The organism is Novosphingobium sp. (assembly GCF_037133355.1).
In the GTDB taxonomy this organism is placed as follows: domain Bacteria; phylum Pseudomonadota; class Alphaproteobacteria; order Sphingomonadales; family Sphingomonadaceae; genus Novosphingobium.
In genome coordinates this window covers 1-56,196 of sequence record NZ_JBAXOI010000021.1, presented here as the reverse complement: position 1 = coordinate 56,196, position 56,196 = coordinate 1, and the positions used below count along the sequence as shown (strand labels likewise).

The 56,196-nt window shown below is 64.1% G+C and carries 56 protein-coding genes and 1 tRNA gene; 25 read left to right on the top strand and 32 right to left on the bottom strand.

The annotated features are described in order from the left end of the window. Positions 1 to 223 precede the first annotated feature (223 nt). The gene (locus WCL10_RS17805; RefSeq protein ID WP_336896992.1) at positions 224 to 994 is read right to left on the bottom strand and encodes a TSUP family transporter; all 771 of its coding nucleotides are present in this window, start codon (positions 992 to 994) and stop codon (positions 224 to 226) included. A 75-nt stretch (positions 995 to 1,069) separates the two neighbouring features. Between WCL10_RS17805 and tgt the strand changes: the two genes are divergently transcribed. Then, positions 1,070 to 2,197 (top strand): tRNA guanosine(34) transglycosylase Tgt, encoded by a 1,128-nt coding sequence (gene tgt, locus WCL10_RS17800; protein ID WP_336896991.1) that lies wholly within the window; start codon positions 1,070 to 1,072, stop codon positions 2,195 to 2,197. Here the strand turns inward: tgt and WCL10_RS17795 are convergent. Together WCL10_RS17795 and WCL10_RS17790 are read right to left on the bottom strand one after the other, a co-directional pair. Then, positions 2,194 to 2,679, bottom strand: coding sequence for a rhodanese-like domain-containing protein (locus tag WCL10_RS17795; RefSeq protein ID WP_336896990.1), 486 nt, complete (start codon positions 2,677 to 2,679; stop codon positions 2,194 to 2,196). The two genes, tgt and WCL10_RS17795, sit on opposite strands and share 4 nt — an antisense overlap. 139 nt (positions 2,680 to 2,818) lie before the next feature. Then, positions 2,819 to 5,491 carry a TonB-dependent receptor gene (locus WCL10_RS17790; protein ID WP_336896989.1) on the bottom strand — a complete coding sequence of 891 codons (2,673 nt, stop codon included), beginning with the start codon at positions 5,489 to 5,491 and terminating at the stop codon, positions 2,819 to 2,821. A 361-nt stretch (positions 5,492 to 5,852) separates the two neighbouring features. On the opposite strand from WCL10_RS17790, the gene WCL10_RS17785 reads away from it, so the two are divergent. Further along, the gene (locus tag WCL10_RS17785) at positions 5,853 to 8,168 is read left to right on the top strand and encodes a penicillin acylase family protein (RefSeq protein WP_336896988.1); all 2,316 of its coding nucleotides are present in this window, start codon (positions 5,853 to 5,855) and stop codon (positions 8,166 to 8,168) included. A gap of 79 nt (positions 8,169 to 8,247) precedes the next feature. Here WCL10_RS17785 and WCL10_RS17780 read toward each other — a convergent pair whose 3' ends face one another. Continuing rightward, a complete protein-coding gene (locus tag WCL10_RS17780; RefSeq protein WP_336896987.1) occupies positions 8,248 to 9,423 on the bottom strand; it encodes an indoleamine 2,3-dioxygenase in 1,176 nt (391 codons plus the stop codon). A gap of 102 nt (positions 9,424 to 9,525) precedes the next feature. Between WCL10_RS17780 and WCL10_RS17775 the strand changes: the two genes are divergently transcribed. Then, entirely contained in the window at positions 9,526 to 9,969 is a 444-nt protein-coding gene (locus WCL10_RS17775) for an Lrp/AsnC family transcriptional regulator (protein ID WP_336896986.1), read from the top strand. Positions 9,970 to 10,027: 58 nt separating this feature from the next. Here the strand turns inward: WCL10_RS17775 and rpsD are convergent, their stop codons facing one another. The 8 genes from rpsD to WCL10_RS17735 form a co-directional block, all read right to left on the bottom strand. Next, complete coding sequence (gene rpsD / locus WCL10_RS17770) at positions 10,028 to 10,639, bottom strand: 30S ribosomal protein S4 (RefSeq protein WP_336896985.1); 612 nt, start codon at positions 10,637 to 10,639, stop codon at positions 10,028 to 10,030. A 321-nt stretch (positions 10,640 to 10,960) separates the two neighbouring features. Further along, positions 10,961 to 11,683, bottom strand: coding sequence for an RNA methyltransferase (locus WCL10_RS17765; protein WP_336896984.1), 723 nt, complete (start codon positions 11,681 to 11,683; stop codon positions 10,961 to 10,963). After that, positions 11,680 to 12,156, bottom strand: a complete 477-nt coding sequence (nrdR, locus tag WCL10_RS17760; RefSeq protein ID WP_336896983.1) for a transcriptional regulator NrdR — start codon at positions 12,154 to 12,156, stop codon at positions 11,680 to 11,682. The genes WCL10_RS17765 and nrdR overlap by 4 nt, the downstream gene beginning before the upstream one ends. Positions 12,157 to 12,162: 6 nt before the next feature. Continuing rightward, entirely contained in the window at positions 12,163 to 12,366 is a 204-nt protein-coding gene (locus WCL10_RS17755) for a hypothetical protein (RefSeq protein WP_336896982.1), read from the bottom strand. Positions 12,367 to 12,370: 4 nt separating this feature from the next. Continuing rightward, positions 12,371 to 13,681, bottom strand: a complete 1,311-nt coding sequence (gene glyA / locus WCL10_RS17750; protein ID WP_336896981.1) for a serine hydroxymethyltransferase — start codon at positions 13,679 to 13,681, stop codon at positions 12,371 to 12,373. Next, complete coding sequence (gene rpiB, locus WCL10_RS17745; RefSeq protein ID WP_336896980.1) at positions 13,681 to 14,133, bottom strand: ribose 5-phosphate isomerase B; 453 nt, start codon at positions 14,131 to 14,133, stop codon at positions 13,681 to 13,683. The genes glyA and rpiB overlap by 1 nt, the downstream gene beginning before the upstream one ends. A gap of 238 nt (positions 14,134 to 14,371) precedes the next feature. Next, positions 14,372 to 15,337, bottom strand: coding sequence for a class I SAM-dependent methyltransferase (locus WCL10_RS17740; RefSeq protein ID WP_336896979.1), 966 nt, complete (start codon positions 15,335 to 15,337; stop codon positions 14,372 to 14,374). Between the two features lie 11 nt (positions 15,338 to 15,348). After that, on the bottom strand, positions 15,349 to 16,353 hold the full coding sequence (locus WCL10_RS17735) for a fatty acid desaturase (protein WP_336896978.1): 1,005 nt from the start codon (positions 16,351 to 16,353) through the stop codon (positions 15,349 to 15,351). Positions 16,354 to 16,460: 107 nt separating this feature from the next. On the opposite strand from WCL10_RS17735, the gene WCL10_RS17730 reads away from it, so the two are divergent. The 4 genes from WCL10_RS17730 (at position 16,461) to WCL10_RS17715 (ending at position 20,494) form a co-directional block, all read left to right on the top strand. Further along, a complete protein-coding gene (locus tag WCL10_RS17730; RefSeq protein WP_336896977.1) occupies positions 16,461 to 18,158 on the top strand; it encodes a M28 family peptidase in 1,698 nt (565 codons plus the stop codon). Between the two features lie 214 nt (positions 18,159 to 18,372). Next, positions 18,373 to 19,656: a flavin-dependent oxidoreductase gene (locus WCL10_RS17725; RefSeq protein ID WP_336896976.1), complete on the top strand. Its 1,284-nt coding sequence runs from the start codon at positions 18,373 to 18,375 to the stop codon at positions 19,654 to 19,656. After that, positions 19,653 to 20,108, top strand: a complete 456-nt coding sequence (locus tag WCL10_RS17720; protein ID WP_336896975.1) for a DUF3237 domain-containing protein — start codon at positions 19,653 to 19,655, stop codon at positions 20,106 to 20,108. The genes WCL10_RS17725 and WCL10_RS17720 overlap by 4 nt, the downstream gene beginning before the upstream one ends. Further along, positions 20,105 to 20,494, top strand: coding sequence for a hypothetical protein (locus tag WCL10_RS17715; protein WP_336896974.1), 390 nt, complete (start codon positions 20,105 to 20,107; stop codon positions 20,492 to 20,494). Before WCL10_RS17720 ends, WCL10_RS17715 begins: the two co-directional genes overlap by 4 nt. Before the next feature lie 9 nt (positions 20,495 to 20,503). On the opposite strand, the gene WCL10_RS17710 is transcribed toward WCL10_RS17715, so the two are convergent. The 5 genes from WCL10_RS17710 to WCL10_RS17690 all read right to left on the bottom strand — a co-directional run bounded on the left by WCL10_RS17710 (position 20,504) and on the right by WCL10_RS17690 (position 26,178). Then, complete coding sequence (locus WCL10_RS17710; protein WP_336896973.1) at positions 20,504 to 21,148, bottom strand: transposase; 645 nt, start codon at positions 21,146 to 21,148, stop codon at positions 20,504 to 20,506. Positions 21,149 to 21,331: 183 nt separating this feature from the next. Further along, positions 21,332 to 23,344, bottom strand: coding sequence for an RNA polymerase sigma factor RpoD (gene rpoD, locus WCL10_RS17705; RefSeq protein WP_336896972.1), 2,013 nt, complete (start codon positions 23,342 to 23,344; stop codon positions 21,332 to 21,334). Positions 23,345 to 23,375: 31 nt separating this feature from the next. Further along, positions 23,376 to 25,250, bottom strand: a complete 1,875-nt coding sequence (gene dnaG, locus WCL10_RS17700; protein ID WP_336896971.1) for a DNA primase — start codon at positions 25,248 to 25,250, stop codon at positions 23,376 to 23,378. 90 nt (positions 25,251 to 25,340) lie between these two features. Further along, positions 25,341 to 25,658, bottom strand: a complete 318-nt coding sequence (locus tag WCL10_RS17695; protein WP_336896970.1) for a GIY-YIG nuclease family protein — start codon at positions 25,656 to 25,658, stop codon at positions 25,341 to 25,343. Between the two features lie 67 nt (positions 25,659 to 25,725). Next, positions 25,726 to 26,178, bottom strand: a complete 453-nt coding sequence (locus WCL10_RS17690) for a GatB/YqeY domain-containing protein (protein ID WP_336896969.1) — start codon at positions 26,176 to 26,178, stop codon at positions 25,726 to 25,728. A 162-nt stretch (positions 26,179 to 26,340) separates the two neighbouring features. Here WCL10_RS17690 and carA point away from each other — a divergent pair, with 162 nt between their 5' ends. The 4 genes from carA (at position 26,341) to greA (ending at position 31,772) form a co-directional block, all read left to right on the top strand. Then, the gene (gene carA, locus WCL10_RS17685; RefSeq protein ID WP_336896968.1) at positions 26,341 to 27,510 is read left to right on the top strand and encodes a glutamine-hydrolyzing carbamoyl-phosphate synthase small subunit; all 1,170 of its coding nucleotides are present in this window, start codon (positions 26,341 to 26,343) and stop codon (positions 27,508 to 27,510) included. After that, positions 27,507 to 27,821: a hypothetical protein gene (locus WCL10_RS17680; RefSeq protein ID WP_336896967.1), complete on the top strand. Its 315-nt coding sequence runs from the start codon at positions 27,507 to 27,509 to the stop codon at positions 27,819 to 27,821. Before carA ends, WCL10_RS17680 begins: the two co-directional genes overlap by 4 nt. 5 nt (positions 27,822 to 27,826) lie before the next feature. After that, positions 27,827 to 31,186: a carbamoyl-phosphate synthase large subunit gene (gene carB, locus WCL10_RS17675; RefSeq protein ID WP_336896966.1), complete on the top strand. Its 3,360-nt coding sequence runs from the start codon at positions 27,827 to 27,829 to the stop codon at positions 31,184 to 31,186. Positions 31,187 to 31,295: 109 nt separating this feature from the next. Next, positions 31,296 to 31,772, top strand: a complete 477-nt coding sequence (gene greA, locus WCL10_RS17670) for a transcription elongation factor GreA (RefSeq protein ID WP_336896965.1) — start codon at positions 31,296 to 31,298, stop codon at positions 31,770 to 31,772. 259 nt (positions 31,773 to 32,031) lie between these two features. Here the strand turns inward: greA and WCL10_RS17665 are convergent, their stop codons facing one another. The 5 genes from WCL10_RS17665 to WCL10_RS17645 all read right to left on the bottom strand — a co-directional run bounded on the left by WCL10_RS17665 (position 32,032) and on the right by WCL10_RS17645 (position 34,140). Next, complete coding sequence (locus WCL10_RS17665; protein WP_336896964.1) at positions 32,032 to 32,256, bottom strand: DUF4170 domain-containing protein; 225 nt, start codon at positions 32,254 to 32,256, stop codon at positions 32,032 to 32,034. A gap of 95 nt (positions 32,257 to 32,351) precedes the next feature. Next, positions 32,352 to 32,780 (bottom strand): hypothetical protein, encoded by a 429-nt coding sequence (locus tag WCL10_RS17660; RefSeq protein WP_336896963.1) that lies wholly within the window; start codon positions 32,778 to 32,780, stop codon positions 32,352 to 32,354. Next, entirely contained in the window at positions 32,777 to 33,097 is a 321-nt protein-coding gene (locus tag WCL10_RS17655) for a hypothetical protein (protein WP_336896962.1), read from the bottom strand. Before WCL10_RS17655 ends, WCL10_RS17660 begins: the two co-directional genes overlap by 4 nt. After that, complete coding sequence (locus WCL10_RS17650) at positions 33,094 to 33,468, bottom strand: hypothetical protein (protein WP_336896961.1); 375 nt, start codon at positions 33,466 to 33,468, stop codon at positions 33,094 to 33,096. The genes WCL10_RS17655 and WCL10_RS17650 overlap by 4 nt, the downstream gene beginning before the upstream one ends. A gap of 9 nt (positions 33,469 to 33,477) precedes the next feature. Beyond that, the gene (locus WCL10_RS17645) at positions 33,478 to 34,140 is read right to left on the bottom strand and encodes a hypothetical protein (RefSeq protein ID WP_336896960.1); all 663 of its coding nucleotides are present in this window, start codon (positions 34,138 to 34,140) and stop codon (positions 33,478 to 33,480) included. 221 nt (positions 34,141 to 34,361) lie between these two features. On the opposite strand from WCL10_RS17645, the gene eno reads away from it, so the two are divergent. Both eno and WCL10_RS17635 read left to right on the top strand, forming a co-directional pair. Then, positions 34,362 to 35,648, top strand: a complete 1,287-nt coding sequence (gene eno, locus WCL10_RS17640; RefSeq protein WP_336896959.1) for a phosphopyruvate hydratase — start codon at positions 34,362 to 34,364, stop codon at positions 35,646 to 35,648. Between the two features lie 41 nt (positions 35,649 to 35,689). Beyond that, on the top strand, positions 35,690 to 36,115 hold the full coding sequence (locus WCL10_RS17635) for a cupin domain-containing protein (protein ID WP_336896958.1): 426 nt from the start codon (positions 35,690 to 35,692) through the stop codon (positions 36,113 to 36,115). A 27-nt stretch (positions 36,116 to 36,142) separates the two neighbouring features. Here the strand turns inward: WCL10_RS17635 and WCL10_RS17630 are convergent, their stop codons facing one another. After that, positions 36,143 to 36,607: a GNAT family N-acetyltransferase gene (locus WCL10_RS17630; RefSeq protein WP_336896957.1), complete on the bottom strand. Its 465-nt coding sequence runs from the start codon at positions 36,605 to 36,607 to the stop codon at positions 36,143 to 36,145. 127 nt (positions 36,608 to 36,734) lie between these two features. Here WCL10_RS17630 and WCL10_RS17625 point away from each other — a divergent pair, with 127 nt between their 5' ends. The 6 genes from WCL10_RS17625 to WCL10_RS17600 all read left to right on the top strand — a co-directional run bounded on the left by WCL10_RS17625 (position 36,735) and on the right by WCL10_RS17600 (position 44,375). Next, complete coding sequence (locus WCL10_RS17625; protein WP_336896956.1) at positions 36,735 to 37,829, top strand: phosphotransferase; 1,095 nt, start codon at positions 36,735 to 36,737, stop codon at positions 37,827 to 37,829. Further along, a complete protein-coding gene (locus tag WCL10_RS17620; protein WP_336896955.1) occupies positions 37,823 to 38,890 on the top strand; it encodes a hypothetical protein in 1,068 nt (355 codons plus the stop codon). Before WCL10_RS17625 ends, WCL10_RS17620 begins: the two co-directional genes overlap by 7 nt. Before the next feature lie 284 nt (positions 38,891 to 39,174). Further along, entirely contained in the window at positions 39,175 to 40,761 is a 1,587-nt protein-coding gene (locus WCL10_RS17615; RefSeq protein WP_336896954.1) for a calcium-binding protein, read from the top strand. 525 nt (positions 40,762 to 41,286) lie between these two features. Next, complete coding sequence (locus WCL10_RS17610) at positions 41,287 to 42,522, top strand: calcium-binding protein (RefSeq protein ID WP_336896953.1); 1,236 nt, start codon at positions 41,287 to 41,289, stop codon at positions 42,520 to 42,522. A gap of 252 nt (positions 42,523 to 42,774) precedes the next feature. Next, a complete protein-coding gene (locus WCL10_RS17605) occupies positions 42,775 to 43,107 on the top strand; it encodes a hypothetical protein (protein ID WP_336896952.1) in 333 nt (110 codons plus the stop codon). A 32-nt stretch (positions 43,108 to 43,139) separates the two neighbouring features. Beyond that, a complete protein-coding gene (locus tag WCL10_RS17600; RefSeq protein ID WP_336896951.1) occupies positions 43,140 to 44,375 on the top strand; it encodes a calcium-binding protein in 1,236 nt (411 codons plus the stop codon). A 43-nt stretch (positions 44,376 to 44,418) separates the two neighbouring features. Here the strand turns inward: WCL10_RS17600 and WCL10_RS17595 are convergent, their stop codons facing one another. Further along, positions 44,419 to 45,438, bottom strand: coding sequence for a peptidylprolyl isomerase (locus tag WCL10_RS17595; protein WP_336896950.1), 1,020 nt, complete (start codon positions 45,436 to 45,438; stop codon positions 44,419 to 44,421). Positions 45,439 to 45,516: 78 nt separating this feature from the next. Here WCL10_RS17595 and WCL10_RS17590 point away from each other — a divergent pair. Both WCL10_RS17590 and WCL10_RS17585 read left to right on the top strand, forming a co-directional pair. Further along, positions 45,517 to 45,607: transfer RNA gene (locus WCL10_RS17590), tRNA-Ser, on the top strand. 316 nt (positions 45,608 to 45,923) lie between these two features. Beyond that, positions 45,924 to 46,547 carry a plasmid pRiA4b ORF-3 family protein gene (locus WCL10_RS17585; RefSeq protein ID WP_336896949.1) on the top strand — a complete coding sequence of 208 codons (624 nt, stop codon included), beginning with the start codon at positions 45,924 to 45,926 and terminating at the stop codon, positions 46,545 to 46,547. Here the strand turns inward: WCL10_RS17585 and WCL10_RS17580 are convergent, their stop codons facing one another. The 6 genes from WCL10_RS17580 to WCL10_RS17555 are packed head-to-tail and all read right to left on the bottom strand — an operon-like array spanning position 46,548 to position 52,056. After that, positions 46,548 to 48,749 (bottom strand): ATP-dependent RecD-like DNA helicase, encoded by a 2,202-nt coding sequence (locus tag WCL10_RS17580; RefSeq protein ID WP_336896948.1) that lies wholly within the window; start codon positions 48,747 to 48,749, stop codon positions 46,548 to 46,550. Next, entirely contained in the window at positions 48,746 to 49,183 is a 438-nt protein-coding gene (locus WCL10_RS17575; RefSeq protein ID WP_336896947.1) for a hypothetical protein, read from the bottom strand. The genes WCL10_RS17580 and WCL10_RS17575 overlap by 4 nt, the downstream gene beginning before the upstream one ends. Positions 49,184 to 49,191: 8 nt before the next feature. After that, complete coding sequence (locus tag WCL10_RS17570; protein WP_336896946.1) at positions 49,192 to 49,836, bottom strand: hypothetical protein; 645 nt, start codon at positions 49,834 to 49,836, stop codon at positions 49,192 to 49,194. Between the two features lie 50 nt (positions 49,837 to 49,886). After that, entirely contained in the window at positions 49,887 to 50,273 is a 387-nt protein-coding gene (locus WCL10_RS17565) for a hypothetical protein (protein WP_336896945.1), read from the bottom strand. Further along, positions 50,270 to 51,592: a recombinase family protein gene (locus WCL10_RS17560; RefSeq protein ID WP_336896944.1), complete on the bottom strand. Its 1,323-nt coding sequence runs from the start codon at positions 51,590 to 51,592 to the stop codon at positions 50,270 to 50,272. The genes WCL10_RS17565 and WCL10_RS17560 overlap by 4 nt, the downstream gene beginning before the upstream one ends. Next, a complete protein-coding gene (locus WCL10_RS17555) occupies positions 51,589 to 52,056 on the bottom strand; it encodes a DUF2924 domain-containing protein (RefSeq protein ID WP_336896943.1) in 468 nt (155 codons plus the stop codon). Before WCL10_RS17555 ends, WCL10_RS17560 begins: the two co-directional genes overlap by 4 nt. A gap of 677 nt (positions 52,057 to 52,733) precedes the next feature. On the opposite strand from WCL10_RS17555, the gene WCL10_RS17550 reads away from it, so the two are divergent. From WCL10_RS17550 to WCL10_RS17535, 4 genes are all read left to right on the top strand, one after another. Continuing rightward, positions 52,734 to 53,243, top strand: a complete 510-nt coding sequence (locus WCL10_RS17550) for a hypothetical protein (protein ID WP_336896942.1) — start codon at positions 52,734 to 52,736, stop codon at positions 53,241 to 53,243. A gap of 184 nt (positions 53,244 to 53,427) precedes the next feature. Next, entirely contained in the window at positions 53,428 to 53,859 is a 432-nt protein-coding gene (locus WCL10_RS17545) for a hypothetical protein (protein WP_336896941.1), read from the top strand. 254 nt (positions 53,860 to 54,113) lie between these two features. Next, positions 54,114 to 54,596 (top strand): hypothetical protein, encoded by a 483-nt coding sequence (locus tag WCL10_RS17540; RefSeq protein WP_336896940.1) that lies wholly within the window; start codon positions 54,114 to 54,116, stop codon positions 54,594 to 54,596. Between the two features lie 168 nt (positions 54,597 to 54,764). Beyond that, on the top strand, positions 54,765 to 55,031 hold the full coding sequence (locus WCL10_RS17535; RefSeq protein WP_336896939.1) for an HNH endonuclease signature motif containing protein: 267 nt from the start codon (positions 54,765 to 54,767) through the stop codon (positions 55,029 to 55,031). A gap of 104 nt (positions 55,032 to 55,135) precedes the next feature. On the opposite strand, the gene WCL10_RS17530 is transcribed toward WCL10_RS17535, so the two are convergent. Together WCL10_RS17530 and WCL10_RS17525 are read right to left on the bottom strand one after the other, a co-directional pair. Further along, entirely contained in the window at positions 55,136 to 55,483 is a 348-nt protein-coding gene (locus WCL10_RS17530; protein ID WP_336896938.1) for a type II toxin-antitoxin system PemK/MazF family toxin, read from the bottom strand. Continuing rightward, on the bottom strand, positions 55,483 to 55,701 hold the full coding sequence (locus WCL10_RS17525; RefSeq protein WP_336896937.1) for an antitoxin MazE family protein: 219 nt from the start codon (positions 55,699 to 55,701) through the stop codon (positions 55,483 to 55,485). Before WCL10_RS17525 ends, WCL10_RS17530 begins: the two co-directional genes overlap by 1 nt. Positions 55,702 to 56,196: the final 495 nt, after the last annotated feature.

Below are 56,196 nucleotides of genomic sequence, written 5' to 3'. Positions count from 1 at the left end.
GCTCGCGGGTGGATGTGGGAAATCTATGACCGGCCTCTCCCAGACATCGGGCAGGAGCCATGCGCAAACAGGTATGCCCGGTGGTTGGCCTGTCGAGGGTTTGCCAAAGTGCACCGGTCATCAAGCACAGGCCGTACAGCCAAATATGAGCAGGTTGGCGTATGCTGCCGATGGTGAGAGTGTGTGGGACAACCGCGTCTGCTGACCACCAGCGCCTTGCCGCTCAGCCTGTGAACCAGCCCCAGACCAGCCGCCCCGTGAGCGCAAGGCTGGCAGTAACGAGCAGCGGACGGATGATGCGCGCGCCGTAGCGGGTCGCGAGGCGCGTGCCGATGAGAGCGCCGAGCATCGAGCCCGCGCCCATCAGCAGGCCAAGCAGCAAGAGAACCTGACCGCCAGCAGCGAACACGATCAGGCTGGCGGCATTGCTGGCAAGGTTGAGCAGCTTGGTGAGGCCGGTGGCGCGGGTCAGGCCTAGACCGCGAAAGCCGACAAGCGTTGCGGCGAAGAATTGGCCGGTGCCTGGCCCAAAGAAGCCGTCGTAGAACCCGATCCCACCTGCGACGGGGAGATAGCCGCGTTCGGTTATGCGGGGCTTGCCCGGCGCGTCGTCCATGCGCGGCGAAAGCAGCGTGTAGAGCGCGGCACCCATCAAGAGCAGGGGGACAACCAGGCGCAGGGCATGGGTATCAAAGCGCTGGATGACCAGCGCGCCCGCCGCCGCGCCTCCAAAAGCGGCGAGCGTTGCCGGAAGGTTGGGCCGCAGTGCAAAAAGCCCGGCGCGGTGATAGCGCGTGGTGGCGACTGTGGCGCCCATGGCCGACTGGAGCTTGTTGGTGCCGAGCACGAGATGCGGCGGAAGCCCGGCATAGATCAGCGCGGGCAGGGTGAGCAGCCCGCCGCCCCCGGCAATGGCATCGATGCAGCCCGTCAGCACGGCGAGCGCGGTAAGCGGGCCGTAGAGCCAGGGATCGAGAGCGAAGGCTTCGTGCATTTGCGCCCCATGGCGTTTGTGCGTAAGGCGCACAACCCCAAGGCGCTTTGGCCAGCCGTACCCCGGAACCCGCGAATGACCCGCTTTTCCTTCACCGTCCACGCCACCGACGGCCGCGCGCGCACCGGCGCGATCGCGATGCAACGCGGCACGATCCGCACGCCGGCGTTCATGCCGGTTGGAACGGCGGGCACGGTCAAGGCGATGAAGGTGGAGGACGTGGCGGCGACGGGGGCGGACATCATCCTTGGCAATACCTACCACCTCATGCTGCGGCCCGGCGCGGAGCGCATGGCGCGGCTGGGCGGGCTGCACAGGTTCATGGGCTGGGACAAACCGATCCTGACCGATAGCGGCGGCTATCAAGTCATGAGCCTTAGCGAGCTGCGCAAGATCACCGAGGAAGGCGTGACTTTCGCCAGCCACATCGACGGATCGCGCCACATGCTGAGCCCGGAGCGCTCGATGGAGATCCAGCGGCTGCTCGGCAGCGACATCGTGATGGCCTTCGATGAATGCCCCCGCGCCGATGCCCCGCGCGATGTGATGGCCAAGAGCATGGCAATGTCGATGCGCTGGGCAAAGCGCAGCCGCGATGCGTTCGACGCGGGCGGGAGCCATGCGGAAGGCGCCGCGCTGTTCGGCATCCAGCAAGGCGGGCTGGATGAGCAGTTGCGCGGCGAAAGTGCGGGCCTTCTGCGCGACATCGGCTTCGACGGCTATGCCATCGGCGGCCTCGCCGTGGGCGAAGGGCAAGAGGCGATGTTCGCCACCCTGGACTTCGCGCCGGGGCAACTGCCGGAGGACCGCCCGCGCTATCTGATGGGCGTGGGCAAGCCGGATGACATCGTGGGGGCGGTGGAGCGCGGGGTCGACATGTTCGACTGTGTGCTGCCGACGCGATCAGGGCGGAACGGGCAGGGCTTCACCTGGGACGGGCCGCTCAATCTTCGCAATGCGAAGCATACTGAGGACGTGGGACCGCTTGATCCCGATTGTTCCTGCCCGGTCTGCGCGAAGTACAGCCGGGCCTATCTGCATCACTTGTTCAAGGCTGGCGAAATGCTCGGGCCGATGCTGCTGACCGAGCACAACCTCTCGTTCTACCAGCAGCTGATGGCGGGGATGCGCGGCGCGATTGCCGAGGGGCGGTTTGCAGCATGGGCTTCGGCGTTTCGCGCGCGCTATCTGGCGAAACGCTAGCCCGCTGCCGCGACCCAGCCGACCTTGCTGTCGGTGAAATCCACGATCTCTCCCAACTCGTAGACATTGTCGTAGCCATAGGCCTTCAGGTTGATGAAGGTCTGGATATTGAGCGAAACCGGCGGGGCCTTGAGCATGACCGGCGGGCGGTCGTTGCGGAAATTGTTGTTGCAGTAGATCAGGATCGGCCGGGTGCGATCGGGCAGGGCGGCGGCCAGCGCTTCGGCGGTGAAATCGGTCAGCGGCAGATTGATGGCGCCGGCGATATGGCCCTGCGCGAAAGCGGGGGCGGAGCGCGCGTCGAGAATGATCGCGCCTTCCTGCGCCGCCATGGCCTGAAACCGTGCAAGGCTGACGCGGCGCTTTTCGCGCTGCGAGCGCACGGCATGGGTGAGGCGCTCGAAGGCAGCGTAGTCGATCTGCCGCTCCGTGGCGGGGACGGGCATCGCCGCAGCGGCGGCTGCAGCCAACAGCAGAATCATCGCGCTCTCCCTTGGCAGCGGACTGCAAGGATATCGCGCGCGGCTGGACCCACGCTGAACGACTGCGCCATGAAAACAAGAATGGCGGAGCTTGCGCCCCGCCATCTCGTCTTGGTCCGGACCTGGCTGGCGCCAGTGATCAGAACTTGTAGTTGGCGCTCAGGAAGGCCGCGCGCGGCTGGATGCCGAGGATCGGGTAGAGCCCGTTGGGATTGTAGGCCCCCTTGGCAAGGCCTTGGCGGTCGATGCTGGCAAGCAGGCTGTCCGACCGCGACCACGACATCACGCCGAGCGCGTTTGTGACGTTGACCATGTTGAACTGCAGCTTGAACCGGTCGGTCACGTCCCACGAAGCGCCCAGATCGAGCGTGGTATAGGCCGGCAGGTAGAACGCATTGGCCTGATTGGCCGCGCGCTTGCCGAGGTGGTTGACCTCGCCGAACAGCGTGACGCCCTTGATCGGGGTCCAGTCCAGACCACCGCGCGCGATGATCTTGGGGTTGTTGTCGGCATCGCCCGGCGCGATCAGCGTGAGCGCGTCATCGGTGCCGTCACCCTTGGGGCCCTGAGCCCACGAACCGAAGTAGCGCGACTTGGGGCTTTGCAGGGTGAGGTTGATGCGGGTCGACAGGGTCGAAGTGATCCGTGCCGACAGCGCCATTTCGACGCCGTAGGTCTCGATCTCTCCGGCTACCGGCGGCGGCGAGTAGAACTGGCCCGTCTGTGCACCCGCCGTGTAGGTGAAGGTCTGCGGCGTGGTGACGTTCGAGAGCTTCGAGTAGAACGGGAAGATCTGCAGGTTGATCCCGCCCTGCGAATACTTCAGGCCCAGTTCGATCTGCTGGATCTTCTGCGGCTTGGGGAACACCGTGGCGATCTGCGCCGGGGTGTTGATCGCGACGATGCCGCCGAAGTCCGGCGCCTTCTTGCCGTTGGTAAAGCGAACATAGGCGTTGAAATTGTTCGAGAACTCGTACGCGAGCGAGAACGAGTAGTTGAACATCCGGTAGCTGCGCTTGGTGTTGTAGAGCGGGCCGACCGAGGGGACGTTGTTGTCATAGAGCGTCAGCGCATCGCCGTCCGCGCCGGTCGGGCTGAAGCCTGCCGCGTAGGTCTGGTTGAACACATCGTAGTTGATGCTCTCCCAGCGCCCGCCGGCATCGAGCGTGAGCTGCGGCGTGATCTGCCAGGTGTCGCCGAAGAACACCGAGTATTGCTTCTGGGTGCCGCGATAGTCGTTGCCGCCCACGGTGCCGAGCGCCTGGAAGCCGGTCGGATCGGTGAGCTGGAAGACCTTGCCGGCAGTGTCAGTGAAAGTTGCGGTCAGCATCTCGGGCTGGGGTGCCAGCGTCGAGAAGCCGATGCCGCCGCCGCCCTGGCGCAGGCGCAGCTTCGACAGCGCGATATAGCCGCCGAGTGCGAGGTGGTGGTTGCCCCAGTCCTTGGTCAGCGTCGCCTGATCGACGAAGTTTTCCGACTTGTAGTGCTGCACGAAGGCGACCTGGGTGAAGATGCCGCCGGCCAGCAGGTTCTGGTTGGGCAGGTTGTTCTGTGTGATCGCCTGCACGCTGAACCCGAACGGGGTGGGAATCACAGCGTTGCTGGTGGCCAGCTTGCCGTTGTTCTTGAAAAAGTAGTTGATCGTGCCCGCGGGCAGGAAGGCGTTGGTGTTGATGAACGAGGTCACCACGTCGGTCATCGGGCTCGCCGAGATCAGCGCGCCGGTGTTCCAGTCTGCCTTGGAGCTGGTGTAACGGCCGTTGTTCTCGAACTTCCAGCCATCGCCCAGTTCGTGGTTCCACTTGAGGCCGAACGCCGCGCTACGCGAATGGACCAGCTTGGTGGGGTCCCAGCATTCGTTGGTGCCACCGGCGCCGGGGAAGCAGTGCGCGCCATCGGCGGGCGGGAGGACGGACGAAGTCTTGCTGAAGCCCGGCGCGATGCGCGTGGCACCGATCGCGGGCGTGAACTCGTTCCACGCGTTGTGGTCATCGAGATACTTGGCGGTGAACAGCAGCGAGCCGGCGGCATAGTCATAGAGGATGTTGCCGTGGATCTGGCCGCCCTTGTTCATGGCATAGCCCGGATCGCGCGCGCCGCGATCCCAACGGTAGAAGCCGCCGATCGAATAGTAGAGCCCGTTTTCGTTAAGCTTGCCGCCCAGATAGACGTCGCCGCGATAATAGGGGTTGGCGAGATCGCCCTGCAATCCGCCCTTGAGCTGGACTTCCACGCCCGGATTGCTTTTCCCGGTGCGGGAAATGTAGTTGAAAATGCCGCCCGGCGCGTTGGGCCCGGTGATCGCCGCCGTACCGCCGCGCAGACCTTCCACGCGGGCAAGGTTGAGATCGGGGCGCAGGAAATAGTCGGGGCCGAAGTTGTTGGCCGTGGCCAGTTCCACCGGCAGGCCGTCTTCCTGCAGCGAGACATAGTAGTAGCCGCTCGCGCCATCGAGCGAGTTGGCCGAGATGCCACGCGAGAAGACGACGTTGCGGATTTCGCCGAGCGAGGAGTTCACGAAGACGCCGGGGACGTTCCGGAGCAGGTCAGCCGCCGAGACGGACGCGTGCTGCGCCAGCTGCTGGCTAGAGACGACGTTGATCGAGATCGGGGCGTTTTCAATCGCGCGCGAGCCGAACACGCCGGTGACGATGATTTCGCGGTTGTCAGGTGCCTCGGCGGCGGTGTCGGCTTGTGCGGCCGTCTCACCGGCGGCATCGGGCGCGGCCGGTGCGGCAAGCGCGGCCGTGCTTGTGCTGGCCAGCATGATTGCGGCCACTGTCAGACCGACGCGCGAATTAGGCTTCCCCATTGATTTCCTCCAACCATCCTCGGTGATCCGGATGTGCCCCCGGACCGAGAGGTTAGTATCACAAACAAACTGCTATGATCAATACCAATCAATAACAATCGTTGATACGTCATAAATGATTGATTTTGGTGGATTGACGGTGATCATTGGCTCGCTCCGGCCTTGGCTCCGGATCATGCGGGGTGAAGCGCAAGCGGCGCTGGTCCCGGATTCGGCGCGCGGGCGTGCAGGGACGGGGCGCACCGCCAGGTGAGGATGGAAGCTTTGCGCTGTGTACCGATTGCAGGAAGGCGATTGCCAAAGGCGCGCAAGCGCCGCACCCTTGGGCCGGAACAAGGGCTTGCGGGGGGGGCATGGTTTGATGCGGCGAGTTGGGATCGTTTTGGCGGGGCTGCTGGCGACGACATCGGCCGCAGCCGCCGAGGAAGTGCCGCCTTCGGTAGCGCGCGAGGCGCGCAGCGTGCCCGGCCTCTCAGCGCCCGGCGAGATCGTGATCGACCGGGCGGGCATTCCGCATATCTATGCCGCGAGCGCGCGCGACGGGTTTTTCCTCCAGGGCTATGCGGTGGCGCGCGACCGGCTGTGGCAGATCGACTTGTGGCGCAAGCGCGGGCTGGGGCGGCTTTCGGCGAGTTTCGGCCCGGCATATGTGGCGCAGGATCGGGCCTCGCGAATGCTGCTCTATCGCGGCGACATGGGCAAGGAGTGGGCAGCCTATCCGGCGGCGGCCAAGGGCTGGACCGAGGCCTTTGTCGCCGGGATCAATGCCTTCGTTGGTGAGGTTGAGGCTGGCAAACAGCCCCTGCCTATAGAGTTTTCCGCGACGGGGAGTCGCCCGGAGCGCTGGACGGCGGACGATGTCGTGCGCATCCGCTCCAATGCGCTCGCCAGCAATCTCGCCAGTGAGGTCGACCGTGCGCGGGCGCTGTGCGGGGGCGATGTGAAGTACGAACCGCTGCGCAGTCCGCTGGAGCCGGCACATAAGGTAACGGTGCCCAAGGGACTCGATCCGTGCAGCATTCCCCAGGACGTGCTGGCGGAATATCTGCTGGGCACGGGCGACGTGCGCTTTGACGGCAAGGTGCTGGCCATGGTGCCGCGCGATCTCGAGGTGCAGGAAGGCTCGAACAACTGGGTCATCGCGCCCTCGCGCAGCACCACGGGCCGCGCGATCATGGCCAACGATCCCCACCGCGCGCACAGCGTGCCCAACTTGCGCTATCTATCACATATCGACACGCCCGAGCTGAAGATTGCGGGCGCGGGCGAGCCTGCGCTGCCGGGGATGAGCCTGGGGCACAACGAGGATGCCGCCTGGGCGCTGACGATTTTTGCCATCGACCAGCAGGACCTTGTGGTGAACCCCAAGGGCGCCGGACTGACCGAGGTGAGCGAGACCATCGAGGTGAAAGGCGAAGCGCCGCGCACCGTCGTCCTGAAGTTCAGCGCGGATGGGCCGATCATCCATGAAGATGCGGCGAGCGGGCGCAGCTTTGCCTTGCGGGCGACTTGGAACCAACCCGGCGCCTCGGCCTATTTCAACGCGGCCTGGGCCTTTACCGCGAAGAGCTGGGACGATTTCCGCGTGGCGCAGCGCCATTGGGGCGCGCCGCCGCTCAATCTGCTCTATGCCGACAAGGGGGGCACGATCGGCTGGGCCGCCGCCGGTTTCGTGCCAAAGCGCGCGGCCGGCGATGGGCTGCTGCCGGTGCCGGCGGGCAAGGCCTATGGCTGGAACGGGCTGCTTGACGGGGCACTGATGCCAGCGATCAAGGACCCGGTCGAGGGGTGGTTCGCAACGGCAAACCAGTACAACGTGCCGCAGGGCTATCCGCATCTTCTGGGCCTCGAATGGTCCAATCCAAGCCGGATGGATCGGATATCGGAAGTGATCTCGGCCAAACCCAGGTTCGGCATCGCGGAATCGATGGCGCTGCAGAACGATGTGACTTCACCGATTGCGCGGCGGGTGGTGAGGCTGCTTGATGGGATCGAGGGGCGCAATGACGCCGAGAAGGGCGCGCTGGCGTTGCTGCGGGGCTGGAACGGCGAACTCGGCGCAGGCAGCGCGGCGGCGACGCTCTACGAGATCTGGGCGCGGCGCTATTTGCCGGTGAGCGCGGTCAAGGCGATCGTGCCTGAGCCTGCTTGGCTTGGATTCGGCCAGGCCGCGCTGCTCGGTGTGGTTCAGACGCTGGAGAGCGGCGCTTTGCTCGGCAAGGACCCGGGAGCGGTTCGCCGCGCTATCCTGCTCGATTCGCTCGGCCTTGCGTGGGCAGAAGCCGCGCGGCTCATGGGGCCCGATGCGGCGGACTGGCGCTGGGGCCGCCTTCACACCGCCGATTTCCGACCGGCGCTGCCGATTGCGGGGCGCGAGGCGGATCGCCGGGTGGGGCCTCTGCCAATCGGTGGCGGCAGCTCGACACCCAATGCGGCGAGCTGGGGAGCAGACTTTGCGCTGGTTTCCGGGCCTTCCGTGCGCGTCGTGATGGACGTCGGCGCGTGGGACAACAGCGTGGCGATCAACACGCCGGGGCAATCGGGTGACCCCGCGAGCCCGCATTACCGCGACTTGTTCGCGCGTTGGGCGGGCGGGGGCTATGTTCCGTTTGTGTGGAGCCGGGCGCGGGTGCTGCAGGAGGCGGAGCGGATCATTGCGGTGACGCCCGGGAACTAACCCCTCCGACCTGCCTTCGGCGGGCCACCTTCCCATTTGCCCCTTCGACAAGGTCAGGGGAAAATGGGGAGGGGTGGGCTCAGGCGGGCAGCAGCATCGCGGCCGTCTCGTTGCGGTGCTTCTTGAGGTACTTCATGAAGGGGGTGCCGCCGGTGCCGACATCGGGGTTGTTGCCGGCCGACTTGCTGCCCTGCTTGTTGATGTAGCTGGCGGCATATTCGAGGTGGCGGCTGCGGAAATCGGCAACGGCCTGGACCGCAGCATTATAGGCATCGGTGAGGCCTTTGTGGCCGGTGCGGCTGACGAAGCCGCGCAAGGTGGACGCGGCGCGCACGTCCTCGATAAAGCGGCGGTGGCCGGTGGGGCGGTAGATGTGAAGCTCGTCGAGATAGGCTTTCAGCGGATCGGCGGCGTGGCCGACGCCGAGCAGCGCGTCCATCGAGGGGACGATCGAGGACTGCGAACCGGTCTGGCCGCGATAAGCCTGGGGGCGGCCGCCGAGGCGCTCCACGCCTTCGTAGACGAGGCCGGCGCCCAGTGCGGGGTTGTCCTTCCAGCCGTGGATATAGGGGCGCACGCGGCGGAAATAGATATAGGGATCGCACTGTTCGGGCATGCGGTCGAAGATCGCGTTGATACCGGCCCAGATGCCGACCATCTGATCGAGCTGGCCGCGCGCGGCTCCTGCGTCGCCAGCTTCGGCGGCAGCGATCAGCGGCGCGAAGAGCGCGAGCGCGCCGCCGGCCTGCGCTTCGATGGCGACGTGGATCAGCACGAACCAGGCCTCGTCGGTGCCGGCTGCGAACTTCTGGATCATGTAGATATTGTCGAGATGGACGGGGGCAGCGGGATCGATCAGGCCCCAGTTGTCCAGCACATAGCCACTGTATTGAAGCAGCGGTTGCTGATCGAGCCGATTGGCCAGCGCCACCATCGGCACGGCGAGGACGGCGGGAAGCATGGCGGGCGCGTCCGGTGCGCCCCAGACATAGGCCTGCACCAGGAACGAATAATGGACCATCGCCATCCGCGCGGCAGGCTCGCCCAGCGCGGCGATCTCTTCCGGCGCGATGGCGGGGAGGCTGGTCTCCAGCACCTCGCGCACTTTGCCGGTGGGGAGGATTTCTGGCAGGCGCAACGCGGTGGCGCCAGCCTCGGCAAGCGCGCCGCCGAGCGTCACGGCGCTTGCATCGTAGGCGCAGAGAAAGCCGCGCGCGGGGGTGATGTCGTAGCTCGCGAGGGGGGCAATGGGCATGGCGCTCTCCGTGATGAATTTGGCGCAATGATATGCGGATTTGCATCGCAAGAGGTTGCGTATTGACGCGCTGGAGTAATCCGAGGCACAATAATCGGCGATATGGACGCGATTGACAGCAAGATATTGCGTGTGCTGGAGGCCGAGGGTCGAATCAGCAATCTGCAGTTGGCGGAGCGCGTCGGCCTCTCGCCCTCGGCCTGTCTGCGCCGGGTGCAGGCGCTGGAGGCGGGCGGGGTGATCAAGGGCTACCGCGCGGTGCTCGACCGGGCGCAGCTGGGTGGCGGCGTGACGATCTTCGTGATGGTGGGGCTGGGTGGCCAGCTCAAGGCGGATTCGCTCTCGTTCGAGGCGGCGATGGCCGCAGCGAGCGAAGTCCGCGAGTGCCACAACGTGACCGGTGCGGTCGAGTATCTGCTGCGCGTGGAAGTGGCGGATCTGGAAGCCTACAAGCGGTTCCATTCGGACACGCTGGGGACTTTGCCGCAAGTGCGCAGCATCACCAGCCATGTCTCGCTGGGAACGTCCAAGGACTTGCGCGGCTGAAACGAAAAAAGGCGGGACTTTTGCCCCGCCTTCTTCGTGTTCGGTATGAGCCGCTGGATCAGCGCGAGTAGAACTCGACGACCAGGTTCGGTTCCATCTTCACCGGGTAGGGCACTTCGTCGAGCGTGGGGACGCGCACGAAAGTGGCCTTGTCCGCCTCGGCGGCGACGTAGTCGGGAATGTCACGCTCGGCCAGCGACTGGGCTTCGGCGATCAGCGCCATTTCCTTGGCCTTGGGGCCCAGGGTCAGGATATCGCCCGGGCGCACGCGGCGGCTGGCGATGTTGCACTTCACGCCGTTGACGCGGATGTGGCCGTGGCTGACGATCTGGCGGGCCGAGAAAATCGTCGGCGCGAACTTGGCGCGGTAGACGATCATGTCGAGGCGCTGTTCGAGCAGGCCGATGAGGTTCTGGCCGGTGTCACCCTTCATGCTCGCCGCTTCCTGATAGGTGCGCTTGAACTGCTTTTCGGTGACGTCGCCGTAGTAGCCCTTGAGCTTCTGCTTGGCGCGCAGCTGGATGCCGAAGTCCGACACCTTGCTCTTGCGGCGCTGGCCGTGCTGGCCGGGGCCGTAGCTGCGGCGGTTGACCGAGCTCTTCGGGCGGCCCCAGATGTTTTCGCCAAGACGGCGGTCAATCTTATGCTTCGATGCCTTGCGCTTCGACATGGCAAGTCCTTTCAATTTGCTATGCGGCCAGCGTGAAGCCGACCGATGGGAACTAGCCTTGTGGCCAGCGTTTCGTAGACCCGGAACCGCACCATTTCCCCATGCGGGGAATGCGGCCACTGCTTCACCGGGCGTGCAGGGCCAATTGCGAAGGCGCGCCTAGACACGGCATTGGGCGGAATGTCAAGGCAGGAGTGGGCCTGAACGCATATACCAGCCTCTTCACCCCGGACTTGATCCGGGGTCCCGCTTTTGCGGCGAGCGCAGCGATTGTGGCTAGCGGGACCCCGGGTCAAGCCCGGGGTGACGAGAAGAGCGAAGCTAGCGCGGCGTGCGCATCAGGGCGGTGATGATGCCGCGCATGGTGCGCACTTCAAGGTGGTTCCAGGCGGGCTTGGTGAGAATGTTGCGCAAGGTGAGACGGGTGGCATGCGCGCGGCCCTGCGGCTTGAAGTAGTCGCGCGGTTCAAGATGCTCGGTGATCTGGGCGATCAGGCCTTCGAGGTCTTCCTGCGGGGCGGGGGGCAGGATGTCCTCGGCCGGGGGTTGGGCAAGACCCGCATCGGGCGCGTGCTTTGACCACTCGTAGGCGCAGAGGATCACCGCTTGCGCGAGGTTGAGCGAGCCGAATTCCGGATTGATCGGCACGGTGATGATGCTGCGGGCGAGCGCGACATCGTCGGTTTCGAGGCCGGAGCGTTCGGGGCCGAACACGAAGGCGGTGCCGCCGACGGCCATGGCTGCTTCCTGCGCGGCCGCTTCGGGGGTGAGGACGGGCTTTGTGACGCCGCGTTTGCGCACCGTGGTGGCGTAGACATGCGCGCAATCGGCGACGGCTTCGGCAAGGGTTTCGTAGACCTCGGCCTGCGCCAGCACGATGTCCGCCCCCGCAGCGGCGGGGCCGGCGCTGGGATTTGGCCAGCCGTCGCGCGGGGAAACCAGGCGCATACTTGTGAGCCCGAAATTGAGCATCGCGCGCGCGGCCTTGCCGATATTCTCGCCAAGTTGCGGGCGGACGAGGACTATGACGGGGGCATTGCTCACGTACCCCCCACCTCGCGCACAGTGCTGGCGAATTCCTCGAAATCGCGGGCCTCGGTGAAATCGCGGTAGACGCTGGCGAAGCGGATATAGGCGACGCTGTCGAGCTGGCGCAGGCCTTCCATGACCATTTCGCCGATCTGGCGGCTCTCGACTTCGGGATCGCCCAAGGTTTCGAGCTGGCGCTGGATGCCCGAGACAAGGCGCTCTATGCGGTCGGGGCTGACCGGGCGTTTGCGGCAGGCGAGCGCGACGGATTGCTCGATCTTGCTGCGCTCGAAGGGTTCGCGGCGCACATCGCCGCTGGCGCCGCCGCTCTTGATCACCATGACTTCGCGCAGCTGCACGCGCTCGAACGTGGTGAAGCGCGCACCGCAACCTTCGCACTGGCGGCGCCGGCGGATCGAGGTGTTGTCCTCGCTCGGCCGGCTGTCCTTTACCTGGCTTTCCTCATGGGCACAGAAGGGGCAGCGCATGCGCTGTTACTTGATCCTCTGCCAGAACGCGTAGCCCGCGCCGACCGCGAGGCCGAGCGGGAGCGAAACGAAAGGCAGCAGCGCTCCAGCCACCGCGCCGATGCCGGCGCCGATCAGCACCGGCTTGGTCGAGGGGTGGTCCATGCCCTGCTTGGCCATGCCGCTGATTTCGGACTGGGCGCGGCCCAGAAGATCGTTGTTGTCAGACATGATTTCAAAGCTCCGGATAGATCGGGAAGCGGGCGCAGAGGGCTTCGACGCGTGCGCGGACGGCCTGTTCGACCTGACCGTCGCCTTCATCGCCGTTGCGCGAAAGGCCGTCGACCACTTCGGCGATGAGCGCGCCGATCTGGCGGAATTCCTCTTCGCGGAAGCCGCGGGTGGTGCCGGCGGGGGTGCCGAGGCGGATGCCCGAGGTGACGAAGGGCGAGCGCGTGTCGAACGGGATGCCGTTCTTGTTGCAGGTGAGCCAGGCGCGGTCGAGGCCCTTCTCGGCGGCCTTGCCGGTCACGTCCTTCGGGGTGAGATCGACGAGCATCGAGTGGTTGTCAGTGCCGCCCGAGACAATGCCGAGCCCGGCGTCCTGCAGGCTCGCGGCAAGCGCGCGGGCGTTGGCAACGACCTGATGGGCATAGGCTGCAAATTCGGGCTTCAGCGCTTCGGCGAAGGCGACGGCCTTGGCGGCGATGATGTGCATCAGCGGGCCGCCCTGCATGCCGGGGAACACCGCCATGTTGATCTTTTTGGCGAGCGCCTCGTCATTGGTGAGGATCACGCCCGAGCGGGGCCCGCGCAAGGACTTGTGCGTCGTGGTGGTGACGACATGCGCGTGCGGGATCGGCGAGGGATGCGCGCCGCCCGCGACAAGGCCCGAGATGTGCGACATGTCGACGAGCAGGTACGCGCCGATCTCGTCAGCGATGGTGCGGAACGCTTCCCAGTCCCACACGCGCGAATAGGCGGTGCCGCCCGCGATGATGAGCTTGGGCTTGTGTTCGTGAGCGGTGGCGCGGACGGCGTCCATATCGATCTGATGGTCCTCGCGGCGCACGCCATAGGCGACCGGCTTGAACCACTTGCCGCTCATGTTGACCGGCGAGCCATGGGTAAGGTGCCCGCCTGAGTTGAGATCGAGGCCCATGAACGTATCACCCGGCTCGAGCAAGGCGAGAAATACGGCCTGGTTCATCTGGCTACCCGAATTGGGCTGCACATTGGCGAACTGGCAGCCGAACAGCGCCTTCGCGCGCTCGATGGCAAGGGTTTCCACGACGTCGGCATATTCGCAGCCGCCGTAGTAGCGCTTGCCGGGGTAGCCTTCGGCGTACTTGTTGGTGAAGACCGAACCGGCCGCTTCGAGGCAGGCGAGGCTGGTGATGTTTTCCGAGGCGATCAGCTCGATCTTGGTCTGCTGGCGGTTGAGTTCGCCGCGGATCGCGGCGTAGACTTCGGGATCGGCAGCGGCGAGGTGCTCGGTGAAGAAGCCGACCTTGCGGATTTCCTGTGAGGGGGCTGCAACGTTCATCAGCAGGGCTCCTTTGCGAAAGCGGGGTTGGCAAGCTTGTCGACGCGGCCTTCGTGGCGGCCGCCGAGGAATTCGCCCGCGAGGAAAGCCTCGAGGCAGGCCTTGGCCATTTCGGGGCCGATGAGGCGCGCGCCCATGGCAATGGCGTTGGCATTGTTGTGCGAGCGGCTGAGCGTGGCCGAGAGCGGCTCGCTGACGAGGGCGCAGCGCAGGGCGGGGTGGCGGTTTACCGCGATTGCAATGCCGATGCCCGAGCCGCAGAGCGCGACGCCGCGTGCCGCCTCGCCTGAAGCGACCGCTTCGGCGAGCTTGTAGCCGTAATCCGGATAGTCGACGCTGGCCGTGCTGTCGGGCCCGAGATCGAGCACATCGTGGCCGAGAGTAGCGAGATGGGCGACGAGTTCAGCCTTCAGGTCGAACGCGGCGTGGTCCGAGGCGATTGCAATACGCATGGGCGGGCGGGTAGTCCTGCAGCGGAAGATTCGGGTGTTCCAGTGCTTTAGGAGGGTTGGCCCGGCTTTGCCAGTGCGGGTGGGCGCCTTAAGTTTAGTATTAGAAAGAATGATAGAAAGAAAAGGTACCCCTCCGCCCCGCCTGTGGCGGGGCACCGCCCGGTTTGCACTTCGTGAAAATGGAGAGTGACTCCCTTTCCCCTACCCGTTTTGGTGAAGCCCAAATAGCGCGAAGGGGTTAATCAGCCGGGCGGAGGACCAGTTCCATCTGGCTCAGCGGCGCAAACGGGCGGCGCAGGAAATCGAAGGCGGCGCTGGCGGCCTGGAGCGCCGGGATAAGTGGGTGCGTCACTGCGGGGCGATCTGCATTGATCTTCACGACGCCAAGCTTGCGCAGTTCCTCAAGCAGCGAGACCGACCAGAAGGGCGCGCCTTGCGTGTAGCTGAAGCTGGTGGGCTCAAGGCCGCACTCGTTGCACAGCGCTTCAAGGCTGCGGCGCTGGAACAGGACAAAGTGACGGGGGGTGTGGAAGCCCGCCCACGAGCGGTGACGGAACAGGCGTGCATCGAGCGAATTGTAGTTGGGCGTCTTGATGAAGAGCTGGCCGCCGGGCTTGAGCAGGCGGCGCACCTTGGCGAGCATGGCCCGCGGGTCCGAGACATGCTCTATCAGGTTGAGCATGAGGATGAAATCAAACTGGCCCTCGAGCTCGGCATCCTCGATACGGCCTTGAACGAAGGTGTGGCCCTTGGCGCGGGCGAGGTCGGCAGCGCCGGCGTCGAGATCGACCACGGTGGTGTGCGTGACACGCCGGTCAGCGCCCTTGACCATATCGAGCAACCAGCCGCTGCCGCCGCCGATATCGAGGACCGAGAGCTCCGTGCCGGGGATGGCGGAAAGCAGGCCCTTGAAGCGGCGGCGATCGAGCGCTTCCTTGATCTTCTGGACTGTGGAGGCCTTTCCGGCGCCATAGGAATAATAGTTCGCCGGGTAGATCTCGCTGAGCCGGTCCACCGGCATGGGATCGATGAACAGGACGCCGCAGTGGTCGCAGGCATGCCAGACCCAGCTTTCATCGCTGGTGCAATACTCGATGTCGTGCGCTTCAGCATGGAAGCGTGTCTCGGCCTTGCCGCAGAGTGGGCAGGCGGGGCGGTGGCCGGTCATTTCGGCAAGCTCGGGGAAATGCGCGGGGGCGTTCATGAAAGGGCTTCTCAGCGGCGGTTGTATAGCGCGCGAAAGGCGGCGCCATAGGTGGTGCGGCGTCCGTCCATCGCGGGGCCCATGCCGACGCGTTCAAACACCTGCTCAAGATCATCGAACGCGGTGTAGGACACGCTCGGTTCCCAGTGGTGGAGCAAGTGGCGGTTGAACCCGGCAGCGCCGAAGATGCGCGCGAAGGTGCTGTGGCCGAACATGCGGGTATAAGCGCCATGATCGACCTCACGGTAATCGACAGGCCCGCGCGCTTCGAGCGAACGGTGCTCGAGCAGCTGGCGCAGCGCGCCAAAGAAGGGGAAGACAACGCCGACGCCTGCGATCCAGGCGAGAGCGGCAGCGGGGCCGCCGGCGAGGAACAGCGCGGCGAGGATGGCGAGGTGCGCGGTCACGCCGCCGAGGAGGACGAGCTTGTCGCGGCCTGCGCCTTCGTTCGCCGTCGCCGCTGCCTTGGGTGCGGTCAGCCGGGCGCGGGCAACGAGCACTTCGACAACACGCCAGCCGGTGAGCGCCTTGACGATGAAGGCGAGGTCCAGCGGGCGGAAATAGGTGTTCTCGGCGTCCGAGGTCGTGCCGAAAGCACGGTGGTGCTCGAAATGCACCTTGCGGTACTTGCGTACGCTGGTGCCGATCATCCAGCCGACAAGGAGGTCGCACAGCAGATCGCTGGTCTTGCGGCCCTGCGCGAGATTGGCATGGGCGCCTTCGTGGATGAAGAGCTGGACGTAGGCGATCCAGAAGCCGAACCCGGCGGCGCCAAGGGCCACTGCTGCCAGCGCGCCGCCAAGGCCGCTGCGCGCGAGGAGCACAGTAAGCGCGGCGGTCAGCCCCAACGCAGCATAGCCGAGCGCCAGATCACGCCAGACGCGGGGGTAATCCGCCTTCAGGTCCTTGATGAGCGCCGTGAAGGGCGTACCATCGGCATCACGCAGTTCACCGCGGATCGCGGCGAAGGTGGCCGAATGGTCCTCGTGCGGAGTGAACTCGTGGGAAATGAACAAGGCGTCACTCCGGCGTTTCGGATCTTGCGCACAATTCGTAATCAAGCTTGGTTAACAAAATCTCACCGCCACCCATTCGGGCAGAGCGGAAAAGCGGGAGAAGAGTGGTGGGCAAACGGTTGATCCTCGTCGCGGCGCTGGTGCTGTCGGTGCTGCTGGGCGTGCGGGCGACAACACCGCCAGCGCCGCTCGGAGCCGATGCAGCGCCGCAGGTCTTTGCCGCCGGGCGCGCCATGGCCGACGTGCGCGTGATTGCCGCAGGGCCGCATCTGGCCGCCTCGCCCGAGAATGCCGCGGTGCGCGCGCACATCGCGCGGCGGATGCAGGCGATGGGCATGGCAGTGCACGAGACGGCGTTCGCTGCGCCCAAGGCGAGCGCAGACCGGTTGGCGTGGTGGAGCGGCAAGCCCGACCCGGCGCCGACCCTTACCAATGTGATCGGCATTCTGCCGGGCCGCGATCGCAGCCTGCCGGCGGTGTTGCTGATGGCGCACCACGATACGGTGGGCGGATCGCCCGGCGCGGCGGATGACACGGCGGGGGTTTCCGCCCTGCTCGAGACGGCTCGCGCGGTCCGCAGTGGCGGGGTGCCAGCGCGCGATCTGATCGTGCTCATCACCGATGGCGAGGAACTGGGGCTCGATGGGGCGCATCATTTCTTCACCAGCGATCCGCTGCGCGCGCATGTCGGTGCGGTGATCAATGTCGAGGCGCGCGGCGGCGGGGGGCGGACGACCTTGTTCGAGACCTCGGCGGACAACGGCGCGGCCATTGCCCGCGCGGCAGGCGCAATCGCGCGGCCGGGCGGCTCTTCGCTTGCGGTCTATATCTATAAGGTCCTGCCCAACGACACCGACCTGACCGAAACGCGCGGCGGACCATGGACCGGCTACAACTTTGCGTTCATCGGCCGCCCGCAGCTCTATCATTCGCCCAAGGCCACGCCCGATGCGCTCGATCAGGGCGCGCTGCAGGACATGGGCGCACAAGTGCTTGATCTGACCCGCGCGCTGCTGGTGGCGGCGCCGCTGCCGGGCAAGGCGCCGGATGTGGTGTTCTTCGATGCGCTCGGCACCATGCTGGTCGTCTATCCGGCCTGGGCGGGGTGGGTGATGCTGGCAGTAGCAGCGCTGGGGCTGGGCCTTGCGGCGCGGCGCGGCGGCGGAGTGCGTGCAGGCGCTGCGGGGGCAGGGCGGATGCTGGCGCTGATGGTGCTGGCAGGGCTGGTGCTCTGGGCGGTGAACCAGCTCTCGCTGGGCGCAGGCAAGCCCAATTACTACGACCGGCTGGCAGCGATCCCGCGCCTTGAAGTCATGGCGCTGTGCGGCGGCGTGGCGGCGTTTCTGCTCACCCTGGGAGCGTGGAAGATCGAGCCCAAGTCGCGCGGTGCGGCCATGGCGGGAGCAGCGCTTCCTCTATTCGTCCTGGGGCTGGCGGGGCAGGTGCTGGCGCCGACAGCGGCCTATGTCGTGGTCGTGCCGGTGCTGCTCGCGGCGCTGGCTGTGGCGGCGGGGGATGGTGTGGGCGGTCGGCTGGTGGCGCTGATCCTTGGGGCGCCGGTGATCGGCTACATGATCTCGTTTGGCCACTTCGTGATGCAGGGCGTGGGGCCGAACATGCCGATGGCGGCGGCCTTGCCGCTGGCGATTTCGGCGATGGCGCTGCTGCCGTTATGGGATGCGCTCTCGGCGCGCGCGGCGCGGATCGGCGCGGCGGTGCTGCTGGTGGTGGCGCTGGGGACCGCACTGACGGTGCGGCTTGATCCGATGGCGGATACGGTGGCGGTCTATAGCGCGGACAAGTAGGGCAAACAGTCCTCCCTGTTTTGGCGAAGCCCAAACGGGGAGGTGGCATCGACGCAGTCGATGACGGAGGGGTCTTCTTACCCCTCCACCACCGCCTTCGGCGGCGGTCCCCTCCCCATTTGCGTCTTCGACGAAAATGGGGAGGATCTGGCACGTTGCAACGCAGGCGCCTCGCCTGTAGCGGCGCTATCGAACATAACATTCGGGAAGATGGATGGCCCAGAACGAGGTCTTGATTGCGGGCGGCGGGATCGGCGGGCTGGTCATGGCGCTGACGCTGCACCAGATCGGCGTGCGCTGCACTGTGCTCGAAAGCGTGCGCGAACTGAAGCCGCTGGGGGTGGGGATCAACTTGCAGCCCAATGCGGTGCGCGAACTGGAAGACCTCGGCATCGGCGAGGCAGCGCTCGACGCGGTGGGCATGCCGGCGCGCGAGTGGGCGCTGGTGGGGCTGAACGGCAAGGATATCTATGCCGAGCCGAGGGGGAAGCTCGCTGGCTACCGCTGGCACCAGTATGCGGTGCATCGCGGGCACTTCCACATGCTGCTTTACCGGACGGTGCTGGAGCGGCTCGGGCCGGATGCGGTGCGGCTGGGAGCCCGCGTTTCAGGCTATCGCAAGGAAGCCGATGGCGGCGTTACGGCGCTGGTCGAGCGGGCAGACGGCGTCAGCGAAGAGCTGGGCGGGGCGCTGCTGATTGGGGCAGATGGTATCCATTCGGCGATCCGCGCGCAGATGCACCCCGATCAGCCGCCGATCCACTGGGGCGGGACGATCATGTGGCGCGGCACCGCGCGGGGCGTGCCGATCCGCAGCGGCTCCTCGTTCGTGGGGCTGGGCACAAGCAAGCACCGGGTGGTGCTCTATCCGATCTCGCATCCGGACGCCGATGGGCTGGCCGATATCAACTGGATTGCCGAGCAGACCTTTGACGAGGGCCATGACTGGACGCAATCGGGCTGGTTCCGGCCTGTCGCGCTGTCCGAGTTTGCGCATGAGTTCGAGGGGTTTGTCTACGATTGGCTCGATCTTCCGGCGCTGCTGGCGGGTTCGGACGCAGTGTACGAGAACCCGATGATCGACCGCGATCCGCTGCCGACATGGGCGGACGGGCCGGTCCTGCTGATCGGGGATGCGGCGCACCCGATGTATCCCACCGGCTCCAATGGCGCTTCGCAGGCGATCATCGATGCGCGGGTGCTGGGGCGGATCATGACGCAGCAGGGGGTGAACGCGGGGGCGTTGGCGGCCTTCGATGCCGAGCTGTGCGGCCCCATCGGCGCGGTGGCGATGCGCAACCGGGGGGCGGGGCCGTTTGGCTTGCTCAACATGGTCGACGAGCGCTGCGGCGGGCAGTTCGACGATATCAATGCGGTGATCCCGGCGGAGGAACGCGCGGCCTTCATGCTGGCGTACCAGAAGGCGGCGGGGTTTGCGAAAGAGCAGCTCAACGCCGCGCCGCCGACGATTCCGGCGGGGGCGAGGGTTTTGGCATGACGATAGCGCTGGAACACGTCTGCGATCTGGTGGTCGAGCTTTCGCTGCCGCACGAAATGGGCGCTGCGCTTTCGGGCACGCGGCGGATCATCCCGATTGTGGGCGGGACCGCGACGGGTGCGCGGATCAATGGACGCATCCTGAACGTGGGCGCGGATTGGCAAACCGTGCAGGCGGGCGGCGTGGCGCAGCTTGATGCGCGCTATGCCATCGAGACGGACGACGGCGCGGTGATCGAAGTTGTGAGCCAGGGCATCCGGCATGCCTCGGCGGAAGTGGCCGCGCGGATCGTGGCGGGGGAAGTGGTGCCGCCTTCGGAATACTACATGCGCACAGCGATCCGGCTGGACAGCGGGCATTCGGACTACGCGTGGGTCGCGCGCTCGATCTATGTCGCCGATGGCGGGAAGGTGGGGAATACCGTGCGGCTGGCGGTTTATAGAGTGGGGTGAACATGACAGTCGCCCGAACCGCTTGTCGGATCGCCATACGCCTGACCCTGATAGCTGCTTTGGCCGAGGCGGTTTTTGATGGGGCTATGTATCTTGCACTTGGGAAGTTGCCATTGCCCGGATTTTTCGGCGTGGCGATGTCAGCGGTATTACTGCCGTTTGTCGTTTTTTCTCCGGCCCTCGACAACCCGGATTTTGGAACGACCATAAGTGCGCGCGTAGGCATCGCGATTTGCCTGTTCGGCTTGATCTGCCTAGAAACCGCAGCCGTTTCTTGGATCAACGCTGGCGTCACCAGTATCGGCGATGTTTCGCTCGGGGTCCTGCCGACATGGTATGCAATGACCTGGGCCGTTCTGGGGGTAGCCAAGCTTCGCATTAAATAGGGACAGTCCCTATTTAATGCGTCTCGGGCGGCCTCGGGGTCTTGGCTCAGTCACAGTGCTTTCCGCCCCCTCAACTCGCCCAAGCGGACGACCCGAGCGCATCGCCGCCTCGACTTCGTCATCACGCTCGCTGGCTTCGACACCATCCGCCAGATAGGCGCGCCAGTTGGTGACCGGGAATTCGTGCTCCAGATCGGTCAGGCCATCTGGCGCGCCGGTAATGTGGGCCCTTGCGCTGGACCAGGGCCATTGCTCCGCGCTGCCAACGAGCCCGGCCTTTACCGGATTGTTCTCGATGTAGCGGACAGCAATGGCAAAATGCGCGGCATCCATGGGATAGCTGGCATAGCGTCCCTGAAAGAGATGGCCTGAGACACCTTCGCGCAAATTGATGCGCTGGGCATAACTGGTGTGCGTGCGCGAGAGGATCGCGCGCAAAGCATCAGCCGATGGCGGCACGAGCACAAGGTGGACGTGGTTGCCCATGAGGCACCAAGCGAGGCAGCGCACGGCGTGATCGGTGCAGTTCTTCGCCAGCAGCGCCAGATATCTGCGCCGGTCGTTGTCGGTGAAGAAGATCTGCTGCTGGCGATTGCCACGCTGGATCACGTGGTGGGGGATGTCTGGGATGACAAGTCTGGCGGCACGCGGCATGGCACAACCTCAAAAATAGGGACAGTCCCCATTTATTCTACGCTTGTGGTGAGCGCAATATAAATAGGGACTGTCCCTATTTTTGGGCGCAGAGAGCGGCGTTGGCCGGCACAAACGAAAAGGGCCCCGCCACAGCGGAGCCCTCTTCATAAATAGGGACTGTCCCTATTTATTTGTCCCTATTTATTGATCAAGGAACGAACGCATCTTCCGTGACCGCGACGGGTGCTTCAGCTTGCGCAGCGCCTTGGCTTCGATCTGGCGGATGCGTTCGCGGGTCACCGAGAACTGCTGGCCGACTTCCTCGAGCGTGTGATCGGTGTTCATGCCGATGCCGAAGCGCATGCGCAGCACGCGTTCCTCGCGCGGGGTGAGGCTGGCGAGGACGCGGGTGACGGTTTCCTTGAGGTTGGCCTGGATGGCCGCATCCACCGGGATAACTGCGTTCTTGTCCTCGATGAAATCGCCGAGGTGGCTGTCTTCCTCGTCGCCGATCGGCGTTTCGAGGGAGATCGGCTCCTTGGCGATCTTCATCACCTTGCGGACCTTTTCGAGCGGCATCGAAAGACGCTCGGCCATTTCCTCCGGCGTCGGCTCGCGGCCCTGCTCGTGCAGGAACTGGCGGCTGGTTCGCACCAGCTTGTTGATCGTCTCGATCATGTGGACCGGGATGCGGATCGTGCGCGCCTGATCAGCGATCGAGCGGGTGATCGCCTGCCGGATCCACCACGTGGCATAAGTGCTGAACTTGTAGCCACGGCGATACTCGAACTTGTCGACCGCCTTCATCAGGCCGATGTTGCCTTCCTGAATGAGATCAAGGAATTGCAGACCGCGGTTGGTGTACTTCTTGGCGATCGAGATCACGAGCCTGAGGTTCGCCTCGACCATTTCCTTCTTGGCAATGCGCGCCTCGCGCTCGCCCTTCTGGACCATGTTGACGATACGGCGGAACTCACCGAGCGACATGCCGGTGGCGGCCGCGATATCGGCGATCTCGGCACGGATGCGCTCGACCGGATCCGCCTCGTTCAAGGCGAAGGCGGCCCACTTCTTGTCCTTGTTCGCGAACGCCTGCAGCCAGCCTTCATCGAGCTCGCGCCCGACGTACTGATCGAGGAAGTCCTTGCGGGGAACCTTGTGGCGTTCGGCAAGGCGCAGCATCTGGCCGCCCAGCGTGGTGAGGCGGCGGTTGAAGGCGTAGAGGTTGTCGACCAGATATTCGATCTTGGTCGCGTGGAACTGCACGCTTTCGACCTGCGCGGTGAGGTCTTCGCGCAGCTGCTGGTACTGCTGTTCCTTGCCGCCGGGGAAATCGTTGCCCGCACCCAGCGCGTTGAGCCGCTCGGCCTGGATCTTTTCAAAAGCGCGGAACAGGCTGGTGATCTGCGCGAACTTCTCCAGAGCCTCGGGCTTTAGCTGCGCTTCCATCTGCGCGAGGCTGAGGGTGTTGTCCTCCTCCTCTTCCTCGACCGGGCGCTTGGCGCGGCGTTCGGTGAGCTCGTCGTCCTCGTCCTCGGCGGCCTCTTCCTCCTCGACGTCCTCTTCTTCCTTGAAAGAGGGGCCGGCAGTCGCCTCGCTGATCTCGCCGTCACCGGTTTCCTCGCCGTCTTCGGAGAGGTTTTCCGGCTGCGGTTCCTTCGAAAGCATGGCGTCGAGATCGAGAATCTCGCGCAGCTGCATTTCGCCCGCGTTCAGGGCTTCGGACCACTGGATGATCGCGTGGAAGGTGATCGGGCTTTCGCAAAGGCCCAGGATCATGGTGTCGCGGCCCGCCTCGATGCGCTTGGCAATCGCGATTTCGCCTTCGCGGCTGAGGAGCTCGACCGCGCCCATCTCGCGCAAGTACATGCGCACCGGATCATCGGTGCGCTCGATGGTTTCCTTGCGCTTCGAAACGAGGTCCGGGCGTTCGTCGACCGGGTCCTGCTCCTCGACCTCGTCGTCGGCGTTCTTGTCCTCGGGATCGACCGCGTCCTCGTCGCTTTCGACGATGTTGACGCCCATCTCCGAGATCGCGGCCATGATGTCCTCGATCTGGTCGGCGGACATCTGGTCCTGCGGCAGGGCCTCGTTGAGCTCGTCCACAGTGATGATCCCGCGCCGCTTGGCGCGGGCGATCAGCTTCCGGATGGAAGCATCGTTGAGATCGATCAGCGGAGCATCGCCGGTTTCAGTCGTGTCGTTCGAAGCCATCTATTCCCGGTACCATCTGTGCGCGCCAAGGTTAACCGAGCCCGGCGCGGGTGCGGCCCATTTGCCCCAACCGGGCCAGCAAGGCCAGCCTTCGTTGCAGCAATCGTTGCTGTTCGGCAAAGGTTTCGTCGGAAAACTCCGCCTCGTGACGCCGCGTGGCTTCGGCCAGCGCGGCTTCGACGGCCGGCAGTCCGACCAGCAGATCGACCGCTTCGGCGAGTTCCCCCGCCGCATCCGGTGCCTTGCTGTCCAGAAAACCGAATCGCATTCCGGCATAATCATCCGCCGTCGGCGCCCGGAGGCCCCGTCTTGCCAATATGGTAAGAACGTCGCTGCTTTCAAGCGGCTGAGTGGCATTGTGAGCCCCGCTCTCCACCACATCGATGAGGCCATCGAGCAGCGCGGCGAGCGCGGGGTCCGTCACGCCCAGCCGGGCGAGCGTTTCGGCATGGCGCGCGATCTGTTGCGGCTGGGCAATAAGCCCGGCGAGGACGGCGGCGAGCAGAGGGCGGCCTTCGCCCACGGCCTGCATTCTTGCGGTCGTCGCGGCGGACAGCGGGGGCGGTGCGGGCTGCCAGGGGCCCTTGCGTCCGGCTTGGTTGCCGCGCGGCGATGGCTGAAAGGCTGGCCGTTCGCGCTGCGGATAGGCGAGCGCGCCGAACCGGTCGAGCAGTTCGCGGCGATAGAGCGCCTTGATGTCATTGTCGCCGATGGTTTCGACGTGGGTCATAAGGCGGGCCTTGAGCCCGGCCTTATCTTCCGGCGTGGCGAACGGAGCGGCCTTCTGCTCGATGTCCCACAGCACCTCGACCATGGGCCGCGCGGCGCCGAGCACGGCTTCCATCGCGGCGAGGCCTTGCTGCTTGATGAGATCGTCGGGATCGAGCCCGGCAGGGAGGACGGCAATCCTCAGCGAATGGCCCGGGCGCAGCAGTGGCAGCGCGCGGACAATGGCGCGCGCGGCGGCGCGCTGGCCGGCAGCATCGCCATCGAAACATAGGGTCGGCGTCTCGGTCAGGCGCCAGAGCCGCTCGATCTGCTCTTCGGTCAGCGCGGTGCCGAGCGGGGCAACGGCCTCGCCGATGCCCGCCGCCGCCAGCGCGACGACGTCCATATAGCCTTCGACCACCACCACCCGGCCCGATTGGCGCGATGCGGGGGAGGCGCGGTGCAGGTTATAGACCGTGCGGCCCTTGTCGAAGAGCGGGGTGTCCGGTGAATTCAGATACTTGGGCGCGTCTGTTTTCGTCTTGTCGAGAATGCGCCCGCCGAACGCGATCACGCGGCCGCGCGGATCGCATATGGGGAGCATGAGGCGGCCGCGGAACCGGTCATAGGGATCGCGGCCTTCGACGACGATCCTGAGGCCTGCCTCGATCAGCATGGCTTCGGGGAATTGGCTGAGCGCCTCTTTCAGCGCGGTGCGGCTGTCGGGGGCGTAGCCGAAACCGAAGTCCTTGACGGTGTGGGCAGGAAAGCCGCGCGAGGCGAGGTAGCTGCGGGCGGCAGCCCCTTGTTCTTCGGCGAGGCTTTGCACGAAAAAGGCCTGCGCTGCCGCCATAACGTCATGCAGCGACTTCGCTTCCTCGGCGCGTTTGGCCGCACGCGGATCGGGGGCGGGAACTTCCATTCCCGCGAGCGCGGCGAGTTCCTTGACCGCATCGAGGAACGGCAGGCCCTGATGGTCGGTCATCCAGCGGATGGCATCGCCGTGGGCACCGCAGCCGAAGCAGTGATAGAAGCCTTTCTCGTCGTTGATCGTGAAGCTGGGCGTCTTCTCGTTGTGGAACGGGCAGCAGGCCTTGAACTCGCGCCCCGCCTTCTGGACACGCACGCTGCGCCCGATCAGCCCGGACAGCGAGATGCGGGCACGCAGTTCATCAAGCCATTGGGGGGTCAGGGACATGGCGACTTTATGGGCATCGGTACGGTGTCTCGACTTCGCTCGACACGAACGGGGAGTGGAGATGCCCTTTCATGTCTGGCGTGCTCATACTCAAACTCCGTTCGTGTCGAGCGAAGTCGAGACACGCTCGCGTGGCGGGCGGGCGTACCACGAGAGTTTTGGCCAATCGCCCGACATCAAGGCCTCCTTCTTGGCACGTGACCATTTGCCAACCTTGATCTCGCAATCCAGTGCTTCGTAGCGCGTGGGAAACTCGGAACACCACACCAGTTCGACCGGCCTTCGTTTCGAGGTGAAGGCGCAGTATCCGCCGTGCAGGTGCTCGGCGTATCGGCGTTCCAGATCGTCCGTATGCCCGGTGTAGTATTTTCCGTCCGCACATTTGAGGATGTAGGTCCAGAAAGCCATCGGTCGGCTCCTTAACGCACCGTGTCTCGACTTCGCTCGACACGAACGGAATTGCGTTCGGTTTGTGTTAAGCCAGCGCCGCCTTCACCAGCCCGCTTGCCTTGCCCATGTCGAGCTGGCTGCCGTGGCGGGCCTTCAGTTCGGCAACGACGCGCCCCATGTCCTTCATGCTGGTCGCGCCCAGTTCGGCCTTGATCGCCTCGATCGCGGCCTTCACTTCGTCCTCGCCGAGCTGCTGGGGCAGGAATTCCTCGATCACGGCAAGTTCGGCATGCTCGATATCGGCGAGTTCCTGGCGGCCGCCCTCCAGATAGAGCGTGATCGATTCGCGGCGCTGCTTGGCCATTTTCTGGAGGACATCGACCACGAGCACGTCGTCGTCCGGCACCGATGAGCCGGTGCGCAGTTCGATGTCCTTGTCTTTCAACTTGGCGAGAATCAGCCGTACGGCTGCGAGGCGGGGCTTGTCGCCCGATTTCATCGCCGCGATCTGCGCGGCCTTGATCGTATCGCGGATCATGAGGGTGCGAATTCCTGTGGATGGAGCGCCTGTCAACGGCGCGAGACCCTGTCACTTAGGCGAAACTTTCTGCCACCGCTAGGTTGACGGCAAGGGGCGAGGGGCCTAGCGACCGAGCCTTAGCGACATCGCCAGACCCATGCCAACGGAGCGCCCCATATCATGGCCGACCCCGCCCACTCGCACGCGCCCAAGCCAGCCGGCGCGACCGGCTGTCTCGTGCTGGCCGATGGTTCGGTGGCCTGGGGTCGCGGCTTTGGCGCGGCGGGCACGGCGGTGGGCGAAGTGTGCTTCAACACCGCGATGTCCGGCTATCAGGAAGTGCTGACTGACCCCTCCTATGCCGGGCAGGTGGTGACCTTCACGTTCCCGCATATCGGCAATGTCGGCACCAATCCTGAAGACATGGAAAGCCATGACGTGCCGGGCGCAGTGGGCTGCGTGGTGCGCGAGGATGTGACTGATCCCGCCAATTTCCGCAGCGTGGAGCCGCTGCAGGCCTGGCTCGCGGCGCGGGGCAAAATCGGCCTTGCCGGGGTCGACACCCGCGCGCTCACGCGGCGCATCCGGATGCTGGGCGCACCCAACGCGGTGATTGCGCATGATCCTGATGGCGATTTCGACATTCCGGCGCTGATCGCCGAAGCGCGCGGCTGGCCGGGCCTCGAAGGCATGGACCTTGCCCGCGTGGTGAGCCGTGACGAGCAGGCCGAGTGGGAAGGTGGCATCTGGCGGCTGGGGCAGGGTTATGCCCGCTCGCCCCACGATCCCCGGCCGCATGTGGTGGCCGTCGATTACGGTGCCAAGGACAATATCTTCCGCAATCTGGTGAAAGCCGGGGCGCAAGTGACGGTGGTTCCCGCCGAGACTTCGCTCGAGACCGTGCTGGCGCTCTCGCCGGCGGGCGTGTTCCTCTCGAACGGGCCGGGCGATCCGGCTGCGACGGGCGTCTATGCCGTGCCGATGATCCAGGGCCTCCTGGAGCGCGACATTCCGGTGTTCGGCATCTGCCTCGGCCACCAGATGCTCGCGCTCGCGGCGGGCGCGAAGACGATCAAGATGCACCAGGGCCACCGCGGCGCGAACCACCCGGTGAAGCGCCATGCCGACGGCGTGGTCGAGATTACCTCGATGAACCACGGCTTCGCGGTCGACAATTCGGCGCTGCCGGAGGGCGTGGAGGAGACGCATGTCTCGCTGTTCGATGGTTCGAACTGCGGGATTTCGGTTGTCGGCAAACGCGCGTTTGGCGTGCAGTATCACCCCGAGGCGAGCCCGGGGCCGCAGGACAGCTTCTATCTTTTCGAGAAGTTTGTGGGGATGCTGGGGTGAACATCGGGTGGGCCATCTCGATAGCGATGTGCTGCCTGATTTGTGGTTGTTCCGGTCCCGGCCCACTGGACGGCGATGAAGTTGAATTTACGCCTGAACTGAAACGTCGCATTGAACAGCAGGTGCGAGCCTGCGGCATGAACATGCAAAACCCGAAGTGGGTACGGATCGAGGAGCTTTCGCAGTGGGAGTTTGGCTTTACAACGACGTCTGCGGACTTTGCCAACACCACGAAAAAGCATTGCGTCGATATCGTCGCGCTTCCCGCTGATCATTCGATAATGATCGCCTTTTCGGCTCCAAATGGTTAGAAAAAATGCCCAAACGCACTGACATCTCCTCGATCCTGATCATCGGCGCCGGGCCGATCGTCATCGGCCAGGCTTGCGAGTTCGATTATTCGGGCACGCAGGCGGTCAAGGCGCTCAAGGAAGAGGGCTACCGAGTGGTCCTCGTCAACTCGAACCCCGCCACGATCATGACCGATCCGGACATGGCGCACGCGACCTATGTCGAGCCGATCACGCCCGAGATCGTGGCGAAGATCATCGCCAAGGAGCGCCCCGATGCGGTGCTGCCGACGATGGGCGGGCAGACTGCGCTGAACACGGCGCTGGCGCTCGCGAACGACGGCACGCTGGAAAAGTACGGCTGCATCATGATCGGCGCGGATGCCGAGGCCATCGACAAGGCCGAGGACCGCATGAAGTTCCGCGATGCGATGGACAAGATCGGGCTCGAATCCGCCCGTTCCGGCATCGCGCATACGGTCGAGGAAGCACTCGCCGTGCTGGAGCGCACCGGGCTGCCCTCGATCATCCGGCCGAGCTTCACGATGGGCGGCACCGGCGGCGGGATTGCCTACAACAAGGACGAGTTCGTCAAGATCGTGCGCGGGGGGCTCGAAGCTTCGCCGACCACCGAAGTGTTGATCGAGGAATCGCTGCTCGGCTGGAAAGAGTACGAGATGGAAGTCGTGCGCGACAAGCACGACAACGCCATCATCATCTGCTCGATCGAGAACGTCGATCCGATGGGCGTGCACACCGGCGATTCCATCACCGTCGCCCCGGCGCTGACGCTGACCGACAAGGAATACCAGATCATGCGCAATGCATCGATCGCGGTCTTGCGGGAAATCGGTGTCGAAACAGGCGGTTCCAACGTGCAGTTCGCGGTCAACCCGAAGGACGGGCGGCTGATCGTGATCGAGATGAACCCGCGCGTCTCGCGCTCCTCGGCGCTGGCGTCGAAGGCGACCGGCTTCCCGATCGCCAAGGTCGCGGCGAAGCTTGCGGTGGGCTACACGCTCGACGAGATCATGAACGACATCACCGGGGCGACCCCGGCCGCGTTCGAGCCGACGCTCGATTATGTCGTCACCAAGATCCCGCGCTTTGCTTTCGAGAAGTTCAAGGGCGCGGTGCCGCTGCTGGGTACGGCGATGAAGTCGGTCGGCGAAGTCATGGCGATTGGCCGCAATTTCCAGGAATCAGTGCAGAAGGCGCTGCGTGGGCTGGAAACCGGGCTCGACGGGTTCAACCGCGTGGTGGAACTCGAAGGCGCGACGCGGGACCAGATTGTCGCGGCGCTGAGCCGGGCGACGCCGGAGCAGCTGCTCGTCATCGGGCAGGCCTTCCGCGAGGGGCTGAGCGTGGAAGAGATCCACGCCGTCACCAAGTACGAGCCGTGGTTCCTGCGCCAGATCGAGGCGATCATCGCCGAGGAAAAGCGCATCAGCGCCGAAGGGCTGCCGATCGACGCGGCGGGCCTCAGGCGCCTCAAGTCCATGGGCTTTTCGGACAAGCGGCTGGCGACCCTCGCGGTGCGTTCGGTCGGCGTGGCCGGCGGCATGGGTGAAACGCAGGCGCGCCGCTCGGGCCTGATCCATGATGTGCTCAACGCCATGGCGGGCGCGACGAGTGAGGAAGAAGTCCGCGCGCTGCGCCACAGGCTGGGCGTGCGCCCGGTGTTCAAGCGCATTGACAGCTGCGCGGCCGAGTTCGAGGCGGTGACGCCCTATATGTACTCGACCTATGAAAGCGGCCTGTTCGGCGCGCCCGAATGCGAATCGGCGCCGACCGACAAGAAGAAGATCGTGATTCTGGGCGGCGGGCCCAATCGCATCGGGCAGGGCATCGAGTTCGACTACTGCTGCTGCCACGCCTGCTTTGCGCTGGGCGAGACGGACCCGGCGAGCGGCGAGGCCGGCGCGGGCTTCGAGACGATCATGATCAACTGCAACCCCGAGACCGTCTCGACCGACTACGACACCTCGGACCGGCTCTATTTCGAACCGCTGACCGCCGAAGACGTGCTCGAAGTGCTGGAGGCCGAGAAGGCGAACGGCACACTGGTCGGCGTGATCGTACAGTTTGGCGGGCAGACGCCCTTGAAGCTCGCGCAGGCGCTGGAGGATGCGGGTATTCCGATCCTGGGCACATCGCCCGATGCGATCGATCTCGCCGAGGACCGCGAGCGGTTCAACCATCTGGTCGAGAAGCTCGGCCTGCGGCAGCCGCTGGGCGGCATGGCGCGCAGCCGTGACGAGGCGGTCGCGGTGGCGACACGCATCGGCTACCCGGTGCTGATCCGCCCGAGCTATGTGCTCGGCGGCCGCGCGATGGAGATCGTCGACAGCCAGGCGCAGCTCGATGACTATATCGCGACCGCCGTGAAGGTCTCGGGCGACAGCCCCGTGCTGATCGACCAGTATTTGCGCGATGCGATCGAGTGCGATGTCGATGCGCTGGCGGATGGCGACGATGTCGTCGTCGCGGGCGTGATGCAGCATATCGAGGAAGCGGGCATCCATTCGGGCGACAGCGCCTGCACGCTGCCGCCCTATAGCCTGCCGGCCGAGATCATCGCCGAGATGGAGCGGCAGGCGGTGCTGCTGGCCAAGGCGCTTGGCGTGCGCGGCCTCATGAACATCCAGTTCGCGGTGAAGGACGGGCTCGTCTATCTCATCGAGGTGAACCCGCGGGCCAGCCGCACGGTGCCCTTCGTCGCCAAGGCCATCGGCCAGCCGATTGCCAAGTATGCCGCGCGGATCATGGCGGGCGAAAAGCTCAAGAACCTGCCGCCGATCAAGCGCGACATCGGCTACATGGCGGTAAAGGAGGCAGTGTTCCCCTTCGCGCGCTTCCCCGGCGTCGATCCGGTGCTATCGCCCGAAATGAAATCGACGGGCGAAGTCATGGGTATCGACAGCGGCTTCCCGGTCGCTTTTGCGAAGGCGCAGCTGGGGGCTGGCATGGTGCTGCCCGAGGGCGGCACAGTGTTCGTTTCGGTCAAGGACAGCGACAAGCCGGTGATCCTGCCAGCGGTTCAGAAGCTCGATGCACTGGGCTTCCGCATCGTGGCGACGGGCGGGACGGCGACGTTCCTGACCGCGGCGGGGGTGAAAGTCGAGCGGGTCAACAAAGTGGCGGAAGGCCGTCCGCATATCGTCGACCGGATCATCGACGGCGAGATCGCGCTGATCTTCAACACCACAGAAGGCTGGCAGAGCCACAAGGATTCGCAATCGATCCGCGGTTCCGCGCTCTACGGCAAGGTCCCCTATTTCACCACTGCGGCGGCATCTGTCGCGGCCGCAGGTGCAATCGAGGCTCTGCGCAGCGCCGAACTTGCGGTACGCTCATTGCAGGATTATTATCAGCCCTCCATGTGATCCCCATCATTGCGGCGATTGGGGCCCGGTTCGGCATCGTGCCGACTGGGGTGGGACTGTTTTCCTCTTGTCCGGCGTGACAAGGGACTGAAAGGGTAAGGGATTAGGGATGGCAAGTGTTGAGAAGCTGCCGATGCTGGCTGAAGGCTACGAAAAGCTGACGGCGGAGCTGAAGGCGCTGCGCGAGGAACGCCCCCTGATCATCGATGCGATCGAGGAAGCCCGCGCGCACGGCGATCTCTCTGAAAATGCCGAGTATCACGCCGCCAAGGAGCGGCAGGGTCAGGTCGAGGCCTCTATTGGCGATCTGGAAGACAAGCTCAGCCGCGCGCAGATCATCGATCCGACGACACTTTCGGGCGATCGCATCGTGTTCGGCGCAACAGTTACGCTGCTCGACGATGCCGACAAGCCGGTGCGTTACCAGATCGTGGGCCAGGCTGAGGCGGACGCCAAGATCGGGCGAATCAGCTACAACTCCCCGCTCGGCCGCGCGCTGATCGGGCGCCGCGTGGACGACGAGATCGAAGTGACGGTGCCTTCGGGTGACCGCTTCTATGTGGTCGAGAAGATCGAGTTTATCTGAAGGCTTGGGCCTCGCGACTGCGTTGGCTGCCCGCGAGTTCGGCAGGGCAGGAGGGTGATTGCGCTTGCTGCCCTGGATTGCTTCGTCGGCTTTGCCTCTTCGCAATGACGAGGGGGAGGGGCTGACACATTAGCAGGGGCCTATTCCCAGTTGCTTCGTCATTGCGAGCGCAGCGAAGCAATCCAGGGCGGTATGCACTGCGCTCTGGATTGCTTCGCTTCGCTCGCAATGACGAGGTAAGTCATTTGGGAGCTGGCGCTCACTCCGGCTTGTGCAGGTCCGGTTCCAGCAAGCGGTGGAGGTGGACCACCACATAACGCATCTCGGCATCGTCCACGGTGCGCTGGGCGCGGCCGCGCCAGGCATCCTCGGCGCTGGCATAGTCGGGATAGACCCCGACGAGGTCGATGGCATTGAGATCGACGAATTCAAGGTGCTGCGGGTCCTTGACCCGCCCGCCCATGACGAGGTGCAGCTTCTGCATGGTTGGTTGGTCCGCTTTCTTGGGGAGGAGGCGAGACCTGCCACTGGCAAAATGGTGAGGGGCGCGCAAGCCCCGCCGAATGCGGAGAGGGCTGTTTACTCGCCCCTCTTGCCCGGCAGACGGCGGGTGATCAGCGGGCCCAGCGTGCGCAGGGCCTTGCCGGCAAGCGAGGGCAGGCGCGAGCTCTCAGGCTTTGCAGGTTCTTCCGGATCGGCAGAGGCGGCGGCGGCCTTTTCTCCGGCGGCGCCGGCGGCATAAGCTGCAGCGAGTTCGAGGCCCAGCGATGCCACTTCGAGCGCGCGCCGGGGCAGCGAGGTGCGTGAGAGCGAGCTCTTGGCCGAAGGCTTGGGCCCTCCGCTCGCCGAACGGGGACGTGCGAGCGCCCCAGCAACAAGCGCGCCGAGCAGGATGCCGCCCGCGACCATGGCGACGGGGTGTTCCTCGACGAAGCCCTTGACCTTGCCGAGCGGATCGGTCGCCGGTTCGGAAGTCGGGGCGGTTTCGGGGGTTTCGCTCTCGGTCATGTCACATCCTCGTCGGCTTGCGCGGCGTCGTTGTCGCTTGTGGCGGCGAAGCGGTTCTTGATCAGGCGCATCAGGGGACGGCGGAAAAACCATCCGGCAAGCAGCGCGGCGGTGCCCGCGATCACCGGGATGTTGCCCAGCGCTACGGCCTTGGCTTCGCCCAGCACGCCAAGCGCGCGCGACTTGGCCTCATCTTTTACGCGCGCGGTGATCGGCCGTTCGGCCACGCTGCCGCGCAGCACGGCCAGATTGCCGCGAACGCGGGTCCATGCCGCGTCGCGCCGCGCGCGGACCAGCTCGAAGGGTTCGCCGCTCATGTCGTCTCGTCCTTCCGGGCCGGGCCCTTGAGCACGCGGACCACTGTGCGCACGCGGTGGATGGCGCCGAGTATGCACAGGCCGGTTAGCGCCAACAGGCCGAGCACGACGACCGCCAGCGCGCCCCACGGCCCGATCAGGGGCGCGAGTGCAAGCAGCAGGCCTACGACCAGCGCCATGAGTGCGAAGAACAGGAGCGCCAGCGCCAGTGCAGCGAGTGCGAGGATGCCCTTGGCGCGGCCAAACACGAAGCCGGCGCGCGCCTTCTGGAAAGCCAGCTCGGCCTCGAACAGTGCCTGCCCGTTTTCAAACAAGGCGCGGGCATTGCCGAGCAGGCTGTCGTCAGCCGGACGGGAATCGGGATCGGTCACGCGCGGCGATCAGGCTTCCGAGGTTTCGGATGCGGGCTCGGCCGCCGCAGGCTTGCGGCGCAGGAAGCGCGAGAGCACGAAGCCGGTGACGGCGGCGATGCCAAGCGCCTTGACCGGGCTCTTGCGCACGAAACCGACGATTTCCTCGCCGATTTCGGGGATGTCCTTGGCTTCGAGCGTCGCGGCGGTCGATTGCAAGGTGTGTGCGGCGCCGCGGGCATAGTCGCCGTATTGCACCCCAAGCTTCTCGTCGATCACGCCGGCGTTGCTCTCGATGGTCTCGCCGATGGTAGAGAGCGCGGCGGTCGCCTTGTCCTTGCCCTGACGTGCGAGATCAAGTGCAACGACCTTGGCCTGCTCGGCATAGACGCCGGCTTTCTCGCCGATTTCGCTGGCCGTGGAGGTTACGGTCTCTGTGAGCGCAGCAGTCCGCTCGCGTGCTTCGCCGGTGAGATTGGCGGCGCTGACCTTGGCATCCTCGATCGCCTTGCCAAAGCGGCTGGTGACGGCTCCGGCGGTTTTGGCAGCAGCGTCCTCGATCTGGGCGACCTCGGCGGGCACACCTTCGAGGGCGGGCGCGGCTTCGGCAGCGACAGTCTCGACGACCTTGAGCGCGGCCTTCTTGCGGGTCTTCGCGGGCTTGGGAGCGGCGTCTTCGGGGGTTTCGGCCATGGTTGCGGATCCTTTGCTGCAGCGATTCTGCACGTTGGGGTCCTACTACTCCAATTGCCGCAAGTGCGAAAGGAGATGGCGGGCGGTTTTGCCCCTATCCGCGGGGCGCCCGGGGCGTTCCGGCTTGCTCCGGCGGCCAACCGCCGATAGGGGCGCGAGGGAAGCGGGCGGGACATGGGGGTCCAGCCTGCCAGACAGATCCAAAGCATAGGGAAACCGCCATGACCGCGATCATCGACATTCACGCCCGCGAAATCCTCGACAGCCGGGGCAACCCGACCGTGGAAGTCGATGTCCTGCTTGAAGACGGCTCGTTCGGCCGAGCGGCGGTGCCTTCGGGCGCTTCGACCGGCGCGCACGAGGCGGTCGAGCTGCGCGATGGCGATCCCGCGCGCTACAAGGGCAAGGGCGTGCTGCAGGCTGTGGGCGCGGTGAATGGCGAGATCGCCGGTGCGCTTGTCGATATGGACGCCGAGGACCAGCGCGACATCGACATGGCGATGATTACGCTCGACGGCACCGAGAACAAGAGCCGCCTTGGCGCCAACGCGATCCTCGGCACCAGCCTCGCGGTGGCCAAGGCTGCGGCGGATGCGCGCGGGCTGCCGCTCTACAGCTACGTCGGCGGGGTTTCGGCGCATCTGCTGCCGGTGCCGATGATGAACATCATCAACGGCGGCGAACATGCCGACAACCCGATCGACTTCCAGGAATTCATGATCATGCCGGTCGGCGCGCCGACGCTTGCAGAGGCGGTGCGTTGGGGTTCGGAAGTGTTCCACACCCTCAAGAAGGCGCTGCACCAGAAGGGCCTCGCCACCGGTGTGGGCGACGAAGGCGGCTTTGCGCCCAACATCGCCAGCACGCGCGATGCGCTCGATTTCGTCATGGCCTCGATCGAACAGGCCGGGTTCAAGCCGGGTGAGGATATCGTGCTCGCGCTCGATTGCGCGGCGACCGAATTCTTCAAGAACGGCAAGTACGAGATCAGCGGCGAGGGGCTCTCGCTCTCGCCCGAGGCGATGGCGGATTACCTCGCCGCGCTGACCGACGCCTACCCGATACGCTCGATCGAGGACGGCATGAGCGAGGACGATTTCGAAGGCTGGGCCGCGCTCACCGCCAAGATCGGCAAGAAGGTGCAGCTGGTGGGCGACGACCTTTTCGTCACCAACCCCAAGCGCCTGACGATGGGCATCGGCATGGGCCTTGCCAATTCGCTGCTCGTGAAGGTCAACCAGATCGGCACGCTGACCGAGACGCTTGAAGCGGTGAGTATTGCACAGCGCAATGGCTATACCGCAGTCATGTCGCACCGTTCGGGCGAGACCGAGGACGCGACCATCGCCGACCTCGCGGTTGCGACCAACTGCGGCCAGATCAAGACGGGCTCGCTCGCGCGGTCGGACCGGCTGGCCAAGTACAACCAGCTGATCCGCATCGAGGAAGAGCTGGGCCAGTCGGCGCGCTATGCGGGCAAGGCTGCGTTTGGTAGGCTCGCCGGATAAGACCGCCCGATCGCGGCGGTTCATCCGGAAGGGCCTGGTCGATGAGACGAAGGTTGATGATCGCCGCAGCGCTGCTGGCGATGCCGACAACGGGTCAGGCCCATCCGGATCATGCTGCAGGACCTGCAGGTACACCCGCGCGCGCTGCGGTCACTCCGCTCCTGCAGAACGCTATCGAGGGCGGCGGTGACAAGGAAGCGGCGCTGCTGCTGGTGACATACGCGCCAGGCGCGGCGGACCCTATCCACCGCCACAATGCGCTCGTTTATGTCTACGTGCTCGAAGGTTCGGTCGTGATGCAGGTGCGGGGCGGCCCGGAAGTGACCCTGAAGGCCGGCCAGACTTTCATGGAAAAGCCCAGCGACATTCATGTCGTCGGCCGCAATGCCAGCAAGACCAAGCCGGCCAAGTTTCTGGCCTATTTTGTCAAGGACAAGGGCGCGCCGCCGGTCGTTCCTGCCGAGTGACGCTTTCGCCGCGCTTTGCGGTGGGGTTTAGACTGCCTTTGCCATGATCACCTGCGTGCGGGCGAGGACGTTCATCCCTGGCGGCGCTGGTGCATCGGTAAAGCCCATGCGTTCGTAGAGCCCGAGGGCGACATCGAGCGCCTTGAACGATTGCAGATAGAGCGCGGGGCCGCCCTGCTCGGCAGCGAAATCGAGGCACTTCTGCACGAGTGCGCGCCCGGCGCCATGCCCGCGCGCTGCTTCGGTGACGACCAGCTTGCAGAACTCGAAGCCGCTATCGCCAAGACCCTTCACGGCGACCGCGCCGACCGTTTCCTCGCCGATCCGGGCAAGGAAGGCCTCGCCGCCGCTGGCGCCGTAGTAGGTGGCGGGATCGGCCATGATCGCGGCGTCCTCGGCCTCGACCACCCGGCCCATGCCCTCGAGCCAGGGGATCCAGATCGCGGCGAATTCGTGGGCTTGCTCGGGTGTCATAGGGGCGATGGTCAGCATGGATTTACTTCTAGCAGCGCGCGGTGCCGATAGGCCACGAATTTTGCCGGATCACTTTAATCGAGCGCTTAAAGCCTCTTCCCAAGTGCGCTCCGGCCTGCCAGCTTGGGGTCAGGAGAGAGAACCGATGGCAGAATTTCCAACCGCGCCAGGCGAGGTGGACTCGGCGTGGCTTGAATTGCAGCTCGGCAAGGCGGGGTTGCTCGGCCAGGCGCGCATCGCCGATTTTACATGGGCTTCCATCGGCACGGGCCAAGTGGGCGATACCGCACGCTTTGCGCTGCGCTATGACCGCCCGACGGCGGCGCCCGCGACGCTCGCGGGCAAGTTCGCCTCGGCCGATCCGACCAGCCGGGGCACGGCGGCTTCGATGCAGCTCTATGTCAAGGAAGTGGGTTTCTATCGTGACCTGGCGGGGCTGATCGAGGTTCGCACGCCGCGCGTCTATGCGGCGGAAATCAACGCGGATGGCACCGATTTTGTGCTGCTGTTCGAAGACCTTGCACCGGAGCGTGGGGGTAATCAGCTCGAAGGCTGCGGCCTCGCCGATTCCGAAGCGGCGGTGCGGCAGGCGGCCGCGCTCCACGGTGCGACCAAAGCGCACCCGGCGGTGCTCGGGGCAAACTGGCTGCACGGGCGTGAGGGCCTGCTGGGCGAGATCGGGCGGCTTTATCATCAGGCCCATGTGATTTTCCGCGAGCGCTATGACGGACAACTGGCAAGCGATGCCCTGGCGCTGTGCGATGCGCTCGATCTGCGGGTGGAGCGATGGCTGAACCGCCAGCCCGAGGAGCCCTGCCTGATCCACGGCGACTTCCGGCTCGACAACATGCTGTTCGGCGTGGGCAGCGGGGCGGAGCCCATTGCGATTGTCGATTGGCAGACATGTGCCATCGGCTGCGGGATGACGGACGTCGGGTATTTCATGGGCTGCGGGATCGGCAGCGATTTGCGGCGGCCCAACGAGGCGGCCCTGCTGGCGCTCTATGCCGAGGAAATGGCGCGGCATGGGGCCCCGATTGCGCAGGATGTCATGATGCGGCGCTACCGCATCGGTGCGCTGCATGGCCTCTTCACCGCCGTGTTCAGCGCGGCCTTCGTGGTGCGCACCGAGCGGGGCGATGCCAACTTCCTTTCGATGGCGCGCGGCGCGGCCGAACTCGCGCTGGATCACGATAGCATCGGCGCTTTGGACGCCATGATGGAGACCGGACAATGCTGACCAAGGGCGACGATTTCCCGCTGCACCAGACCCCGGAGCCGGTCGCCTATTCCGGCACGGACCGCAATTTCTACGACCGCTATTTCTTCAACGGCTATGCGCCCGACAGCAGCAACTTCTTCGCGGCGGCCTTCGGCATTTATCCGCACCTCAATGTGGCGGACGCGCATTTCTGCTTTATCCGGGACGGAGTGCAACATTCGCTGCATGCCTCGCGCGAACTCGCGATGGAACGGCTGGATCTGACTTGCGGGCCCATTGCCATCCGCGTGGAGGAGCCGCTCAAGCGCCTTTCGATCAGCGTGGAGGGCGAGGGGATCCGCGCCGAGATCGTCTTTACCGGGCGCGCCTTTCCGATCGAGGAGCCGCGCTTCATCCACCGCATCGGCCCGCGCACTTTCATGGACTACACGCGGCTGACGCAGAACGGGCACTACACCGGCTGGGTCGAGATCGACGGGGTGCGTACAGTTCTGACGCCGGGGACGGCGGGCACGCGCGACCGCAGTTGGGGCGTGCGGCCTGTGGGCACGAGCGATACCCAGCCGCACGGGCACGGCGTGGTGCCGCAGTTCTTCTGGCAGTGGACGCCGGTGAATCTGCCCGCGCGCAGCCTGTTCTTCCACATCAACGCGGACGCCCACGGCGCCCCATGGAACACCCGCGCTGTGATCGCGCCCGATGGAGCGGGCCATGACGGGTTTGTCGAGACACCGTCCGCAAGGCTCGATACCCAGCTGGAGCCGGGCACGTTGTGGCCTGCCGGCGGGACCTTGACCGTCGGCGGCGGCGAGGATGTGCTGACCGCGACATTCGAGCCGCTGGTGCGCTTCCAGATGCGCGGCCTTGGCTATACCTCGCCGACCTGGGGCCATGGGCTCTATCACGGGGTGCTGGCCGTGGAGCGGGAGGACATCGTGCTCGCCGAGGTGGACCCGAAGCGGATGGACAACTTCCACGTGCAGATGGTCTGCCGCGTGGCGACGAGCGCGGGCGAGGTTGGCACCGGGGTGTTCGAGCAGCTGATCTTCGGTGCCTACGCACCGCTGGGGCTGGGATAGCGCCCTTCCCTCGCAAAGCCTGCCAGTCTGGGCGGAAACCGCATGTTCGGCCAACTGCGATCCGTCTCGGACCAAAAAGTCGATGGCATGACAATCGGCCTCACACGCACGCCATTTGGCCCGATCCTGTGGCCATCCGGCCGCCACCATCGCGCAGTCTATGGCAAGACTGGACGATGATACTGCCAAATTGGACGCGACGCCGATTGATCACCGTCAGCCATGACCTAAGCGTCTGTCGAGATCCCGGTTCCGGGATATGCTGACTGCGCTGGAGGTCGCCCGTGGCACGATTTGAGGCTTACTCATCGTTCGACATCAACCACGTGTACTTCTGGCTCCTCAATCCCGGGGAAGATCCGATCAGCTGGGGGACGGGTACGACCGAGTTCGCCGGAGTGACCTATCGTGCTGCGGTCGGCTACTACTACTATGCCTTTGATAATCCCGAAGCAACGCTGCTGGGCGGGGCTGACCTAGGGCTGGGCTCGGCTGCAAACCTGACAGGTACTACGATCCAGCTCATTCAAGGCTTCACGGGAGATTTCAGCTCCGGCACACCGATTTACTCCCTTGTCGCAAATGTGCCGGTCAGCCTGTTCAATGATGCTGTCTACAGCAGGGTTGAGAGTACTTCTGTCTTCTCCGAAGCGCTCAAAGGAGACGATGTCATCGAATTGTCCAGCGAAAACGATGTGATGAGCGGATATGCCGGTGCTGATCGCATCAATGGATATGCCGGGAACGACAGCCTCTACGGCGGCGATGGCAATGATCGCATTTGGGGCGGCGCGGGATACGACTTCATCAGCGGCGATGCGGGCAACGATATCATCAGCGGGGGCGTGGGGATCGATACTGCGAGCTATGCTTCCGCTGGGGCGGCTGTGGCGGTCAATCTCGGGATCAGCGTGGCGCAGGACACGCTGGGCGGCGGGATCGACCGGCTCACAAGCATCGAGAATCTCGTTGGCAGTGGATTTGCAGATCAACTTACCGGAAACAAGGGCGCCAACGGCATCACTGGAGGTGGCGGTGACGACACCTTGATCGGCCTTGAAGGAAGCGACGTGCTTGCCGGTGGTGATGGCAATGACTTGCTCGATGGCGGAGTAGGCGCGGATACCGCAAGTTACAGCGACAGCTCGGCAAGGGTTGTGGTCAAGCTTGGCATAGTCGGAGCACAGAAAACCGGAGGCGGCGGAACAGATACGCTTGTAAGCATCGAGAACGCCTTCGGTTCCGATTACGATGACAAGATTGTGGGGAGCGACGGGGCGAATATCATCTGGGGTGGGGCCGGAGCCGACAGCATCGCCGGCGGCGACGGCAACGACAAGCTTTATGGATCGTATGGGCCTGGTTTTTTTGCTGACGGTCGCAATGTTCTCAACGGCGGAGCTGGCAATGACCTGCTGGTCGGTGCGTTCAACCCGGATACTCTGGTCGGCGGCACGGGTAATGATACGCTGGTCGGACAGGAAGATTCCGATAGCTTGACGGGCGGGACCGGTGCAGATCGCTTCGTTCTGGCGTACGACCTATATTCCGGGACCGATCTGATCGTCGATTTCTCTGCGAAGCAGCATGACAAGATTGCTCTCTCGCTGGCCAAGAACACGGATGACGCTTTCGCTTTCGAAGCTGGGGCGGGTGGGAAGCTGACTGCGGATGAATTCTATTCTGCCGCCGGAGCCACCAATGCTCAAGATGCGAGCGATCGGATCATCTACGACAGCACCACGGGCGCACTTTACTACGATCCGGATGGCAATTTGGCCGGAGGGATAGATGCCTTCCAGATTGCCCAGCTTGGCAGCGGGACCACACACCCGGCGCTGACGCTGGCCGACTTCGTGATTGTGGCGTGACAGGCCGGCGCAGCGGCGCTGCCCAGGGTCGGCGCCGCACTCCCTGATCGGCTGTATGACCGCGCTTCCTGCCATATCGGAGGCGATGTCGATTGATCGCCGGTCGGGCGGATTTACGATCGTTTTTCAAACACATTCCGGTTTTTCGGAAGGTTCTGGAGACCAACTTTGGCAAGATTTGAGGCCTATTCGCCCTTCGACATCGATTCTGTGAATTACCAGCCGCTAGACCCATATATTGGATCTCTTGTCAGCGCGGCTGTCGGCGCGACAGAGTTCCGCAGCGTTACTTATCCGACCGGGGTCGGCTTGAATTACGAGCGCTTTGGCGATTTCTATTCAGTGGTTCTGGGAGGGACCGATCTGTCGTTGGATGGTTCACGAAACCTAACGGGCTCAACAATCCAGCTCATTAGTGGTTTTGACGGGGATTTTTCCTCAGGTAATGCAACTTACGTACTTATCGGCAGTGTACCGGTCAGTCTGTTCACGAGCGCCGTGCGAGGAGCGGTTGAAGGCTCCGCGGTGTTTGCCGAAGCTTTCAAGGGCGCCGACCAGATTATCCTGTCCGGCTCGGCCGATGTCATGCGCGGCTATGGCGGCAATGATCGCATCGAGGGCAATGGCGGCGATGACAGCCTGTCGGGCGGTGATGGCAACGACACCATTCTGGGCGGAGAAGGCAACGACGTCATCAGCGGCGACGCGGGCAACGACACGATCAACGGCGGCCTCGGAACGGACCTGGCCGACTACAGCGGAGCCGGAGCAGCCGTCACCATCGATCTCGGCGTAACCGTGGCCCAGAATACGTTCGGCGCCGGGTCTGACCGACTGACGGCCATCGAAAGCCTTCTCGGCAGTGACTTTGCCGACCGCCTGACGGGCAACAAGATCGGCAACCAGCTTTCGGGAGGTGCCGGCGATGATACGCTGCTAGGCCTTGGCGGAAACGATGTGCTGGAAGGCGGTGCCGGCAACGATGTGATCGATGGCGGAACCGGTCTGGACACGGCGAGCTATAGCGCCAGTTCGGGCCGGGTGTTCGTTACCCTTGGCCTCGCCGGGCCGCAGAACACCAGGGGCGGCGGGACGGACACGTTTGTCAGCATCGAAAATCTCACGGGTTCGAATTTCAACGACCGGCTTAACGGCGACACTGGCGCGAATGAAATCCGGGGCGGGGGCGGTGCCGACATCATCAACGGCGGCGTGGGGAACGACAAGCTTTATGGCGGGCTGGGGCTTGGGATCGGTCCCGACGGCAACAACCTGCTGGACGGCGGCGCGGGCAACGACTTGCTGGTCGGGGCCGATGGCATTGACACGCTGATTGGCGGGACGGGCAACGATACGCTGGTTGGCCAGTTTGGTGTCGACATCCTGACGGGCGAGGCGGGCGCCGATCGCTTCGTTCTGGCAGCGGACCCTAATGGTGGGTTCGATCTGATCGTCGATTTTTCCGCGGCGCAGGGCGACAAGATTGCGCTGTCGCTGGCCAATGGTGATATAACGGATCCGTTCGCCTTCGCGGCCGGTGCGGGGGGAAGCCTTGCCGCGGACGAATTCTATTCCGCTTCGGGCGAGACAACCGCGCAGGATGCGGGCGATCGGATCATCTATGACAGCATGACCGGCGCGCTCTACTACGATCCCGACGGCAATATCGAGGGTGGGGTCGGAGCCGTTCAGATTGCCCTGCTTGGGGTAGGGGGCACGCATCCGGCGCTGACGCTCAGCGATTTCGTGATCGTGGCCTGATACGCGGCGCGGCTTACGCCCTCGCCGTCCTGGCAGGTTGCAGGTCGCACCTTGCCTGCCAGGGGCGCAGAGAGGCCTTCCTTTCAACACGATGGCTCCACTTGCGGGCCCCGCATTTGCGCTCCGCGCGACGCGCAGAAGCGTCTCACATGGCGCCAAATGCGATGCAGTTCCGATTGCGCGTCCGGGGCTTGGGCCTAGCACTTGCGCGATGAACGAGAGTGGTGGGTTCACTCAGGTTGGAGACCGTCTGTGGCAAAGTTCAAGGCAGAGTCATCTTTTAATATCAATTCTTTGTACTACGATCTACTTGATCCGCGTAACTCTGACGTCTCCGCTGCCGGTACGCTCACGGCTGATATCGACGGTATCACTTTTCCCGGCTCGGTCGGGTTCAACTTTGCGAACACGGACCTTGGGGCGATCATCCTTGGCGGGGCCGACCACAACTTCAACAAGATCGGAAGTGTCACAGGAACCACCATTAAGGCGATCGTCGGCCTCTCCAGCGATGTCTTCGGTGTCGCCCCACGGTTACCTACGAACTTTTTGGAAACGCGCCGGTCGGTCTTTTCAACGACGTAGTGCGCGGGGTCGCGCCGGGTGCCTCCGTCGCGGTGTTCGCCGAAGCCCTCAAGGGCGCAGATGTGATTGTCCTTTCAAACGAGGATGATGTCATGAACGGCTTTGTCGGTAATGACGTCATCACGGGCAACGCCGGCAACGACACCCTCGCTGGCGACGACGGCAATGATCGCATTCTGGGCGGCGCGGGCAACGACATTATCAGTGGTGATACGGGCAATGAAATGATCAGCGGCGGCGCCGGTACAGACATCGCGACCTACGGCTCTGCAGGCAAAGGGGTGACGGTAGATCTCGGCCTGACCGCGGCGCAGGATACCGGGGGCGCCGGCATTGACCGGTTGTCGGGCATCGAAGGCCTCATCGGCAGCGACTTTGCGGACGTCCTCACTGGCAACAAGGTTGCCAACGAGATTTCCGGAGGCGGCGGTGATGACACTCTGCTCGGTCTGGGCGGCAATGATCTGCTACGTGGCGGTCGAGGCAACGACCGCATCGATGGCGGAGCCGGTATCGATACCGCCAGCTATGAAGACAGCGACGCTCGGGTCGTGGTCACGCTTGGCCTCGCCGGGCCACAAGATACCCGTGGCGGCGGAAAGGACACGCTGGTCGGGATCGAGAATGTCCTCGGATCCATTTACGATGACAAGATTGTGGGTGATGCGGGCGCGAACGTGATCTTGGGCGGGTCCGGCGCGGACAGCATTGTCGGCGGCGATGGCAACGATACGCTATATGGCTCCTACGGACCCGGGATTTACGGTGACTATGGCAACCGGTTGAACGGCGGCGGCGGAAATGACGTGTTGGTCGGGGCTTATGGCCAGGATACGCTGGTTGGCGGAACGGGCAACGATACATTGGCCGGGCAGGAAGAGCCCGACGTGCTGACCGGTGGGACGGGTGCCGATCGGTTTGTCCTGGCCTCGGATAACGCATTTTACGGGGTCGACCTGATCACCGATTTTTCTGCAGCACAGAATGACAAGATCGGTCTTTCGTTGACGCAAGACGCTTTCGAGATCGGCTTTACCTTTTTGGCCGGGCCGGGAGGCAGCCTCGCTGCATCCGAATTCTATTCCGCGTCTGGCGCGAACACGGCACATGATGATAGCGACCGGATCATTTACGACAGCAGCAGTGGCGCACTGTACTACGATGCGGACGGCACTGGGGCAGACAGCCCCTGCAGGCAGATTGCACAACTTGGCAGCGGAAGCACGCATCCCGCGCTCACGCTAATCGATTTCGTGATCTTGGCCTGAACTGCTGCCTGCGTAGTGCGATTTTGCACCGCCCGGTTAGTTTTCACGGCGCCCGCCGCACCGGCACCGGCACGTTGCAGATATCCACCCCGCCAGCCGGGCGGATATAGAACGCATCGCGCCGGTTGGCCCGCGCATCGGCGTAGCGTGCGAAGCTCTCGCTTTCCGTCGAGAGGTACTGGTAGCGCGGCAGATCGGGCACATCGGTGCCGATGCGGATTTGGCGGATCGGGGTGCGTTCCTCGGCAGTCTTGTAGAACCCGATATCGCCGGTGCCGCGCGGCAGGCTGGAAAGGTGCTCCATCCCCTCGATCACCCGGCCGACCACCGCGATATTCCGATCCAACTGGCGCGGGGCTTGGCCGATGACCGCATAGAGTTCCGCTCCCGAGCCGGTGTCGGGGGGATAGTCGCGACCGACGCCGACAGTTCCGTAGCAGTGGATGGGCCACATCGCGCTTCCGTCGCTCGCCACCGGCCAGCCAGAGGCAGTCATTCCCACCTGCAAGGAATAGCTGTCATCGCGCACGTCGGGCGGCTTGCGCCAGTGCACAGCGACAGGCGACAGCAGAGGATCAACTCGGCGGCCGTCCGGCGTGGCCATCATGACTTTCTGGAACGGGACTTGATACGCCTCCACTGGCACCACATTCAGCCCAGCAGGCAGCGGCTTGGCCTTCACCTTGTCCTCGCCATCCGGATCGCCCCATTGCACGACATAGCCGTCCTGCACGCGGTTGATGCTCGTGCCGTCCCACCACTTCGCGGCAGCAAGCATCCGGATATTGCCAATCCACCCCTGCGAGAACGGGGCCGGCAGAAGCTGGACCACCACCCGCCGCGCTCCGCCCTTGGCATCGGGCGCAAGGTCCATCACCAGAAGATCGGACGGCGCGACGGTCGCCCAGTCCGCCGGAGGGGCTGCCGCAACGATCTCGGCCGGCGCAAGCGCTGAATTTTTCGCAGGCGCAGCGGTGGGCGCAGGTTCTTGCTTGGGGGAAGGGGCGGGCGCGGCATTGCAGCTGGCCAGCAGGGCGACGGAAAGCAGAAGCGGGTGTTTCATAACAAACCCCTTCTGCCAGCCTTCGCGCGCTTGCGAAAGCGCTTCCATGCGGTTAGGGCCCGCGCTTCCAGTGCATGCGGAGCGGTGGCCGAGTGGTCGAAGGCGCTCGCCTGGAAAGTGAGTATACGCCAAAAGCGTATCGAGGGTTCGAATCCCTCCCGCTCCGCCAACATCTCATCGCGAATCCATGAGATGGGTCCTACGGGGCCAGAAAATCCCCAGCTTCCGCGCCATTTTGCCAATGACGGGCGAACCTCAGAGACTGCCGGGCCGGCCAAAATCGGTCTCTGATCGGCTTTTGTCTCTTTTCACCCGAACCCGATCTGGAATGGCTCGGTCTCCAGAAACGACGTAAATCCAAGGTTTTTTGGCTTTCGTTCAACCGAACCTTTTCCGCCCAATCTCGGCTGGCAAACGGGAATACAACTGGTGGTATTTCTGGCGGCAGCAGGCCAAAAGCCACGCAGTCTGCTATGGCTCTCGGCATGACGACCCGCAGCGCTATCGACAGCTTCACTGAAATCGCCACTCTGCGCATCGAGCTTATGGGCTCCAATCCGCTGATCTGGCGCGTGGATGAAGTGCCCACGTCCATCACCCTGAAGGTGCTGCACGACATTGTTCAGGTCTCGATGGGCTGGTGCGATTATCACCTCTGGGAGATGGTGATCGACGGGAAGACCTACGGCCTGCCGATCGACGAGGACTTTGGTACCGCGCCCCGGAAGGTGGCAGATCGGGTTCGCTTGCGTGACGTGCTGACAGGCGAAACGACCCGGATCGACTACATCTACGATTTTGGCGACAGCTGGGAGCACAGCCTTGTTGTCAGCGACGTCCGGGCAGGCGCACCCGGAACTGGCTATCCCCGCTTCATTGCCGGCGAGCGCGACTGCCCGCCGGAGGACTGTGGCGGCATCCCCGGTTTCTACGAGATGCTTGAAGCACGGGTCGACCCCAAGCACCCAGACCATGCGGACGTCGTTGAATGGCTCGATGACTATGATCCCGAAGAACTGGACGTGTTCCCGATCGAAGGCGCGCTTGGCCGTATTGCTGCCCGTCGCAACGCGGCCGCCAAGCGCATCATCAAGCCTGCGAATGATTGATCACGCGGAGCGCAGTCTGACGTTCTCGGCAGCCTGAAGCCACTCATCGAGTTTTGACCACCGCCGCCGCCCGGACTCATTCTTGACCGCGATGGCGATTGCCTTGGATTGGCCGACCAGCACCACGAGCTTCTTTCCTCGGGTCACGCCGGTGTAGAGCAGGTTCCGCTGCAGCATGGCGTAATGCTGGGTCATGACCGGAATGACGACGGCAGGGTATTCCGAGCCCTGGCTCTTGTGGATCGTCGCGGCGTAAGCCGGGACCAGCGTGTCGAGTTCGCCGAACTGATAGCTTACCTCGCGGCCATCGAAGTCGACCAGCAGTTCGCCATCATCGGTGTCGACAGACTGGATGTAGCCAATGTCGCCATTGAACACATCCTTGTCGTAGTCGTTCTCGATCTGCATGACCTTGTCACCAGGAGCGAAGGTCCAGCCGAAGCGCTCCACCTTGGCGGTCGGATTGGGGTTCAGCGCGGCCTGCAGCTCGATGTTCAGCGATCGCGCGCCAACCCCGCCGCGGTTCATGGGACACAGCACCTGCACTTCGCGCACCGGGTCAAAACCAAACTTGCGCGGGATGTGCTTGCCGACGAGATCGATGATCCGCGGCACGGCCTGTTCCGGATCTGACGCCGGCATGAAGTAGAAGTCGGTATCGCCTTCAACTTTGCCCAAATCAGGGATGCGGCCGCGGTTGATCTGGTGCGCGGTGGTGATGATCCGGCTTTGGGCGGCCTGGCGGAAAACCTCGGTCAGTCGGACCACCGGGACAGCATCCGACTGGATGATATCGGCCAAGACCTGCCCAGGCCCGACCGATGGCAACTGGTCGATGTCGCCGACGATCAAAAGCGCGGCGGTATCCGGCACAGCCTTCAGCAGCGACTGCATCAGCATGACATCGACCATCGAGCTTTCGTCGACGACCAGCAGGTCGCATTCGAGAGGGTTGTCTTCGCTGCGCTTGAACCCGAACGCCTTGGGGTCTAACTCCAGAAGGCGATGTATCGTCTTGGCCTCCATGCCCGTCGCCTCGGCCATACGCTTGGCGGCGCGCCCTGTTGGTGCGCACAGAAGAAGATTGACGGACTTGGCCGCCAGGACACGCAGGATGGAATTGACGATGGTGGTCTTGCCGACACCAGGGCCGCCGGTGATCACTGTTACCTTCGAGCGTAGGGCAAGAGACACGGCTTCCCTTTGACTGGAAGCAAGGGTCAGGCCCGTGCGCCCCTCAATCCAAGGCAGGGCCTTTTCTGTGTCGATGGCAGCCCACGGCAGCTGTCCCTTGAGCAGCGACATTAACCGGTCTGCGATGGCCTTTTCGGCGTGATACAGCCCGCCAAGGAATATGCAGTCGATGTCGCCGACCGTGTCAGCCACGACCGTGCGCTCCTCCAGTTCCAGCGCCAGCGCTGTTTCGATCAGCGCGCCCTCGACCTCGAGCAGCTTGGCTGCCAGCTGCTTCAATTCGGTCACGGGTTGCCCACAGTGCCCTTCGCCCATGGCCTCGGTGAGGGCAAAGGAGACGCCAGCGCGAATCCGCACCATGGCCGTCTTCTCGATGCCCAGCTTCTCGGCGATCGTGTCAGCCGTGCGAAAGCCGATCCCGCGGATGTCTTTGGCGAGGCGATAAGGGTTGTCGCTCATCACCTGCACGGCATCAGCGCCGTAGGTCTTGAAGATGCGCACGGCGCGCGCAGTGCCGACGCCATTGCTATGCAGGAACACCATGATCTCGCGAATGACTTTCTGATCCGCCCACGCTAAAGTGATCTTGGCTGCGCGCATGGGGCCGATTCCCTGGACCTCACGCAGCCGTTCAGGGGTGGCCTCGATGACATCGAAGACGTCCTTGCCGAACATCTTCACGAGCCGCTTGGCATAAACTGGACCGATCCCGCGGATCATGCCGGAGCCGAGGTATTTCTCGATCCCCTCGATCGAGGATGGCTCCGACGTTTTGAGAAACCGGGCCCGGAACTGTAGGCCATGGTTCCGATCATTGGTCCATTCGCCGGACGCGGTGATCCATTCCCCGGCGGAAATCATCGCAGCGTGACCAATCGTCGTTACCAGATCGCGGTGACCGCGCGCTTTAACCCGCAAGACGCAGAAGCCACTTTCCTCGCTGTGAAAGGTCACCCGTTCAACATTACCAACAAGAACTTCCGAGGGTGATTGCGCAGGCTGGTTCATCGCAGGCGCCGAGGCTCCTCGACTTCCTCTGCATCCTCGGTCGAAGCATGCACCTCTTCCCGGATGATCTTCTCGGTGATCTCGAGCAGGTGGGCGGTCAGGGCTTCGCTCAACTCCTCAAACTCAGGCCAGAGCATCGTCTTTACGAAGCCCGCCGGGGCTTTGATGATGACCGTCTGACGGTGCATGCGGGGGTAGCGGAATGGTCGGAGCCCATACCTGCGGCACAGCGCGATGAAGAGCTGGCGCGACCATGGGTCAGGAATCGAGAACTTGAATTCCTCTGCCTTTTCTTTCTTGCTGGCCGATTCAAATTGTTTGCGGATGCGTTCAGCCGCAGCGCCGGCAGCGGCCTTTTCGCCGGCCGTGGAGGCACCTGCGTAAAGCGCCTCGATCTTGCGGAGTTTTTCTCGCAGGCTGTCTTCGGATTGCATGGCGACGATCAGTGCAAGGAAGACCGGGGCAGTTCGATGCCCGCCAGCATCTGCCGCCGCGCTCGCGCGCAGGATATCACGGCCTCATGGATCTCGGCCTCCATGATTTTGGTGAGTTCGCTTACATGCTTGAATGTCGTCTCCAGCTGGGTTCGGTTTTCCGCTTGGATATCGCGAGCCACGAGATCCTCAATTCCGGCCATCATGGCGCGAAGTTCCCCAAGGTGCCCAAGCGCTTTGTGAGCGCGTTCCGGCAGGTCTACCCGGTCCTCGCCATTAAACAGGCCTTCGACAAAGCCCTCGAGTTCCTGCCGACGGACCTGCGCGAGTCTGGCAAGATTCTGAGCTGATGGCTCAAGTGCAAGGCGCTGCAAGCGGAACGGGGCAGAGCGGCTGTTGTGCTTGGTCAGACTGTTCCACAAGCCATTGACCAGCACATCGATCAGTTCGTTCAGGTCCTCAATTGAGTCGAAGGGCGGAAATTCGCCGCCCCACAAACCTTTCACAATCGGCAGCGGGGACGCCTCGATGATCGGAGAGGCAAGCCCGCCCAGAAACCGCGTGCGAACTTCGTGATAGGGAACCGGGCATGCATATCTGTCGAGCAGGTCGCGCAGGGTCTTTTCAGTCGGGGATTTGAACTTAGGCGGCATGGCTTCGTGTTATAGCACGGGACCGCCACATCGCCAGATTGCGCCGAGGGCTATTCCGCCGGGAATACGATTCCCTTTTGCGCCGTCCACGGCAACTCTGCCGCCGTCGACATATCCTTCAGCGACACCGCCGGTGACGTCCGCGCAATCAGGATCTGCTCCAGCACCACCGGCGCCAGATAAGCCAGCTTCAGCATGCGGCGGATATACGCTGGCGTGACCCCTTCTGCATCGGCGACATCCTCGATGGTCGCCAGAGCACCAGATTCCAGCTTCCTCCGCCAGCTCCATGCCTTGGCTATTGCCTTCAGCACATGCGGATCCACGACACCGGTGTCCGGCGCCATGTCGGCAGGCGGGACGATCTTAGGCCGCCCGTTGCGCTTGCGGATGGTGAGCGGGACGAACACCCGCATGGTCGTAGGCGCGGCGCTCATGCGGCCTTCTCCTTCGGGCGCGGGGCCAGCATGTCCCGGATGACCGAGCTCAGGCCGTCGGTGCGAAGGTCGACGGTCAGCCCCTGCTGGCTGACGATGACCCGGTCGATAAGTAGACGAGCGATGCGGGCCTGCTCGGCTGGAAACAGCGATGTCCAGAGGCCGTCGAAGTCCGACAGCGCAGCGACCACATCATTGTCATTCGATATCGATGCGCAGTCCTGCAGGACCACAGCCACCTTCGCCGCGACCTCGGGCGTCCGGACCAGGACGCGGATTTGTTGCACGACGGCGTTTTCCACCAGTCCCGCATTCAGCCGGACAAAGGCGTCGCGGCCCTCGCAAGCCCGATTCCGGATCGCATCCATCGAGGTATAGTAGCGGTAGTGGCGGCTGCCCTTCTTGGTGAACGTCGGCGTCATGGCGATGCCGCGATCCGTGAAGATCAGCCCCTTCAGAAGGGCCGGTACCCGCGTCCGAGTGTTCGCGGCGCGCTGGCGCGGACTTTCCTGCAGGATGGCGTGCACCTGATCCCAGAGCTGCGGCTCGATGATGCCCTGATGCTCGCCGGGATAGCTGGTGCCCTTGTGGACTGCTTCACCCAGATAGAGCCGGTTGCGGAACAGCTTGTACAAGAACCCCTTGTCGATCTGCTTGCCCCGCTTGTTCAGGGTGCCCTTTGCCACCAGTTCACGGGTCAGCAGGGTCGCTGATCCCAGTTCGACAAAGCGCTGGAACATGTGCCGGACCGTGGCAGCTTCGGCCTCATTGATCACCAGCTTACGACCCGCAACATCGTAACCCATCGGCACGAACCCGCCCATCCACATGCCCTTGGCGCGGCTGGCAGCGACCTTGTCGCGGATGCGCTCGCCGGTGACCTCGCGCTCGAACTGGGCGAATGACAGCAGGATGTTCAGCGTCAGCCGCCCCATGCTGGTGGTCGTGTTGAACGCCTGCGTCACGGACACGAACGTCACGTTGTTGCGGTCGAACACCTCGACCAGCTTGGCGAAGTCCATCAGAGAGCGCGACAGACGGTCGATCTTGTAGACGACGATGACGTCAACCAGCCCGGCCTCGATATCCTCGAGCAGCATCTTGAGCCCCGGGCGATCAAGCGTCCCGCCCGAGAACCCGCCATCATTGTAGTTCTCGCGCATGCAGGCCCAGCCTTCGGAACGCTGGCTGGCGATATAGGCCTCGCAGGATTCGCGCTGGGCATCGAGGCTGTTGAACTCCATGTCCAAACCCTCCTCGGAGCTCTTGCGGGTGTAGATGGCGCAGCGAAGGCGGCGCGTTGGCGGCGTGTCTCTCATGCTGTCCCCCGCAGGCCAAAGAAGCGGTACCCGTTCCAGCGGGTGCCGGTGATGTCGCGGGCGATCGAGGACAGCGACTTGTAGCGGCGTCCCTGCCAGTCGAAGCCGTCGTTCAGCACCGTGATCACATGCTCAGCGCCGTCCCACTCGCGCACCAGCCGGGTGCCGATGACCGGATTGCGGGGATCGCTGATCACGGATCTGCGGACCTTCTTGCCCTCGACCTCGTCAGCTAGGGCATCGAGCAGCTGCCTGACCGGCTTGGAAGGGCCGCCCCAGGTCAGCTCCTGGATCCGGTAAGCCAGCCGCTGTTCAAGGAACGGCCGGCTGTTGTTGGGCGCAGGCGTGCCGATCAGGGCCTGCCAATGCGCCTTCAGTTCAACTACCGTCATATCCTTCAGGGCCGCCAGCCTGGCCAGCACCTGGGTGTCGTCCGCCACCACCTTCATTGCCTGATTTTGCATTATCGTCCTCCAACTCGGGCTCGTGCCCGGGGACGACTGACGCTCTTGGCCGCCGAGATTGCGAGTGAACTATCTCCGCTGGCAGTAGATATAGAACTGGACTGTTCGCGCATGCGCAAAACGCCCGCGGCGAGGATGCGGCCCAGCTCGGACAGCCGGGCGTCGACGGACAATTCGTGGGGCGGCGCGGCGTTCGGACCACAACCTCATGAGTGCGCCAAATAGCAAAATGATTTGGCACATATTTAGCGCAACCGGTGCGCGCCAAATACCGGGAGCCCTTAAGGGAGGAGGGTTTAGCGCAAAGCGCGCCAAATGGCGGCGCGTTTTTGCGCACAACCCGCGCACCTCCCTTTGCAGGCGCTCCCGTTCGCTTCGGCACAGCAAGGGAGAATTGGCATGAACCGTGAGCATCATTGACCTGACTGCGACCATATTTCCGCCCAGCACCTATGCCGGCGTCTCCGTGGCACAGACCCGAACAACATCCCCGGCACGGTCGAGGGAGGGTATCTCTGATGCCCTTTTCTATCATACGGCAGGCGCCGGAATGTGCGGCAGTGGCATCGTGCTACTGCGCAAAACCACCGCAAACAGGGTGCTGCGGTAGTAGCGGAACCCCTAAAGAAAAAACTACTACCGCAGCAGTCGCCGCAGTGGCGACGGCTACTGCAGCAGTGTCGCAGTTTTCCCTTCAGGGGGTTCCGCACGCCAGTGCCGCGAAGCTGCCTGCCTCAATCCGGGTCGCCAAGGACGAGGCCACCACCGTCCTGTCGGTCGAGAAGCAGAAGGACGGCGAGGAACTCGACGACCTACATTTCACGATGAAGGTCGTCGATCTCACCACGGGGCTTGGGGCCGAGCAGAGCACGCTGGTGCCGGTGCTTGGGCCAGCCGCCATACCCATCCAGCAGAAGGGTCTCAGCTGGCACCAGATCCATGAGATCTTCAAGGCCGTCGACGAGCAGTGGCACGCGGGTACACCATGGTCTGCGTTCCCGCAGGCCAAGCGCCGCGGCCGCTATATCATCGAGATGATCACCCACACCTACGGGGTGTCTGCCCGTGAGGCTCTGGCCTGCATCAGCCAGTGGCAGCAGCGCGGTTACATGGCCACCGAAGGCGGAAAAACGATGAACCGGGCATCCGGTCTGAGGGTCGTCAAGTACATGGAGAGCGGCCAATGAGGGCTCTGCGGAAGGCTGCGGAAGCAAGGTTTTTCGTCTGCGGAAGCACCTGCGGAAGGTTGCGGAAGCACGGGCGGAAGCATGCGGAAGGCTACACTTATGTTCCCCCATACCCCCTAGGGCTTCCGCAGCCGCTTTGCGCGTCGCGTCAGCCTCAATTTATCAGCAAAGAAAGGAGGGGCGCATGAAGGGCGCGCCACCGACCCGTCATGGTCAGATCAGCGACATGCAGGTCATCATCAACTGCGTCGACCAGCAAGTCGTCGATCTCACCACGGGGCTTGGACCTGAACAAAGCACGCTGGTGCCGGTGCTGGGCGCCGGTGCAACGCCGGTCGGGGAAAAGCGCCTCAGCTGGCACCAGATCCGAGATATCTTCCAGGCGATCGACGAGGCCTGGCGTGCCGGCGCGCCCTGGTCCGTATTCCCTCATGCCCGGCGCAAGGGGCGGTTCGCGGTCGACCTGATCTCCGACCAATATGGGGTCACCAAGCGCGAGGCGGAGACCTCGATCACCAAGTGGCAGCAGCATGGCTACCTCGTCACCGAGGCCGGAAAGTTCCACGGCAAGGCGTCTGGATTGCGGGTCGTCAAGTACCTGGAGCCCGACAGATGAGCCCCAAAACCCAGTTGTCGGAAGCAGTCGGAAGCACGGTTTTGCGTCAGTCGGAAGCCAGTCGGAAGGCGGCGGAAGCACGGTCGGAAGCTGTCGGAACGCGCAGTCGCTTCCCCCCCATACCCCCTAGGGGCTTCCGACTGCGCTTCAGGCGCATCGTCAGCCTCAACTTTAGCGAAGAAAGGAGGGGCGCATGAAAGGCACGCCACCGGCCCGGTATGCGCAGATCAGCGACATGCAGGTCATCATCAAATGTGTCGATCAGCGCGGCCGGGAACTGGACCAGCACTGGGGCATCGGCCGTCTGCCCATGCTGGTGCCCATCGAGTGGGCTGAACGGTTTTGCCGGCAATATCGCTGCGGAGCAGTTGGCTGCGGCCGAACTCTATGGCGAACTCATGGCCCGGAACCGCGGGGTCATGGGGCTGCCGCGGATCCACCCGCATTCCGCCGCTGGGTTGGTGCTGGACGAAGGGATCTTTGGTCAGAACACGAGCGTGCACGAACCCGAGTTCGTGGAGAGGGTCCGGCGGCGTGCAGCGGCAGCGATCCTGATGGTCAGAACCTCAGACGGCGATGCCCCAGCTTCGACGGGTCGTAAGCCCAGCGCGCTCGTGCACGTGGTAGCTTGCTACGATACGGACGCTGCAGCCTGGTCGCGGGCCGACCTCCGGAATCTTTGCCACGGCCTTGATGCTCTGGTGGGGCTGTTCCGGGTTCGCAGGGACAGTTCGTGATCAGATCACCTCGCCTAGCAAGTTATCTAACAAACTGAATCTATTGAGATAATGTACGATTTTGGGTTGACGGACTTTTGACATTCCTCTAGCCATTCCGAATTAGAGAGTTGCGAACTGCGCCCGGAGCCCACCCGCTTCCGGGCGTGTTTCGTTTGAGGGTTGCGCATGGCTGAGCGACTGCGCGGACGTAGGGCAGTCGTTCAGCGGTTGAGGCGCTTGCAGGCTGAACCGCTCTGCCGGGACTGCGCAGGCCGAAGCATCGTTCGGGAAGCCACCGTTCCGGACCATATCGTACCGCTGAGCCGTGGCGGTTCGGACGAGGACAGCAACATCCGCTGCCTCTGCGCCGACTGCCATCAGGCCCGCACGGCCGAGCAATTCGGGCTGCGGCGCACCGTTGGGACTGGCCCGGAAGGCTGGCCTGGCAGCTGACCGAACCCCGGGGGGGCGGTTCGTACTCAGGCCCTCTCGGTAGGGAAACCGCGCATGGCCCAAAGTTTTCACGCCCGCGAGTTAGCGACCGGGGGTCAAATGACTTACGACCGGGCTCTGGGCGATACCGTCAGGCCAAGGAAAACCAGCATGGCCTGATTCAGGCGAACGATGTCCTCGTCGCCCAATCGTCCAACTTGCGCACCGAGTTTAGATTTGGCCACGGTCGTGATCTTGTCGGCCATCAAGCGGCTGGGGCTGCGCAGCCCGTTGCGTTCGCTGGGCTCTACCAACACCCGGAACAGCGGCGCGTCGGTTTCATCGGTCGTGAAGGCGCAGATGGTTATCGACTGGGTGGCGTCGAAAACGTCGTCCTGCACGATAACGACCGGCCGGGGTTTTCCCGCATAATCACCGCCGCCGGAAACGGTCCAGATATCACCGCGCTTCATCAGATGAGCGGTTCAGAAATCGCATCGATGAAGGCCTGATCGTCACCGGCGTGATCGCTGTTGGCAACGGCCAGCGCCTGACGATGGGCCTGAGCCTTGAAGCTGGGCGCTCGCACGTCGGGCACCCAGATCTGGATGGGGCGCATGCCCTGCTCGCGCAGGCGGACGCGATGGGCGCGAACCTTCTCGCGCGAAGAGCCAGATGCTGCAGCCACCATATCGACCTCCTTCCATAGAGTTACATGTAACTTACCATCGGACGACCTACCGCACAAGTCCGACGGTGCCGACGGATAAAATCCCTTCCCGTCAAAACTGGAGAGCTGCCGTGAAACAGGTGCAGTCAGCCGGCAGCGTTGCCCACGAAGAGTGGCGCGCCATACCGGGGAACGAAGGTTACGAAGTCTCGAGTGAGGGGCGCGTTCGCTCGATTAATCGAACCCTGTCAGACGGCCGCCGCTGGTGCGGAAGGATTATGAAGCAGCGCACGACGCGACATGGATACAAATCCATCACCCTTTCGACCGGGAGCCGAGGACGCGGGCGAACGGCGAACGTTCACACGCTGGTCGCGGAGGCGTTCCTCGGAGAGCGACCGACGGCGCACCGCTCATGCGCAACAAAACGGCACGGCTCTAATCCCAGCTGGTGGAAAGCTGGGGGTCATGTGTGGACGACCCCTGCGGCGCAAGAGCTTTTGTTTAGCGATGAGC

Coding starts and splice junctions, on each gene's coding strand:
- WCL10_RS17625 (WP_336896956.1), top strand. CDS start 36,735: ATGGCAGAATTTCCAACCGCGCCAGGCGAGGTGGACTCGGCGTGGCTT.
- carA (WP_336896968.1), top strand. CDS start 26,341: ATGGCCGACCCCGCCCACTCGCACGCGCCCAAGCCAGCCGGCGCGACC.
- WCL10_RS17795 (WP_336896990.1), bottom strand. CDS start 2,679: ATGATTCTGCTGTTGGCTGCAGCCGCCGCTGCGGCGATGCCCGTCCCC.
- WCL10_RS17665 (WP_336896964.1), bottom strand. CDS start 32,256: ATGCAGAAGCTGCACCTCGTCATGGGCGGGCGGGTCAAGGACCCGCAG.
- WCL10_RS17755 (WP_336896982.1), bottom strand. CDS start 12,366: ATGTCTGACAACAACGATCTTCTGGGCCGCGCCCAGTCCGAAATCAGC.
- rpiB (WP_336896980.1), bottom strand. CDS start 14,133: ATGCGTATTGCAATCGCCTCGGACCACGCCGCGTTCGACCTGAAGGCT.
- WCL10_RS17630 (WP_336896957.1), bottom strand. CDS start 36,607: ATGCTGACCATCGCCCCTATGACACCCGAGCAAGCCCACGAATTCGCC.
- WCL10_RS17565 (WP_336896945.1), bottom strand. CDS start 50,273: ATGAGCGCCGCGCCTACGACCATGCGGGTGTTCGTCCCGCTCACCATC.
- WCL10_RS17725 (WP_336896976.1), top strand. CDS start 18,373: ATGGCCCAGAACGAGGTCTTGATTGCGGGCGGCGGGATCGGCGGGCTG.
- WCL10_RS17690 (WP_336896969.1), bottom strand. CDS start 26,178: ATGATCCGCGATACGATCAAGGCCGCGCAGATCGCGGCGATGAAATCG.
- WCL10_RS17560 (WP_336896944.1), bottom strand. CDS start 51,592: ATGAGAGACACGCCGCCAACGCGCCGCCTTCGCTGCGCCATCTACACC.
- WCL10_RS17740 (WP_336896979.1), bottom strand. CDS start 15,337: ATGAACGCCCCCGCGCATTTCCCCGAGCTTGCCGAAATGACCGGCCAC.
- rpoD (WP_336896972.1), bottom strand. CDS start 23,344: ATGGCTTCGAACGACACGACTGAAACCGGCGATGCTCCGCTGATCGAT.
- WCL10_RS17570 (WP_336896946.1), bottom strand. CDS start 49,836: ATGCCGCCTAAGTTCAAATCCCCGACTGAAAAGACCCTGCGCGACCTG.
- WCL10_RS17635 (WP_336896958.1), top strand. CDS start 35,690: ATGAGACGAAGGTTGATGATCGCCGCAGCGCTGCTGGCGATGCCGACA.
- greA (WP_336896965.1), top strand. CDS start 31,296: ATGGCAAGTGTTGAGAAGCTGCCGATGCTGGCTGAAGGCTACGAAAAG.
- nrdR (WP_336896983.1), bottom strand. CDS start 12,156: ATGCGCTGCCCCTTCTGTGCCCATGAGGAAAGCCAGGTAAAGGACAGC.
- WCL10_RS17595 (WP_336896950.1), bottom strand. CDS start 45,438: ATGAAACACCCGCTTCTGCTTTCCGTCGCCCTGCTGGCCAGCTGCAAT.
- WCL10_RS17720 (WP_336896975.1), top strand. CDS start 19,653: ATGACGATAGCGCTGGAACACGTCTGCGATCTGGTGGTCGAGCTTTCG.
- WCL10_RS17575 (WP_336896947.1), bottom strand. CDS start 49,183: ATGCAATCCGAAGACAGCCTGCGAGAAAAACTCCGCAAGATCGAGGCG.
- WCL10_RS17775 (WP_336896986.1), top strand. CDS start 9,526: ATGGACGCGATTGACAGCAAGATATTGCGTGTGCTGGAGGCCGAGGGT.
- rpsD (WP_336896985.1), bottom strand. CDS start 10,639: ATGTCGAAGCGCAAGGCATCGAAGCATAAGATTGACCGCCGTCTTGGC.
- WCL10_RS17580 (WP_336896948.1), bottom strand. CDS start 48,749: ATGAACCAGCCTGCGCAATCACCCTCGGAAGTTCTTGTTGGTAATGTT.
- WCL10_RS17645 (WP_336896960.1), bottom strand. CDS start 34,140: ATGGCCGAAACCCCCGAAGACGCCGCTCCCAAGCCCGCGAAGACCCGC.
- carB (WP_336896966.1), top strand. CDS start 27,827: ATGCCCAAACGCACTGACATCTCCTCGATCCTGATCATCGGCGCCGGG.
- WCL10_RS17780 (WP_336896987.1), bottom strand. CDS start 9,423: ATGCCCATTGCCCCCCTCGCGAGCTACGACATCACCCCCGCGCGCGGC.
- WCL10_RS17530 (WP_336896938.1), bottom strand. CDS start 55,483: ATGAAGCGCGGTGATATCTGGACCGTTTCCGGCGGCGGTGATTATGCG.
- eno (WP_336896959.1), top strand. CDS start 34,362: ATGACCGCGATCATCGACATTCACGCCCGCGAAATCCTCGACAGCCGG.
- glyA (WP_336896981.1), bottom strand. CDS start 13,681: ATGAACGTTGCAGCCCCCTCACAGGAAATCCGCAAGGTCGGCTTCTTC.
- WCL10_RS17695 (WP_336896970.1), bottom strand. CDS start 25,658: ATGGCTTTCTGGACCTACATCCTCAAATGTGCGGACGGAAAATACTAC.
- WCL10_RS17585 (WP_336896949.1), top strand. CDS start 45,924: ATGACGACCCGCAGCGCTATCGACAGCTTCACTGAAATCGCCACTCTG.
- WCL10_RS17790 (WP_336896989.1), bottom strand. CDS start 5,491: ATGGGGAAGCCTAATTCGCGCGTCGGTCTGACAGTGGCCGCAATCATG.
- dnaG (WP_336896971.1), bottom strand. CDS start 25,250: ATGTCCCTGACCCCCCAATGGCTTGATGAACTGCGTGCCCGCATCTCG.
- WCL10_RS17710 (WP_336896973.1), bottom strand. CDS start 21,148: ATGCCGCGTGCCGCCAGACTTGTCATCCCAGACATCCCCCACCACGTG.
- WCL10_RS17545 (WP_336896941.1), top strand. CDS start 53,428: ATGAAGGGCGCGCCACCGACCCGTCATGGTCAGATCAGCGACATGCAG.
- WCL10_RS17655 (WP_336896962.1), bottom strand. CDS start 33,097: ATGAGCGGCGAACCCTTCGAGCTGGTCCGCGCGCGGCGCGACGCGGCA.
- WCL10_RS17525 (WP_336896937.1), bottom strand. CDS start 55,701: ATGGTGGCTGCAGCATCTGGCTCTTCGCGCGAGAAGGTTCGCGCCCAT.
- WCL10_RS17620 (WP_336896955.1), top strand. CDS start 37,823: ATGCTGACCAAGGGCGACGATTTCCCGCTGCACCAGACCCCGGAGCCG.
- WCL10_RS17805 (WP_336896992.1), bottom strand. CDS start 994: ATGCACGAAGCCTTCGCTCTCGATCCCTGGCTCTACGGCCCGCTTACC.
- WCL10_RS17785 (WP_336896988.1), top strand. CDS start 5,853: ATGCGGCGAGTTGGGATCGTTTTGGCGGGGCTGCTGGCGACGACATCG.
- WCL10_RS17555 (WP_336896943.1), bottom strand. CDS start 52,056: ATGCAAAATCAGGCAATGAAGGTGGTGGCGGACGACACCCAGGTGCTG.
- WCL10_RS17535 (WP_336896939.1), top strand. CDS start 54,765: ATGGCTGAGCGACTGCGCGGACGTAGGGCAGTCGTTCAGCGGTTGAGG.
- tgt (WP_336896991.1), top strand. CDS start 1,070: ATGACCCGCTTTTCCTTCACCGTCCACGCCACCGACGGCCGCGCGCGC.
- WCL10_RS17660 (WP_336896963.1), bottom strand. CDS start 32,780: ATGACCGAGAGCGAAACCCCCGAAACCGCCCCGACTTCCGAACCGGCG.